The 57,671-nt window shown below is 58.2% G+C and carries 47 protein-coding genes, 3 pseudogenes and 1 riboswitch (1 of these 51 running past the window's edge); of the genes and pseudogenes, 36 read left to right on the forward strand and 14 right to left on the reverse strand.

Features of this window, described 5'->3' with window-relative positions; all coding sequences use genetic code 11:
- A pseudogene (locus tag BN1189_RS07785) lies at positions 1 to 727 on the forward strand (NAD(P)-dependent malic enzyme); the annotation flags it as partial.
- Positions 728 to 1,379: 652 nt separating this feature from the next.
- On the opposite strand, the gene BN1189_RS07795 reads toward BN1189_RS07785, so the two are convergent.
- The 9 genes and pseudogenes from BN1189_RS07795 to BN1189_RS07835 form a co-directional block, all read right to left on the reverse strand.
- On the reverse strand, positions 1,380 to 2,384 hold the full coding sequence (locus tag BN1189_RS07795; RefSeq protein WP_040227144.1) for a FecCD family ABC transporter permease: 1,005 nt from the start codon (positions 2,382 to 2,384) through the stop codon (positions 1,380 to 1,382).
- A complete protein-coding gene (locus BN1189_RS07800) occupies positions 2,377 to 3,384 on the reverse strand; it encodes a FecCD family ABC transporter permease (RefSeq protein ID WP_373604615.1) in 1,008 nt (335 codons plus the stop codon). Before BN1189_RS07800 ends, BN1189_RS07795 begins: the two co-directional genes overlap by 8 nt.
- Positions 3,385 to 3,456: 72 nt before the next feature.
- Positions 3,457 to 3,879, reverse strand: a pseudogene (locus BN1189_RS07805) (ABC transporter substrate-binding protein); the annotation flags it as partial.
- Positions 3,836 to 4,690, reverse strand: a complete 855-nt coding sequence (locus BN1189_RS07810) for a FecCD family ABC transporter permease (protein ID WP_082194191.1) — start codon at positions 4,688 to 4,690, stop codon at positions 3,836 to 3,838. The pseudogene BN1189_RS07805 and the gene BN1189_RS07810, both read right to left, overlap by 44 nt.
- Positions 4,683 to 5,690, reverse strand: coding sequence for a FecCD family ABC transporter permease (locus tag BN1189_RS07815; protein WP_373604615.1), 1,008 nt, complete (start codon positions 5,688 to 5,690; stop codon positions 4,683 to 4,685). The genes BN1189_RS07810 and BN1189_RS07815 overlap by 8 nt, the downstream gene beginning before the upstream one ends.
- A gap of 72 nt (positions 5,691 to 5,762) precedes the next feature.
- Entirely contained in the window at positions 5,763 to 6,695 is a 933-nt protein-coding gene (locus tag BN1189_RS07820) for an iron-hydroxamate ABC transporter substrate-binding protein (protein ID WP_040227145.1), read from the reverse strand.
- A pseudogene (locus BN1189_RS16480) lies at positions 6,692 to 6,835 on the reverse strand (iron-enterobactin transporter ATP-binding protein); the annotation flags it as partial. The gene BN1189_RS07820 and the pseudogene BN1189_RS16480, both read right to left, overlap by 4 nt.
- Before the next feature lie 197 nt (positions 6,836 to 7,032).
- Entirely contained in the window at positions 7,033 to 7,965 is a 933-nt protein-coding gene (locus BN1189_RS07830) for an iron-hydroxamate ABC transporter substrate-binding protein (protein WP_040227145.1), read from the reverse strand.
- Positions 7,962 to 8,759, reverse strand: a complete 798-nt coding sequence (locus BN1189_RS07835; protein WP_040227147.1) for an ABC transporter ATP-binding protein — start codon at positions 8,757 to 8,759, stop codon at positions 7,962 to 7,964. Before BN1189_RS07835 ends, BN1189_RS07830 begins: the two co-directional genes overlap by 4 nt.
- A gap of 140 nt (positions 8,760 to 8,899) precedes the next feature.
- Between BN1189_RS07835 and BN1189_RS07840 the strand changes: the two genes are divergently transcribed.
- The 18 genes from BN1189_RS07840 (at position 8,900) to BN1189_RS07930 (ending at position 30,161) form a co-directional block, all read left to right on the forward strand.
- Positions 8,900 to 9,955, forward strand: a complete 1,056-nt coding sequence (locus BN1189_RS07840) for an NAD(P)/FAD-dependent oxidoreductase (RefSeq protein WP_040227149.1) — start codon at positions 8,900 to 8,902, stop codon at positions 9,953 to 9,955.
- 381 nt (positions 9,956 to 10,336) lie between these two features.
- A complete protein-coding gene (locus tag BN1189_RS07845; RefSeq protein ID WP_040227217.1) occupies positions 10,337 to 11,194 on the forward strand; it encodes a MurR/RpiR family transcriptional regulator in 858 nt (285 codons plus the stop codon).
- Positions 11,195 to 11,227: 33 nt separating this feature from the next.
- Positions 11,228 to 12,049 carry a hypothetical protein gene (locus tag BN1189_RS07850; RefSeq protein ID WP_040227151.1) on the forward strand — a complete coding sequence of 274 codons (822 nt, stop codon included), beginning with the start codon at positions 11,228 to 11,230 and terminating at the stop codon, positions 12,047 to 12,049.
- Positions 12,050 to 12,077: 28 nt separating this feature from the next.
- Entirely contained in the window at positions 12,078 to 13,205 is a 1,128-nt protein-coding gene (gene menC, locus BN1189_RS07855) for an o-succinylbenzoate synthase (protein WP_040227219.1), read from the forward strand.
- A gap of 107 nt (positions 13,206 to 13,312) precedes the next feature.
- On the forward strand, positions 13,313 to 14,392 hold the full coding sequence (locus tag BN1189_RS07860) for a YkvI family membrane protein (RefSeq protein ID WP_040227153.1): 1,080 nt from the start codon (positions 13,313 to 13,315) through the stop codon (positions 14,390 to 14,392).
- A 422-nt stretch (positions 14,393 to 14,814) separates the two neighbouring features.
- Positions 14,815 to 15,495, forward strand: coding sequence for an N-acetylmannosamine-6-phosphate 2-epimerase (locus BN1189_RS07870; protein ID WP_040227158.1), 681 nt, complete (start codon positions 14,815 to 14,817; stop codon positions 15,493 to 15,495).
- A 36-nt stretch (positions 15,496 to 15,531) separates the two neighbouring features.
- A complete protein-coding gene (locus BN1189_RS07875) occupies positions 15,532 to 16,398 on the forward strand; it encodes an N-acetylneuraminate lyase (protein ID WP_040227159.1) in 867 nt (288 codons plus the stop codon).
- 172 nt (positions 16,399 to 16,570) lie between these two features.
- Positions 16,571 to 18,067, forward strand: coding sequence for a sodium:solute symporter (locus BN1189_RS07880; RefSeq protein ID WP_040227160.1), 1,497 nt, complete (start codon positions 16,571 to 16,573; stop codon positions 18,065 to 18,067).
- 27 nt (positions 18,068 to 18,094) lie between these two features.
- Complete coding sequence (locus tag BN1189_RS07885) at positions 18,095 to 19,789, forward strand: FAD-binding protein (protein WP_040227161.1); 1,695 nt, start codon at positions 18,095 to 18,097, stop codon at positions 19,787 to 19,789.
- Positions 19,790 to 19,908: 119 nt separating this feature from the next.
- Entirely contained in the window at positions 19,909 to 20,817 is a 909-nt protein-coding gene (locus tag BN1189_RS07890; RefSeq protein WP_040227163.1) for an ROK family protein, read from the forward strand.
- Between the two features lie 25 nt (positions 20,818 to 20,842).
- A complete protein-coding gene (locus tag BN1189_RS07895; RefSeq protein WP_040227164.1) occupies positions 20,843 to 21,682 on the forward strand; it encodes a MurR/RpiR family transcriptional regulator in 840 nt (279 codons plus the stop codon).
- Positions 21,683 to 21,709: 27 nt separating this feature from the next.
- The gene (nagA, locus tag BN1189_RS07900; RefSeq protein ID WP_040227166.1) at positions 21,710 to 22,879 is read left to right on the forward strand and encodes an N-acetylglucosamine-6-phosphate deacetylase; all 1,170 of its coding nucleotides are present in this window, start codon (positions 21,710 to 21,712) and stop codon (positions 22,877 to 22,879) included.
- Positions 22,880 to 23,068: 189 nt separating this feature from the next.
- Positions 23,069 to 23,608: a helix-turn-helix domain-containing protein gene (locus BN1189_RS07905; RefSeq protein ID WP_040227167.1), complete on the forward strand. Its 540-nt coding sequence runs from the start codon at positions 23,069 to 23,071 to the stop codon at positions 23,606 to 23,608.
- Between the two features lie 81 nt (positions 23,609 to 23,689).
- Positions 23,690 to 25,735 carry a hydantoinase/oxoprolinase family protein gene (locus tag BN1189_RS07910; protein WP_040227168.1) on the forward strand — a complete coding sequence of 682 codons (2,046 nt, stop codon included), beginning with the start codon at positions 23,690 to 23,692 and terminating at the stop codon, positions 25,733 to 25,735.
- Between the two features lies 1 nt (position 25,736).
- The gene (locus BN1189_RS07915; protein ID WP_040227169.1) at positions 25,737 to 27,479 is read left to right on the forward strand and encodes a hydantoinase B/oxoprolinase family protein; all 1,743 of its coding nucleotides are present in this window, start codon (positions 25,737 to 25,739) and stop codon (positions 27,477 to 27,479) included.
- Positions 27,479 to 27,808: a cupin domain-containing protein gene (locus tag BN1189_RS07920; protein ID WP_040227170.1), complete on the forward strand. Its 330-nt coding sequence runs from the start codon at positions 27,479 to 27,481 to the stop codon at positions 27,806 to 27,808. The genes BN1189_RS07915 and BN1189_RS07920 overlap by 1 nt, the downstream gene beginning before the upstream one ends.
- 25 nt (positions 27,809 to 27,833) lie before the next feature.
- Positions 27,834 to 29,180, forward strand: a complete 1,347-nt coding sequence (locus tag BN1189_RS07925) for a purine-cytosine permease family protein (RefSeq protein WP_040227171.1) — start codon at positions 27,834 to 27,836, stop codon at positions 29,178 to 29,180.
- A gap of 87 nt (positions 29,181 to 29,267) precedes the next feature.
- Complete coding sequence (locus BN1189_RS07930; RefSeq protein ID WP_257125398.1) at positions 29,268 to 30,161, forward strand: DNA-3-methyladenine glycosylase family protein; 894 nt, start codon at positions 29,268 to 29,270, stop codon at positions 30,159 to 30,161.
- Positions 30,162 to 30,388: 227 nt separating this feature from the next.
- On the opposite strand, the gene BN1189_RS07935 is transcribed toward BN1189_RS07930, so the two are convergent.
- Positions 30,389 to 30,934, reverse strand: coding sequence for a phosphoribosyltransferase family protein (locus BN1189_RS07935; RefSeq protein WP_040227175.1), 546 nt, complete (start codon positions 30,932 to 30,934; stop codon positions 30,389 to 30,391).
- A gap of 21 nt (positions 30,935 to 30,955) precedes the next feature.
- Entirely contained in the window at positions 30,956 to 32,032 is a 1,077-nt protein-coding gene (locus BN1189_RS07940) for a guanine permease (RefSeq protein WP_040227177.1), read from the reverse strand.
- Positions 32,033 to 32,105: 73 nt separating this feature from the next.
- Positions 32,106 to 32,206: riboswitch (purine riboswitch) on the reverse strand.
- Between the two features lie 249 nt (positions 32,207 to 32,455).
- On the opposite strand from BN1189_RS07940, the gene hemG reads away from it, so the two are divergent.
- The 8 genes from hemG to BN1189_RS07980 all read left to right on the forward strand — a co-directional run bounded on the left by hemG (position 32,456) and on the right by BN1189_RS07980 (position 44,920).
- A complete protein-coding gene (hemG, locus tag BN1189_RS07945; RefSeq protein ID WP_040227221.1) occupies positions 32,456 to 33,841 on the forward strand; it encodes a protoporphyrinogen oxidase in 1,386 nt (461 codons plus the stop codon).
- A 13-nt stretch (positions 33,842 to 33,854) separates the two neighbouring features.
- Entirely contained in the window at positions 33,855 to 34,835 is a 981-nt protein-coding gene (locus BN1189_RS07950) for a carbohydrate kinase family protein (RefSeq protein ID WP_040227178.1), read from the forward strand.
- Positions 34,836 to 35,263: 428 nt separating this feature from the next.
- A complete protein-coding gene (locus BN1189_RS07955) occupies positions 35,264 to 36,847 on the forward strand; it encodes a DUF7309 domain-containing protein (protein WP_040227179.1) in 1,584 nt (527 codons plus the stop codon).
- A gap of 87 nt (positions 36,848 to 36,934) precedes the next feature.
- Complete coding sequence (locus BN1189_RS07960; RefSeq protein WP_040227180.1) at positions 36,935 to 38,554, forward strand: plasmid pRiA4b ORF-3 family protein; 1,620 nt, start codon at positions 36,935 to 36,937, stop codon at positions 38,552 to 38,554.
- A 697-nt stretch (positions 38,555 to 39,251) separates the two neighbouring features.
- The gene (locus BN1189_RS07965) at positions 39,252 to 40,574 is read left to right on the forward strand and encodes an acetamidase/formamidase family protein (protein ID WP_040227181.1); all 1,323 of its coding nucleotides are present in this window, start codon (positions 39,252 to 39,254) and stop codon (positions 40,572 to 40,574) included.
- Positions 40,575 to 40,646: 72 nt separating this feature from the next.
- Complete coding sequence (locus BN1189_RS07970) at positions 40,647 to 41,201, forward strand: glycerol-3-phosphate responsive antiterminator (RefSeq protein ID WP_040227182.1); 555 nt, start codon at positions 40,647 to 40,649, stop codon at positions 41,199 to 41,201.
- 422 nt (positions 41,202 to 41,623) lie between these two features.
- Entirely contained in the window at positions 41,624 to 43,114 is a 1,491-nt protein-coding gene (gene glpK, locus BN1189_RS07975) for a glycerol kinase GlpK (RefSeq protein WP_040227184.1), read from the forward strand.
- A gap of 180 nt (positions 43,115 to 43,294) precedes the next feature.
- A complete protein-coding gene (locus BN1189_RS07980) occupies positions 43,295 to 44,920 on the forward strand; it encodes a glycerol-3-phosphate dehydrogenase/oxidase (RefSeq protein ID WP_040227185.1) in 1,626 nt (541 codons plus the stop codon).
- 63 nt (positions 44,921 to 44,983) lie between these two features.
- On the opposite strand, the gene BN1189_RS07985 is transcribed toward BN1189_RS07980, so the two are convergent.
- A complete protein-coding gene (locus BN1189_RS07985; protein WP_040227187.1) occupies positions 44,984 to 45,532 on the reverse strand; it encodes a helix-turn-helix domain-containing protein in 549 nt (182 codons plus the stop codon).
- 112 nt (positions 45,533 to 45,644) lie between these two features.
- On the opposite strand from BN1189_RS07985, the gene BN1189_RS07990 reads away from it, so the two are divergent.
- The 4 genes from BN1189_RS07990 to BN1189_RS08005 all read left to right on the forward strand — a co-directional run bounded on the left by BN1189_RS07990 (position 45,645) and on the right by BN1189_RS08005 (position 50,281).
- Positions 45,645 to 46,970, forward strand: coding sequence for an MFS transporter (locus tag BN1189_RS07990; RefSeq protein WP_040227223.1), 1,326 nt, complete (start codon positions 45,645 to 45,647; stop codon positions 46,968 to 46,970).
- A 48-nt stretch (positions 46,971 to 47,018) separates the two neighbouring features.
- A complete protein-coding gene (locus BN1189_RS07995) occupies positions 47,019 to 48,014 on the forward strand; it encodes an ornithine cyclodeaminase family protein (RefSeq protein WP_040227189.1) in 996 nt (331 codons plus the stop codon).
- 178 nt (positions 48,015 to 48,192) lie between these two features.
- Positions 48,193 to 49,221: an LLM class flavin-dependent oxidoreductase gene (locus BN1189_RS08000; protein ID WP_040227190.1), complete on the forward strand. Its 1,029-nt coding sequence runs from the start codon at positions 48,193 to 48,195 to the stop codon at positions 49,219 to 49,221.
- A gap of 133 nt (positions 49,222 to 49,354) precedes the next feature.
- Positions 49,355 to 50,281, forward strand: a complete 927-nt coding sequence (locus BN1189_RS08005; RefSeq protein ID WP_040227225.1) for a quinone oxidoreductase family protein — start codon at positions 49,355 to 49,357, stop codon at positions 50,279 to 50,281.
- A gap of 409 nt (positions 50,282 to 50,690) precedes the next feature.
- Here the strand turns inward: BN1189_RS08005 and BN1189_RS08010 are convergent, their stop codons facing one another.
- Both BN1189_RS08010 and BN1189_RS08015 read right to left on the reverse strand, forming a co-directional pair.
- Positions 50,691 to 51,551, reverse strand: a complete 861-nt coding sequence (locus tag BN1189_RS08010) for a putative RNA methyltransferase (protein ID WP_040227191.1) — start codon at positions 51,549 to 51,551, stop codon at positions 50,691 to 50,693.
- 28 nt (positions 51,552 to 51,579) lie between these two features.
- The gene (locus BN1189_RS08015; RefSeq protein WP_040227193.1) at positions 51,580 to 51,945 is read right to left on the reverse strand and encodes a PH domain-containing protein; all 366 of its coding nucleotides are present in this window, start codon (positions 51,943 to 51,945) and stop codon (positions 51,580 to 51,582) included.
- A 156-nt stretch (positions 51,946 to 52,101) separates the two neighbouring features.
- On the opposite strand from BN1189_RS08015, the gene BN1189_RS08020 reads away from it, so the two are divergent.
- The 5 genes from BN1189_RS08020 to BN1189_RS08040 all read left to right on the forward strand — a co-directional run.
- Positions 52,102 to 53,172 (forward strand): ABC transporter permease, encoded by a 1,071-nt coding sequence (locus tag BN1189_RS08020; protein ID WP_040227195.1) that lies wholly within the window; start codon positions 52,102 to 52,104, stop codon positions 53,170 to 53,172.
- On the forward strand, positions 53,169 to 53,915 hold the full coding sequence (locus tag BN1189_RS08025) for an ABC transporter ATP-binding protein (RefSeq protein ID WP_040227199.1): 747 nt from the start codon (positions 53,169 to 53,171) through the stop codon (positions 53,913 to 53,915). Before BN1189_RS08020 ends, BN1189_RS08025 begins: the two co-directional genes overlap by 4 nt.
- Before the next feature lie 108 nt (positions 53,916 to 54,023).
- Complete coding sequence (locus BN1189_RS08030) at positions 54,024 to 54,533, forward strand: DUF3231 family protein (RefSeq protein WP_040227200.1); 510 nt, start codon at positions 54,024 to 54,026, stop codon at positions 54,531 to 54,533.
- A gap of 128 nt (positions 54,534 to 54,661) precedes the next feature.
- Entirely contained in the window at positions 54,662 to 55,108 is a 447-nt protein-coding gene (locus BN1189_RS08035; protein WP_040227202.1) for a MarR family winged helix-turn-helix transcriptional regulator, read from the forward strand.
- Positions 55,109 to 55,111: 3 nt separating this feature from the next.
- Positions 55,112 to 57,671, forward strand: partial view of an MMPL family transporter gene (locus tag BN1189_RS08040; protein ID WP_040227204.1) — the 5' portion only. 95 nt of this gene lie beyond the right edge of the window; only the first 2,560 of its 2,655 coding nucleotides appear in the window; its start codon is at positions 55,112 to 55,114; its stop codon lies beyond the right edge, outside the window.

Consider the following 57,671-nt stretch of genomic DNA (forward strand, 5'->3'; position numbering starts at 1 on the left):
TGCGGCGGCCTCGATTCCCGTCATGGAAGGGAAGGCGGCGCTCATCCGCCGTTTCGCCGGGATTGATTCATTCCCGGTCGTGCTCGACACGGAAGATCCGGACGAGTTCGTGAAAGCCGTGACGCTCATGGCGCCGGTGTTCGGGGCGATCAATCTGGAGGACATCGCCGCGCCGGCCTGCTTTGACATCGAGGACCGGCTGAAGGCGGCACTCGACATCCCCGTGTTTCATGACGACCAGCACGGCACCGCGATCGTCGTTGCCGCGGGTCTCCTGAACGCCGCCCGGCTGACGGGCCGGGCGATGGGGGACCTTCGGGTCGTCCTCAACGGAGCGGGCGCTGCCGGCGTGGCGATCGCGAAGCTGCTGGACTGCTTCGGCGTGAGGCATATGATCATGTGCGACACGGCCGGCGCCATCTATGAAGGCCGTCCGGCGCGGATGAATGCCATGAAGGAAGAAATCGCGCGGATGACGAACCCGGAGCGGCTGTCCGGACCGCTCGCAGAAGTGATCCGCGGCGCGGACGTGTTCATCGGCGTAAGCGCGGCCGGTGCGCTCACGCCGGACATGGTGCGCGCGATGGCGGCCGACCCGATCATCTTCGCGATGGCGAATCCGACGCCGGAAATCATGCCGGACGAAGCGAAGGCGGCCGGCGCCCGGATCGTCGGCACCGGCCGGTCGGACTTCCCGAACCAAGTGAACAACATCCTCGCCTTCCCCNTACGTGGTTTACCTCGCAATGAAAGACGAGGAACTGAGCGCCAAGTACCGGCCGGATCACCTGGCGTACCTGGACGCCCGCATGGCGGAAGGGAAAGTAAGGGCGAAGGGCCGCTTCACCGACGGCTCCGGCGGCCTCGTCATTTATCAGGCGGAAACCGAAGAAGACGTCGAAGAACTCGTCAAGCACGATCCGTATATCGTGCAAGGCGCCCGCACATACGAAATCCGTCAATGGGACGCCGAATTTGCGGAGTGAACGGAAGAAAAAGAGCAGCCGTGATGGCTGCTCTTTTCCTATTTATTGGATTGGCGTCCCATATATTGTGTGAAACCATCAGTCGAAGAAGTCCGCTCGCTTACCGCGGGCGTCGCCGTAATAATTACACAGAGAAGTGGAGAGTGTCTTTATTGGGGATTCATCCCGGTGAAGTCGTGTATTGAGGCGGAACGTTGTCTATCTCGGGTGAAACGTTGCGTATCTCGGGTGAAACGTTGTCTATCTCGAGCGAAACGTTGCGTATCTTAGGCGAAACGTTGTCTATCTCGGGTGAAGGGTTGTTTATCTCAGCCGAAACGTTAATTATCTAAGCTTGAAACGTTATTATCACCGCCTGCCAGACCCAACCCGCCGCCACCGCCGCCCGTGCGCTTACCCTTTCCGCATCAGATAGAGGAAGTACGGGGCGCCGATGAGGGCGACGATGATGCCGGCCGGGACCGCCAGTCCGCCGGGGAGGGTGTGGCCGATTGTGTCCGCGGCGATGAGGAGCACCGCGCCGGTGAGCATTGCGACCGGCAGGTATCGTTCGTGACGGGGACCCGCAAGTGCCCGGGCGATGTGCGGGGCCATGAGGCCGACGAAGGCGATGTAGCCGGTGACCGAGACGGCGGCTGCTGCGAGGGCGACCGCGATGGCGAGGAAGAGCATCCTCATCCGGGCGAGCCGGATGCCGAGGCCGATGGCGGACGGTTCGGCGAGCGAAAGGATATTCAGCGCGTTCGACCGGTAAAAGACGAACGGGACGAGCAGCACGACCCACGGCAGGAGCGCCAGGACGAACGGCCAGTCGGCGCCCCAGACGCTGCCGGCGAGCCATTCGGCAATGAAGGAGACGTCCTGCCGCTCGGCACCCGAGATGAGGATCATCATGGCGCCGGATAGGGCGGAGGCGAAGCCGATGCCGACGAGGAGCAGCCGGACGGGCTGGACGCCGCGGCCCCGCTCCGTCGAAAAGAGCCAGATGAGCGACGCGGTGGCAAGGGCGCCGGCGAATCCGACGGCCGGCAGGAGGAGCGCATAGTTCGGGATGTCCCCGCCGGCAAACAGATAAAAGACCGTGATGGCGAGGCCCGCGCCGGAATGGATCCCGATGATGCCGGGGTCGGCCAGGTCGTTGCGGCTGATGGTCTGCAGCACCGAACCCGAGACGGCGAGCGCGATGCCGGCGAGTGCCAGAACCGCCACCCGCGGCAGGCGGATCTCAAACAGGACAAACGACTCTTTCGGGGTCCCGAATCCGGTGAGAACGGGGATGAGCCGGTCGATCGTCAGTCCGGCAGCGCCGGTCGACAGTGCCAGGAGGACGGCGCAGATGAACAGGATTCCGAGGATTACCAGCCACCGGACAGGATGCTTCCGGGTTCGGTCACGCATGGCCGATCCCTCCTTTCCGGACGACGATGAGGAAAAACGGCAGACCGATGAGTGCAGTGATCGCCACAACCGGCGTCTCGAACGGCGCGTTGATGAGCCGGCCGGCGAGATCGGCGAGCACCATGAACACGGCACCGATGATTGCGCTCATCGGCAGGATCATCCGGTAGTCTGCCCCGGTCACCGCGCGCACGAGATGCGGGATGATCAGCCCGACGAACGCAAGATTTCCGACGAGTGCGACGGCGGCGCCTGCGAGGAGAGCGGTGATGATCATCATGACGGCCTTGATGAGGAACACGCGCTGACCGAGTCCGACCGCGACGTCTTCCTGCAGGCTGAGAATCGTCAGCTGGCGGCTCACGAACATCGCCCCGATGAGCCCCGCAACGATGAACGGGACGACGATGAGGGAGTCGGGCGTCGTCCCCATCAGACCGCCGGCGGTCCACATCGATACGTCCTTGGAGATTCTGAACACGATGCCGGTGCCGTCCGCGATCGCCTGGAGGAATGCCGTGACGGCGGCGCCTGCGACGACGAGCCGCATCGAGGACATGCCGCCCCTTGACGCGGCTCCGACACTGAAGACGATCGCCATGCCGGCTGCGGCCCCGATGAAGCACGCGGCCAGGATGCCCGTGTAAGTGATCCCCGGAATCAATGCGAGCGACAGCGCAAGCGCCGCATTCGCCCCGGAAGTCAGTCCGAGCAGGCCGGGATCGGCAAGCGGGTTCCGCGTGACGCCCTGCATGACGGCACCGGCGACGGCGAGTGCGGCTCCGGTGAAGACGGCGGCCAGGACCCTCGGGATCCGAAGTCCCCGGAGAACCGCCGCATGCTCGCCGCTCCCGGAAAAGACCGCCTGCCAGACGTCCCGGATGCCGGTGTCCGCCGCCCCGAGCGTAAGGGCGAGGACGAATGAGGCCGCCAGAAGAGCGGCGCTGATGAGCAGTTGCATCGGAAATGGGATTTTTCGTCTAAGGGACACGGCAACCATCTCTTTCGTTTGAAATCAATACGGCGGCCCGGTTCCGGTGATGACCGGCCGGGCCGCCTGTTTTAGGGACGCTTATTTTGCGCCGAGAAATTGCTCTTCAAAGAATTCCAGCTGCCAGTCGAGCGTGAGGGAATCATTGAAGTAAGCCTTTTTGGCATCCGACTTGATCAGGCGGCCATTTTTGACGGCGTCGATTTCCTTGAACCAGTCGGCGTCCATGAATGCCGTGCCCTGATCTTCCGCAAGGCTCATGATCACGTAGTCGCCGGTGTAGTCGCCGAGCACTTCCTGGGAGATGGCGAAGTAGCCGGGCTCGAGCGCGACTTCCTTCACTTTTTCAGGCATCTTCAGGCCCATCGCCTGGTAGAGGATCTCCGTGCCGCGCCCCCAGTTGTCGCCGAACAGGTAGAACTGTTTTTCGAAGTTCTCGACGACTGTGACGGTCGCATCTTCACCGATTTTTTCTTTGATCTTCTTGCCGGCTGCCTCCGNGCGGGGCCATGAGGCCGACGAAGGCGATGTAGCCGGTGACCGAGACGGCGGCTGCTGCGAGGGCGACCGCGATGGCGAGGAAGAGCATCCTCATCCGGGCGAGCCGGATGCCGAGGCCGATGGCGGACGGTTCGGCGAGCGAAAGGATATTCAGCGCGTTCGACCGGTAAAAGACGAACGGGACGAGCAGCACGACCCACGGCAGGAGCGCCAGGACGAACGGCCAGTCGGCGCCCCAGACGCTGCCGGCGAGCCATTCGGCAATGAAGGAGACGTCCTGCCGCTCGGCACCCGAGATGAGGATCATCATGGCGCCGGATAGGGCGGAGGCGAAGCCGATGCCGACGAGGAGCAGCCGGACGGGCTGGACGCCGCGGCCCCGCTCCGTCGAAAAGAGCCAGATGAGCGACGCGGTGGCAAGGGCGCCGGCGAATCCGACGGCCGGCAGGAGGAGCGCATAGTTCGGGATGTCCCCGCCGGCAAACAGATAAAAGACCGTGATGGCGAGGCCCGCGCCGGAATGGATCCCGATGATGCCGGGGTCGGCCAGGTCGTTGCGGCTGATGGTCTGCAGCACCGAACCCGAGACGGCGAGCGCGATGCCGGCGAGTGCCAGAACCGCCACCCGCGGCAGGCGGATCTCAAACAGGACAAACGACTCTTTCGGGGTCCCGAATCCGGTGAGAACGGGGATGAGCCGGTCGATCGTCAGTCCGGCAGCGCCGGTCGACAGTGCCAGGAGGACGGCGCAGATGAACAGGATTCCGAGGATTACCAGCCACCGGACAGGATGCTTCCGGGTTCGGTCACGCATGGCCGATCCCTCCTTTCCGGACGACGATGAGGAAAAACGGCAGACCGATGAGTGCAGTGATCGCCACAACCGGCGTCTCGAACGGCGCGTTGATGAGCCGGCCGGCGAGATCGGCGAGCACCATGAACACGGCACCGATGATTGCGCTCATCGGCAGGATCATCCGGTAGTCTGCCCCGGTCACCGCGCGCACGAGATGCGGGATGATCAGCCCGACGAACGCAAGATTTCCGACGAGTGCGACGGCGGCGCCTGCGAGGAGAGCGGTGATGATCATCATGACGGCCTTGATGAGGAACACGCGCTGACCGAGTCCGACCGCGACGTCTTCCTGCAGGCTGAGAATCGTCAGCTGGCGGCTCACGAACATCGCCCCGATGAGCCCCGCAACGATGAACGGGACGACGATGAGGGAGTCGGGCGTCGTCCCCATCAGACCGCCGGCGGTCCACATCGATACGTCCTTGGAGATTCTGAACACGATGCCGGTGCCGTCCGCGATCGCCTGGAGGAATGCCGTGACGGCGGCGCCTGCGACGACGAGCCGCATCGAGGACATGCCGCCCCTTGACGCGGCTCCGACACTGAAGACGATCGCCATGCCGGCTGCGGCCCCGATGAAGCACGCGGCCAGGATGCCCGTGTAAGTGATCCCCGGAATCAATGCGAGCGACAGCGCAAGCGCCGCATTCGCCCCGGAAGTCAGTCCGAGCAGGCCGGGATCGGCAAGCGGGTTCCGCGTGACGCCCTGCATGACGGCACCGGCGACGGCGAGTGCGGCTCCGGTGAAGACGGCGGCCAGGACCCTCGGGATCCGAAGTCCCCGGAGAACCGCCGCATGCTCGCCGCTCCCGGAAAAGACCGCCTGCCAGACGTCCCGGATGCCGGTGTCCGCCGCCCCGAGCGTAAGGGCGAGGACGAATGAGGCCGCCAGAAGAGCGGCGCTGATGAGCAGTTGCATCGGAAATGGGATTTTTCGTCTAAGGGACACGGCAACCATCTCTTTCGTTTGAAATCAATACGGCGGCCCGGTTCCGGTGATGACCGGCCGGGCCGCCTGTTTTAGGGACGCTTATTTTGCGCCGAGAAATTGCTCTTCAAAGAATTCCAGCTGCCAGTCGAGCGTGAGGGAATCATTGAAGTAAGCCTTTTTGGCATCCGACTTGATCAGGCGGCCATTTTTGACGGCGTCGATTTCCTTGAACCAGTCGGCGTCCATGAATGCCGTGCCCTGATCTTCCGCAAGGCTCATGATCACGTAGTCGCCGGTGTAGTCGCCGAGCACTTCCTGGGAGATGGCGAAGTAGCCGGGCTCGAGCGCGACTTCCTTCACTTTTTCAGGCATCTTCAGGCCCATCGCCTGGTAGAGGATCTCCGTGCCGCGCCCCCAGTTGTCGCCGAACAGGTAGAACTGTTTTTCGAAGTTCTCGACGACTGTGACGGTCGCATCTTCACCGATTTTTTCTTTGATCTTCTTGCCGGCTGCCTCCGCCCGTTTCTTGAAGTCCTCGACCCAGGCGGTCGCTTCCTGCTCTTTGTTGACAGCTTTACTGATTTCGATATGTTGCTGGAGGTAGTCGTTCTTGCCGTATGTGAAAAGGACGGTCGGCGCGATTTTTTCAAGTTTGTCCGCATTCTGGATGTTGTTCAGGCCGATGATCAGATCCGGCTCAAGTTCGATGATCTTTTCGATGTCTTCATTGGAAACGACTTCCGCGTTTTTCAGCCCGTCCTTGAAGTTCGGGTTGTCGGCCGCCCAGGAATCGACGCCGACGATCGGGACGCCGAGCTGGATCAGGTCGCCCGCATAGGAAGAGAGCACGACGACGCGCTGCGGATCCGCCGGTACTTCGACCGGGCCGGTCTCCGACTCATAGGTGATCGTTTCTGCGGATTGGTCCGCTTTGTCCGTATTGTCGACGGAATCATCATTTGCTTTCGCTCCGCACGCGGCGAGCGCGATGGCGGCGAGCAGGGTGAGGACAAGCATCAGTTTTTTCTTCATGAAGGTTGGTCTCCTTTGATCAGGTCGTATGTGATGCAGAGCGGGGCATCGGTCCGCGGATCGCGTCCGATGACCGCATCGATGTTGAACACTTGCTTCAGAACGTCGGGGACGAGCACTTCCTCCGGTGTGCCGGNACGTCCCGGATGCCGGTGTCCGCCGCCCCGAGCGTAAGGGCGAGGACGAATGAGGCCGCCAGAAGAGCGGCGCTGATGAGCAGTTGCATCGGAAATGGGATTTTTCGTCTAAGGGACACGGCAACCATCTCTTTCGTTTGAAATCAATACGGCGGCCCGGTTCCGGTGATGACCGGCCGGGCCGCCTGTTTTAGGGACGCTTATTTTGCGCCGAGAAATTGCTCTTCAAAGAATTCCAGCTGCCAGTCGAGCGTGAGGGAATCATTGAAGTAAGCCTTTTTGGCATCCGACTTGATCAGGCGGCCATTTTTGACGGCGTCGATTTCCTTGAACCAGTCGGCGTCCATGAATGCCGTGCCCTGATCTTCCGCAAGGCTCATGATCACGTAGTCGCCGGTGTAGTCGCCGAGCACTTCCTGGGAGATGGCGAAGTAGCCGGGCTCGAGCGCGACTTCCTTCACTTTTTCAGGCATCTTCAGGCCCATCGCCTGGTAGAGGATCTCCGTGCCGCGCCCCCAGTTGTCGCCGAACAGGTAGAACTGTTTTTCGAAGTTCTCGACGACTGTGACGGTCGCATCTTCACCGATTTTTTCTTTGATCTTCTTGCCGGCTGCCTCCGCCCGTTTCTTGAAGTCCTCGACCCAGGCGGTCGCTTCCTGCTCTTTGTTGACAGCTTTACTGATTTCGATATGTTGCTGGAGGTAGTCGTTCTTGCCGTATGTGAAAAGGACGGTCGGCGCGATTTTTTCAAGTTTGTCCGCATTCTGGATGTTGTTCAGGCCGATGATCAGATCCGGCTCAAGTTCGATGATCTTTTCGATGTCTTCATTGGAAACGACTTCCGCGTTTTTCAGCCCGTCCTTGAAGTTCGGGTTGTCGGCCGCCCAGGAATCGACGCCGACGATCGGGACGCCGAGCTGGATCAGGTCGCCCGCATAGGAAGAGAGCACGACGACGCGCTGCGGATCCGCCGGTACTTCGACCGGGCCGGTCTCCGACTCATAGGTGATCGTTTCTGCGGATTGGTCCGCTTTGTCCGTATTGTCGACGGAATCATCATTTGCTTTCGCTCCGCACGCGGCGAGCGCGATGGCGGCGAGCAGGGTGAGGACAAGCATCAGTTTTTTCTTCATGAAGGTTGGTCTCCTTTGATCAGGTCGTATGTGATGCAGAGCGGGGCATCGGTCCGCGGATCGCGTCCGATGACCGCATCGATGTTGAACACTTGCTTCAGAACGTCGGGGACGAGCACTTCCTCCGGTGTGCCGGATTTGATGAGGCGGCCTGCCGACAGGGCGATCAGATGATCGGAAAAGCGGGCGGCCTGGTTCAGGTCATGAAGGACCATGATGATCGTCCGGCCCTCATCTCGGTTCAGCTTTCTGAGCAGTTCGAGCGTCTCGAGCTGATGGGCCATGTCCAGGTAAGTGGTCGGCTCGTCGAGGAAGATGATGCCGGTGTCCTGGGCGAGCGCCATTGCAATCCAGACGCGCTGGCGCTGACCGCCTGACAGGGCATCGACGGGGCGGTCCCGGAACTCGGCCGTCCGGGTCACATCCAGCGCCCAGTCGATCATCCGCCGGTCTTCTTTCGACAGGCGGCCGAACCCTTTCTGGTGGGGGAACCGGCCGTACGTGACGAGTTCCTCGACGAGCAGGCCGCTTGCATTTTCCGGCGTCTGGGGGAGGATCGCCATCTTCCGGGCAAGCGCCTTCGTTTCCATCCGGCGTATGTCCAGGCCGTCGAGCGTCACGTGGCCGCCCTGGTGGGGGATGATCCGGGTGAGCGCCTTCAGGAGTGTCGATTTTCCGCAGCCGTTCGGCCCGATGATCGTCGTGACCCGGCCGGCGGGGAACGTAATATCCATTCCGTGGACGATCGCGCCGGAATCGTATCCGACCTGCACACCTTCCGCGAGCAATTGCATGTCAGTTGCTCCTTTCTTCCGGTTGGGAACCGTGGTATAGTGATTGATATTGATTATCATTGAGAATGATTTTCATTTTCAAATGATAAAGTGAAAAGGGACGGCTGTCAAACGTTTTTAGAAATGAGGGAGGCGCCAACATGCGGAAAGCGGAAGTGAAAGATGTGACGATCATCGGCGGGGGACCTGCCGGTTTATACTCGGCGTTCTATAGCGGGCTGAGGGGAATGGACGTGCGGCTTATCGAGGCGGGTGAAGAACTCGGGGGCAAGGTCTGCCTGTTCAAGGAAAAGATGATCTGGGACGCCGGCGGACAGCCGCCTGTCCAGGGCGGCACGTTCGCGGACCAGCTGATCGGGCAGGCGAAGACATTCGATCCTGAGCTGTTGACGGGCCGCAAAGTGGTGAGAATCGGCCGGGGAGAGGACGGCCTGTTCGAAGCGGAGACGTCGGACGGCATGATCTATCCGTCCCGGTCGATCATCATGGCGAACGGCGGGGGCATCGTCACACCGCAGAAGCTGAAGCTGTCCGGAGCGCACGCAGCCGAGATGGACAATCTGTTTTACACTGTCCCGTCGATCGCCCGGTTCCGGGGGGAGACCGTCCTCATTTCGGGAGGCGGGGATGCGGCCGTCGACTGGGCCGCCGAGTTCCTCGGCATCGCGAAGGAAGTCATCCTCGTCCACCGGCGCGAAAACTTCTGCGCCCACGAAGCCCAGGTGGAAAAAGTGAGGGAAGGCGGCGCCCGTGTCGTCCTGAACGCTTCTATCAACCGGCTTGTCTCGGACGGATTCAAGCAGCGGATCGAATGCGTGGAGCTCGTCGATTCCCTGACCGGCCGGGTGTTCCCTGTCGCCGTCGACTCGGTCATCGTCAGCCACGGATTCGACATGGACGCCACGCTCGATTTTGGAGGGGAGGCGGAGCCGGAAAGGGAAGACGGCCACTTCTTCATCGGGACGGCGGAGGCGGTGACGACGGTTCCGGGCATCTATGCCGCCGGAGACTGCCTGAAATACGACGGCAAAGTGAATCTCCTCGTCGGCGCCTTCCAGGATGCGGTCAATGCGGTCAACCGGGCGAAAACGTTCATCGATCCGGACGCCCACGACCGGGGCATGGTCTCTTCCCACAACGACCGGTTTAAGAAACGAAACCGCGAACTCATCCGGCAGATCGCCGGTGTGGAATGAATCAGGAACGGCCGGGCCATCGTGCGCCCGGTTTTTTGTGTTCCTTCGTCAAGGCGTTATCTTTATCTGATGGAGCGTGATCTTTATCCGGAGAAACGTTATCTTTATCCCACAGAGCGTTATCTTTATCCGCCGACAGATTCGTGCAACCGCTTCCAATCCGCACGGCCGGCGATTCCGGGATTTCACCAAAATAAAATATTCAGAAATATATTGCATACCGTCCGGCCGGCATGATATTGTAAGAACAACTTGAAGGATTTCCTTCATTCCCGCTCGGCACTGCAGGAATCCCTTCAAACAGAGGGTCACCAGTTCGGCCGTTGGCGGCGGCTTCTCTTTTCAAGAGGGATTTCATATCGTGTGAACGGAGTGATGGGGATGGTATTGAAGGGGCTGGTCCAGCGGAAGATGCTCAAGCTTCCGCGCGGACAGAGGAAAATTGCGGAATATGTGGTCAGGCGGCCGCACGAGGTGGCGGTCTGTTCGGGCCAGGAGCTCGGGGAGCGGACCGGGACGAGTGAGTCGACAGTCATCCGGTTCAGCTATAGTCTGGGATTCAGCGGATATCCGGCGATGCAGAAGGCGATCCGGGAAGAGCTGTTTCTGCCGGAATCCAGCTTCGCACAGTATCAGGACGAGAAGCTGGCGCTCGGTGATGAGACCCATCTGTATGAGAAAGTGATGGAACAGGATGTGAAGTCGATCACCGAGACGGCGCGCCTGATCGATCCGGCCGATTTCGACCGGGCCGTCCGGGAACTGGTGACGGCAAAGCAGGTGTCGCTTCTCGGACTCCGGGCGTCTTATCCGGCGGCGAATTGGATGAAACTCATGCTCGGCATCGTCCGGGACGGGGTGTGTGTCATGCAGCCGCAGTCGGAGGACCTCGTCCAGGAAGTGTGCCGGCTGGACGGCCGCTCGGTTCTGCTCGTCATATCATTCCACCGGTATTTGCGGGAGACGCTCATGATCACGGAGCTGGCGAAAAAGCAGGGGGCGTTCGTCATCGGAATTACCGATTCGCCGATGTCCCCGGTTTCGGCCCACTGTGATCTTGTATTTGCGATCCAGTCGCCGGGGCAGTCGACGATCGACAAGGCGGCGCCGCTGTTTTCATTTATGAATGCGCTCGTTGCCGGAGTGGCCGTGAAAAATCCGGCGGAAGTGAAAAAGCGCCAGGATGTCGTCCGTGAAGCCGACAGCGGATTTTATTTTCTGGAAGGCATCGATGTTTGAACAAAAGACGGAGAACGGAAAGAGGAGGATATAATGGAAGGTGTTGCACGGAAGACGGTCATCCGGCCGTTCGCATCAAAGGAAGAGATGAGTCAGGTGGCTGCGCTCGAGCAGGCCGTCTGGGGAATGGATCCGACGCCGGTTCACCAGCTGTTCACGGCCGTCAAGAACGGCGGGATCCTCCTCGGCGCATTCGACGGCGGCCGGGCGGTCGGATTCCAGTACAGTTTCGCCGGTTTCGACGGGAAGGGGGCGTATCTCTGCTCGCATATGCTCGGGATCCTGCCGGAATACCGCCATTCCGGACTCGGGGCCGACATGAAGCGGGTGCAGGCGGACATCGCCCGGGACCTCGGCTACGACCTCGTGCGCTGGACGTTCGATCCGCTCGAAAGCCGCAATGCCTACCTCAACATCCACAAGCTCGGCGGTGTTGTCGGCACGTATCTCGAAAACTGCTACGGGGAAATGAACGACGCCCTGAACGCCGGACTGCCGACCGACCGGTTTGAAGTCGACTGGCGGATCCGGGAGGCGCGCGTGACCGAGGGGAAAAGGCCGGCGCCGTATGATGCGGAGCGGCCGTTCCGGACAGGCGTGACGCCGGACGCATTTCCCGTGCTGGAGACGGAGCATGCAAAACTGCCGGACGGCCCCGCATTCGCGGTTCCGGTCCCGGCCGACTTTCAGGCGATCAAGAAGGGCGATGCGGCACTCGCGCTCGACTGGCGGATGAAGACGAGGGAACTGTTCGTCCGGTCATTCGGGAACGGATACGTACTCGAGGACGTCCGGAGAAAAGATGAACGGATCAACGAGTACATATTGAAGAAACAAGACACGGTCCCGTTTTGACGGCGGCCGGCCAAAGGAGAGATGGATGATGAAGATTGAAGAGATCCGGATGAGGCATATGGAAATGAGGATGAAGACGCCGTTCACGACGAGTTTCGGCACAATGCAGGATAAGCCGTTCCTGCTCATCGAGGTACGGGACGGCGAAGGGAATTCGGGCTGGGGGGAATCGGTCGCATTCTCGCATCCGTGGTATGCGGAAGAGACGGTTGAGACGAATGCCCATATGATCCGTGACATTCTGAGCCCGCTGATCGTCGGGAAAGAGATCAGCCATCCGGACGAAGTGAGTGAAATCTTCGGCGGCATCCGCCGGAACAATATGGCGAAGGCGGCGATCGAAGGCGCGGTGTGGGATCTGTATGCCAAGCGGGAAAAGATGACGCTCGCACAAGCGCTCGGCGGGGACAAAGAGAAGATTGACGTCGGCATTTCAATCGGCGTCCAGGACAGCGCGGAGGCGATGATCGAGACGGTCCGCGGCTTTGTCGAACAAGGCTACAAGCGCATCAAGATGAAAATCAAGCCGGGTGCGGACATTGAAATCGTCCGTGCGGTCCGCGGGGCGTTCCCGGATGTTCCGCTCATGGCGGACGCCAACTCCGCGTACACTTTGGATGACACGGATCTTTTGAAGCAGCTTGACGAGTTCAACCTGACGATGATCGAACAGCCGCTCGCGCACGATGACATCATCGACCATGCCACACTCCAGAAGGCGATCGACACGCCGGTCTGCCTCGATGAAAGCATCCATTCACTGGAAGACGCCAAAAAAGCGGTCGAGCTCGGAAGCTGCCGGATCATCAACGTGAAAATCGGCCGTGTCGGCGGCCTCACCGAGTCGAAGAAAATCCATGATTACTGCATGGAAAAGGGAATCCCGCTCTGGTGCGGCGGCATGCTCGAGTCGGGCATCGGACGCGCGCATAACGTCGCGCTCACCACGCTGCCGAACTTCGTGCTGCCGGGAGACACGGCCGGTTCCGACCGTTACTGGGTAGAAGACATCATCACACCGGAAGTCGTCGCAGTCAACGGGGAGATCACCGTACCGGCAGGCTACGGAATCGGCTACGAGCCGGACCTTGGGAAAATCGGGAAGTACACGACCGCTGAAGAAGTGTTCACGGCCGAAACCGCCGGAACAAAGTGAGTCGGCCGGAAGCCGGATAAAGGAAAGAGCGGTGCTTCGGGCACCGGTCTCTTTTAGAAGATACAGACTGAATATTTCAACTTTGCAAAAGACGGAGGGAAAGCCCAATGAAAGAAAGTATCCGAATCGGAGCGGCATTCGCCGGACTCGTCATCGGCGCCGGCTTTGCCTCCGGGCAAGAGATTCTGCAGTTTTTCACCAGCTTCGGCTATTGGGGGATCGCCGGCTCGATCGTGGCCACGGCGCTGTTCGCATTCGTCGGCGCGAACATCACCCGGCTCGGGAGCCGCATGCGCTCGACTTCCCACAAGTCCGCCATCTACAAAATATGCGGACGGCCGCTCGGCATGTTTGTTGACTTCGTCATCACGTTCTTCCTGTTCGGGGTGGCGGTCGTCATGTTCTCGGGAGCGGGCGCCCTGTTCCACGAGCAATTCGGCATTCCGGCACCCGTCGGCAGTGCGATCCTCGTCCTCGCCGCCGTGCTGACCGTGCTATTGAACGTACAGAAAGTCATTTCGCTGATCAGTGCCGTCACGCCGTTTCTGATCCTGCTCGTTCTGGTGCTCGCCGGTTATTCGATCCTGACGGCAGACACATCCGCAGCGGAAATCGCCAGTCTCGCCGGCGAACAGGACGCAGCCGCGCCGAACTGGCTGCTGAGCGGCGCGCTGTATGTCTCGTTTAACATCGCGTGCAGCGCATCGATGCTCATGGTCATGGGCGGCACGGAGAAAAACCCGAAAGTCGCCGCAATGGGCGGAGCCATCGGGGGAGCGGTGCTCGGCCTGCTCATCCTGCTGCTGAACATCGCCATGCTGGCAAAGATCGACGTGGTCGGCAGCGCATCGATGCCGACGCTCGCCCTGGCAGCCGAAATGTCGCCGGTGCTGTCTTACGTGATGGCGTTCGTGCTGCTCGGAATGATCTACAATACGGCGGTCGGCATGCTGTATTCATTTACCGCGCGCATCACGGAACCGGGGACGGCCCGCTTCAAAGGAACCGTCATCACGGTCGGCGCCGCCGGCTTCGGGCTCAGCTTCATCGGATTCGTCAGCCTCGTCGGAACGCTGTACCCGATCACCGGATACCTTGGATTCACCCTGATCGGCGCCGTCTTCGTCCACTGGTTCCGCTCGGTTTACGGAAGAAAAGCGGCGGGCCCTGTGCTCACGAAAGGTTGATCTTCAAAGTGCATATTTTTTATTATTAGACCGGTCCTGGGAGGGGCCGGTTTTTGTGTGCGTTAGGAGGCTCCGTGCCGGCAGACGGATTCGGCCGTGTCCGGGCAGACGGGGCAGAGCGGAAGCGGGCTGGAGGCGTCGAATCTAAAGCTGGAGGCGTCGAATCTAAAGCTGGAGACGTCGAATCTAAAGAAGCCAAATCCGGGCCTGTCCTTCACCGATCCACCCGCTCCTCAATGCAGACCCCTCCCCAAGGTTATGATTGTCGATCGTCATTTTGATATAAGGTTTTGACACCAAAAACTCATCGTGTTATTCTTTGAACGTGAAATCGTTTTCTTTCAGTTCACAACATTCCTATCGGGCGTGGCATACTACGGCCATGCGACGATATTTGAGCAAGTCAGGAGATGGAAAGCAATATGGACGTTTTGGATAAGATCAGCGGTTCGTTGGTCGTGTCGTGCCAGGCGCTTGAAGACGAGCCGCTGCACGATCCGTATATCATGGGCAAGATGGCGCTTGCCGCGAAAATGGGCGGTGCAGCGGGAATCCGCGCGAACACCGTGAAGGATATCCGGGCGATCAAGCAGGAAGCCGGGCTGCCGATCATCGCGATCATCAAGAAGGATTACCCGGACAGCCCGGTGTTCATCACGCCGACGATCGATGAAGTGCGCGAGCTTTATGAAGAAGGCGTCGACATCATCGCATTCGACGCGACCAACCGCCGGCGGCCGGGCGGGAAGGATTTCGGCGAGTTTTTCCGGGAAGTCAAAGAAGCCTTTCCGGATCAGCTGTTCATGGCGGATGCCTCGACCGTCGAGGAGGCCTTGATGGCCGAAGAGGCCGGCGTCGATATCGTCGCCACGACACTCGCCGGCTACACGCCATACTCCAAGGGGGCTGTGCCGCTCGATGTTCTCCGGGAAGTCACAAGCCGGGTATCCGTCCCCGTGATCGCGGAAGGCAATATCGACACGCCGGAAAAAGCCGCCGAGGCGCTTGAAATCGGCGCCCATGCGGTTGTCGTCGGCAGCGCCATCACACGGCCGCAGCTCATCACGAAAAAATTCGCGGATGCCATCGGCCGCCAAGCCTGATGCGCACGCTATCAAACAGAATGGAAGGTGAGAATCATGAACGGAATTTACACAGCGCTCGTCTGTTCATTTGATGAAAACGGGAAGGTCAACGAAGCGGGACTGCGGGAAATCGTCCGCTACAACATCGACGTCCAACAAGTGGACGGCCTTTACGTGAACGGCAGCTCGGGTGAGAACTTCCTCATGTCGACGGATCAAAAGAGGAAGGTCTTCGAAATCGTCAAAGACGAAGCGAAGCAAGACGTGAAGCTGATCGCGCAGATCGGTGCGCTCGACCTCGACGAAGCGATCGCGCTCGGCCAGTTCGCCACTGAGCTCGGCTACGACGCCGTTTCGGCCGTCACGCCGTTCTACTACCGGTTCGATTTTGAAGAAGTGAAGGATTATTACAATACGATCCTCGAGCACGTCGACAACAAGATGATCATCTATTCGATCCCGGCGCTCACCGGCGTCAATATGAGCCTCGACCAGTTCGGCGAGCTGTTCCAAAACGAAAAGATCATCGGCGTGAAATTCACCGCGCCGGACTTCTTCCTGCTCGAGCGGATCCGCCATGCATTCCCGGACAAGCTGATCTTCTCCGGTTTCGACGAAATGCTCCTGTCCGCCGCAGTGCTTGACGTTGACGGCGCGATCGGCAGCACATTCAACGTGAACGGCCGCCGGGCGAAGCAGATTTTCGAGCTGGCCAAAGACGGACAAATCAAAGAAGCACGCGAAATCCAGAAGCAGACGAACGACCTGATCGCCGCCATCCTCGCCAACGGCCTGTACCAAACGATCAAAGAAATCCTCAAGAGCGAAGGCGTCGACGCCGGCTACAGCAAAAAGCCGATGAAAAACCTCAGCCCGGACCGGGTTGAAACGGCGAAGGAGATCGCCAAGACGTATCTTTGATACTTCGGCGGGATAAAGATAACGCTCTGTCCGATAAAGATAACGTTCGCCCGGATAAAGATAACGTTCCGGCCGATAAAGATAACGCTTAACCCATTTCAGACCACGCGCTGCATCGGCAGCCGCGGGGGAGGCCTCGTTCCATCACACCAACTCCAGAGGGGGGAACCAAGTGGACGGAAAGTTCGCAGTCGTTGACTACATTATCCTGGTCGCTTATCTGCTGTTCATCCTGTATGTCGGGATCGCGGTCGCGAAAAAGGAGATGCAAGGCAAGGAATTCTTCAAGGGGGACGGCTCGATTCCGTGGTGGGTGACGTCGGTCAGTTTGTTCGCGACGCTCCTTAGCCCGATTTCGTTCCTGTCGCTCGCCGGGAACTCGTACCTCGGCAACTGGGAACTGTGGTTCGCACAGCTCGGGCTGTTCATCGCCGTACCGATCGCGATCTACCTGTTCCTGCCGGTTTACCGGAAACTGAACCTCGACACGGCTTATGAATACTTGGAGCGCCGGTTCGACGTGAAAATGCGCGTCATCGGCAGCCTGCTGTTCATCGTCTACCAGATCGGCCGTATGTCGATCATCATGTATCTGCCGGCAATCGCGCTGAGCGCGGTGACGGGGATCCATACCGTCATCATCATCCTCTTCATGGGCGTCATCGCGACGATCTATTCCGCATTCGGGGGCATCAAATCCGTCCTCTGGACCGACTTCATCCAGGGCGTCGTCCTGATCGGCGGCGGGATCTTCGCGCTCATCGTACTGCTGTTCTCGATCAACGGCGGCATCGGCGAAGTGTTCCGGACCGGCTCAGCGGACGGCAAGTTCTTCACGGACATGCCGCTGTTCGACCCGAACTTCGTCAATAGCAGCGTCCTGCTCCTCATCGTCGGCGCCGGGCTGTCGACCGCCTTCTCGTATATCTCGAGCCAGGACATGGTCCAGCGCTACCTGACGACCGACGACCTGAAGGAAATGAACAAAATGACGCTCATGAACGGACTGCTTTCCCTCGGGACGGCGACGCTCTTCTTCTTCATCGGGACTTCGCTGTACACATTCTATCTCCAGCAGGGCGGCCCGATGCCGGAGGGCAAGGGTGACCTGATCTTTGCGAACTACATCGTCTCCGAACTGCCTGCCGGAATTTCCGGCCTGCTGATCGCCGGCCTGTTCGCGGCCGGTCAGTCGACGCTTTCGACGGGACTGAACAGTGTGGCGACAAGCTGGACGCTCGATATCCAGAAAGTCATCAAGCCGGGGATGAGCGACGCGAAAAGCACGAAAATCGCGCGGAACGTCTCGACGCTCGTCGGGATCTTCTCGATCGCGTTCGCCATCATCCTCGCCTATTCCGACGTGAGCTCCGCCTACGAATGGTTCAACGGCCTGATGGGCCTTGCGCTCGGAATCATCGGCGGGACATTCACGCTCGGCGTCATGACGAAAAAAGCGAACTCGACAGGCGCGCTGCTCGGATTTGCGGCCACGACGCTCGTGGCCATCTACGTCTCGTACTTCACGAGCATTTCGCTCTGGGCTTATTCCCTCATCAACCTCGTCGCCTCGCTCTTCTTCGGCTACCTCTTCAGCCTGATCTTCAAAGGCAAGAGCAAGGCGGAGGAAGAAGAGCTGACGTTCTATGACCGGAATGCGCAAGCCTGACCACTGTTGACCGGGAGGTGTTCTAGATTGGAAATCAACCGGACGATCGAGACGGACGTTCTCGTGGCGGGCAGCGGACTCGCGGGCATCAAAGCCGCGAAGGAGCTGGCCGGGCAGGGACATCAAGTGTTGCTAGTGACGAAAATGAAAGTGGCGTCCGGCTCGAGTTTTTATCCGCTGAAGGCCTCGCTCGGCACCCAGGTGACGAAAGACCGGGCGGATGAGCAGGTGTTCCTTGAAGATATCGAAGAACTGAGCCGGGGGATGCACCGGCGGGACCTCGCCGAGGCGTACGTCCGGGAAATCCCGGAGCGGGTGGAGGAGTATCCGGAGATCGGCGTGGATGCAAAAAAGCTGGAAGGGGAACGGAAGGCCTGTTTCGCGCCTCATGCACGTGACATTTACCTTCTCGCTGACTGGGAGAAAATCCGCCGCAATGTCAGGGAGATCTTTGGCGGATACGATAATCTTCGGGTGATGGAGCGCACGGTCGTCCTCACGCTGCTCAAAGACTCGGACCGGATCGCCGGGGCCGTCCTGCTGGATGCGGACAATGAGCTGGTGCTCGTCCGGTGCAAGGCGGCCGTGCTGGCGACGGGCGGCTTCGGGTCGATCTACAAGCACAACCTGAATCCGAAAGACGTCGACGGCTCCGGTCATATCCTCGCTCTGGAGGCGGGCGCCCGGCTCGTGAACATGGAGTTCATCCAGTTCATCCCGGGCATCACGAGCCCGAAATACAAGACGCTGTTCGGCGAGCATACGCTCACTTATTGCCGGGACATCGTCGATTCTGACGGGGAGAGCCTGCTCGACCCGGAACTGCCGGACGGACTGTCGAAGCGGGAGTGCCTCGACATCCGGAGCACCCACGGGCCGTTCACGCATTCGCTTGACTCCAAATGGTTCGATATTGCGATGATGAAGCGGATCGGGGATACGGGGAATGAAGATGGGTTCCGGCTCCTGTTCGATCCGGCCCTCTATGACAATGGAGAAGAGTTTTACACGGTTTATCTGGACTGGCTGAAAGAGCGGGGCATCGACCTCGCGCTCGACGAAATCCGGATCGCCCCGTTTGCGCATGCCAGCAACGGCGGTGTGTTCATCGATCTGGACGGACGTGCGGGGGTCCCCGGCCTTTATTCGATCGGGGAGCTCAGCTGCAACATCGAAGGCGCGAACCGGCTCGGCGGCAACTCGACGGGCGCCTGCATGGTGTTCGGCAAGCGGGCGGCGGATCATTGCGGCGAGTACGTCCGAAGCACCGGTTTCGGCCGGGCGGATGCCGGCATGGCGGAAGCCCGTCTGGCGGGCATGTTCGGCGAATTTGACCCGCATGTCTCCGGCGAAGAAGCGGAAGCCGCGGCGGAGCATGCACGCGAGGTCACGGAACGGATCCGGGAGATCCTCTGGTACAACGCCAATGTCGTCCGGAGTGAGGAAGACCTGTCGGCGGCGCTGTCCGAAATCCGGAAGCTCGGCGAGGGAGTCCGGGCCGGGCTGCTGTTCAGCCGTCCCGGTTTCCGGAAGCTCGCCGTGAGAACACGGAACTTCCTGAAGCTCTCGCAGATCCTCCTGCTCGCCATGACGGAGCGCCGTGAAAGCCGCGGAGCCCATTACCGGGAAGACTTCCCGCATGAAGACCCGGCGTTCGGCCGCCGCCTGTTCGTCTCCGTTTCTGAAGACGGAAGCCCGGATCTTGAATTCCGAAGCGAATAACCGCAGGCACGGCATCACAGTCCGGAAAGTCGCAATCGGCTTTCCGGGCGTTTTTTTAGGCCCGGCAAAAGAAGGACGGGCCCGGATGGACTATAATGGATTTAATGAGGTGAGCGGATATGCAGATAGCTGTCATCGACATCGGCGGCACGAAGATCAAATACGGGGTCCTCACCGGGACGGGCGAACTTCTCCATCATGATTCCGTCCCGACGGAGGCAAAGCGCGGAGGAGAGGCGGTCATCCGGACCGTGTGCGGCCTGTGCAATGAACTAAAAGAGCGGTTCCCTGTCGAGGGGGTCGCCATCAGCTCCGCCGGCCAGATCGATCACGAGAAGGGGACGGTCGTGTTTGCGACCGACAATATCCCGGGATACACGGGCACCGACGTGGCGGAAATCGTCGGCCGGCATACCGGGCTTCCCGTGACCGTCGAGAATGACGTGAACTGCACGGCGCTCGGCGAGCATTGGAAAGGTGCGGCACGGGGGATGGATGATTTCATCTGCCTGACGGTCGGCACCGGGATCGGTGGGGCTTTGTTCCTCGACGGCCGTTTGTACACCGGCGCCCGGTTCTCCGCCGGCGAGATCGGGCACCTGTGCCTGTATCCGGGCGGACGGCCGTGCACATGCGGCAACCGGGGCTGCTTCGAACAGTACGCCTCTTCCATAGCGCTCGCCGGACTCGTCAGGGACGAATTCGGTGATGGTTTCAGCCTTGAGGAGTTTTTCGGTAAAGTGTCGGACGGAGACGAGCGGGCCGTGAAGATTTTCAATGCTTGGGTTGATGATCTGACGACGGGCCTCCAGTCGCTCGTCCATATTTTCAATCCTGAGGGCATCATCATCGGCGGCGGCGTCTCCGAACAGGGGGACGTGCTGATCGAGGCCATCCGGAAATCGCTGGACGGAAAAATCATGCCGAACCACCGCAAATCGCTCACCGTCCGGGCCGCCGAGCAGGGCAACAAAGCCAATCTGCTCGGAGCGGCCGCGCATTTTCTTGAAAGGCGGGCCGGCAGATGAATATTCACAAGGGAGGGACGACCGGATGAAAACCAGTCCCGTGGCGGGCATCAGGCCGTCCATCATCATGGAGCAACACAAGCACAGCTTTACGAAATCCGAACATAAAATCTACAACTATATAGAAGAGAACCAGGCGAAGGTCATCTATCATTCGCTGACCGAGTTCTCCGAAGCGAGCGGGGTGGCGGAGGCGACGGTCCTCCGCTTCCTGCGCAAGCTCGGCTATAAAGGATTTCAGGACTTTAAGTTCCTGCTCGCCCAGGAAGTGGCGGCGGAATCGGTGGAAGACCAGGGGGACACGTATGTCGAGCGCATCCGGAACAACATGATCCGGGCGCTGGAAGACACGTACGACATGGTCGATCTCGACGCGCTGGAAGGTTCGATCGGGGCGATCCACGGATCGGATGATGTCGTCATTTTCGGCATCGGATCATCAGGGATCGCCGGCCTCGACATGCAGCACCGGCTCATGCGGATCGGCAAGAACACACAGGTCGTCACTGACTCCCACTTCCAGGTGATGCGCGCCACTTCACTCGACGCCGGATCCGTCGTCGTGGCGATCAGTTTGTCGGGCGGCACGAAAGACATCGTCGACACGGTCCGGATTGCAAAGGAACGGGGGGCGGCGATCATCGTCATCACGAACTATGTGAAGTCGCCCCTGACGAAGTACGCCGATTACATTTTGCTGACTTCGGCGAAGGAAAGCCCGCTCAACAGCGGATCGCTCGTGTCGAAAGTCACGCAGCTTTATTTGATCGATCTGATCTGCACAGGCGTCACGATGAAAAACATCGAATCGGCGGAAAGCATCAAGCGCGAAGTCTCCGAGAACATATCGGACAAGCTGTACTGACGGCAGACGGAGGAAAGGATGAGAGAGATGAAGGCAATGCTGATCAGCAACGCCAAAGTGTATGCGGAGGAAGAAACGCTCGAAGGCGGATTCATCGTGATCCGGGACGGAAAAATCGAGTCCGTCTCCGGCAGCCGGCCCGTGGATCTCCCCGACGGGACGGCCGAAATCGACGGCTCCTCGCTGAACGCCCTCCCCGGGTTCATCGATGGACACATCCACGGGGCGGACGGGGCGGACGTCATGGACGCGACACCCGAGACGCTCGGACGGATGGCGGATTTCCTGCCGGCCGAAGGGACGACCGCGTTCCTCGCCACGACGATCACCCAGTCAAAGGAAAACATCGAGCGGGCACTCCGCAATGTGGCGGATTACCCGGGAAGGCCCGGCCAGGCCGAAGTGGCCGGCATCCATCTGGAAGGCCCGTTTGTCGAGAAGTCGAAAGCCGGTGCGCAGCCCGCGGAGTTCATCATCGAGCCGGACGCGGACCTGTTCAGAAAATGGCAGGAGATCTCCGGCGGGAACATTCGCGCCGTGACGCTCGCACCGGAGCATGACCCGAACGGCGAATTCATCGATATGCTGCGGAAGTCCGGCGTCGTCCCCTCCGCCGGGCATACCGGAACGGACTTCGCCGGCATGAAGCAAGCCGTCGCGCAAGGCGTCAGCCAAGTGACGCATCTGTGCAACGCGATGTCCGGCATCCATCATCGTGACATCGGGGTCATCGGCGCCGCCTTTCTGCTCCGTGGCCTGAAGGCCGAGCTGATCTCCGACGGCATCCACGTGTCGGACGAAATGCTCCAGCTCATCGTGGACAACGTGGGCACGGAGCGGCTCCTCCTCATCACCGACTCGATGCGTGCGAAGGGCCTTCCGCCCGGCGGGTACGAACTCGGCGGGCAGCCTGTCCAAGTGACCGAAGACCGCGCCGTCCTCAACGACGGCACGCTCGCCGGCAGCATCCTGAAAATGAATGAAGCTGCCCGCCGCATGCTCTCCCTGGATGGAGTGACCATGCGGGACATCGCCGACATGGCCTCCGCCAATCCCGCCCGGCAGCTCGGCCTGTTCAATCGCAAAGGCAGCATCCGCGCCGGAAAAGACGCAGACCTCGTGCTCGTCGACGATGGACTGAACGTGCGCTGGACGATCTGCCGGGGCGAGGTGGCGTATGAAAGACATGAAGAGTAAAAATAAATCTAGCATAGACAAAAAAAGATCCTCCATCAGAAACAAAGATGGAGGATCTTTTTTCGAAGATAATTAAACAAACATTAAAAAATATTCTTTTAATTACGAATAGATTATGGTATTATCAAAATTAATTAAATAGAGTCATAATTTTTACGGTACTACTATTTGTTGATAGGAGCGGTTCAAGTGGATGAAATTTATCAGGAGATTAAGCGCTTGCGTCTAGAGCAGGGTTACACTCTCAAAGACTTAAGTGAGCGCACAGATCTATCAGTAAGTTTTCTTTCTCAAGTTGAAAGGGGGTCTTCCTCTCTTGCAATTACTTCATTGAAGAAGATTGCGGACGCCTTCGGAGTTCCTATTACCCAATTTTTTCAGACTGAGGCCAATCACAACTATCTGCTGAAAAGAGAAGAGAGAAAGCCTTTCAAGATGGAGGGCTCCCCAAATGTCTATGTCAGGTTAAACGGAGAATTTGGGGGACGGAATCTGGAACCAATGGTCGTAAAGTTGGCACCAAAAGAAAAACAGATGCAGGACTCTCATCCTGGAGAAGAGTTCTACTACATTATGGAAGGGGCAGCTTTGTTCACTGTTGGCGGCAAGGAGTATTTTATGCGAGAAGGAGATTCTATCCATTTTCCTTCTACTGTTCCGCATGGTTGGGAGAATCCGCTTAATGAAGAAACCACCATCATTAGCGTCGTAACACCGGTTATCTTCTGAACTGCCGGATGACTGATGCAATGGACCATTGACACGCACTACGGAAGGAAATTGTAAATTGAATGATAGGAGGAAGCAATTATGAGAGTAGCAACGGATATTGGCGGTACGTTTACCGATCTGGTGTACGTGGACGCAGAAGGAAATGTAGGGGTGGCTAAAAGTCCGACAACACCTCCCAACTTTGAGCAGGGTGTGATCGACGTCATTAAAAAAAGCGAAGTTGATCCTGTCTCAATAGAAACATTCATTCATGGAACAACAGTGATCATTAATGCCTTAACGGAGCGGAAGGGTGTAAAAACAGGGTTAATTACAACAGCCGGATTTCGGGATGTGATGGAGATTGCACGCGGGAACCGTCCGGATTTATTCAATCTCCGTTATGAAAAACCGGCACCATTCGTCGAACGTTACTTGAGACAAGAGGTGCCGGAGCGGATGAATCAGCTCGGAGAAGTTATTGTCCCGCTGGATGAGAAGAGGATCGAGGAACTGGTTGCATACTTTAAAAAAGAAAAAGTTGACGCGATCGCTATCGCCTATCTTCATGCCTATAAAAACCCTGAACATGAAATCCGTACAATCGAGTTAATTCAAGAGCTTTGGCCGGAAGTGGCAGTGACCGCTTCGCATGAAGTAACAAAAGAATGGCGCGAGTATGAACGGACGAACACGGCTGTTCTGAATTCTTATGTTAAGCCGATCGCCTCTTCCTATATTGATCGTCTGAACGGGAGACTAGGAGAGCTTGGAGCAGGTGAACTGAGATATATTATGCAGTCGAATGGCGGGACGACTACGTTTGAACAAGCCAAGAAGACCCCGATCAACATGGTCGAGTCAGGTCCAGTCGCAGGAATTTACGGATCTGCATATCTTGGCGAAATCATCGGTGAGAAGAATATCATTGCTTTCGATATCGGCGGAACAACGGCTAAATGCTCCTTGATTGCCGAAGGGGAAGTCAAAGTCTCTACTGATTACTATATCGAGAAAGATGAGTATAAAGCGGGCTATCCGATCAAGACACCTGTTGTTGATATCGTAGAAATCGGTAACGGCGGGGGCTCCATCGCATGGATCGATGGGGGCGGCGCACTGAAGGTGGGTCCTCAATCCGCCGGTTCTGTGCCCGGTCCGGTGGCATATGGACAAGGCGGAATGGAACCTACGACAACAGATGCTAATTTGCTGACAGGGCGCCTCTCTCCGAAAAACTTTGATTATGACGTAGACATGGACAAGGTCCGGGAAGCTATTCAGACGAAAGTGGCAGATCGTTTCGGGATGAACCCGGAGGAGGGCGCACTTGGGATTATCCGCATTGCCAACTCCAATATGCTGAATGCCCTTAAGCTGATTTCAGTCCGGAAGGGGTACGATCCGCGCGACTTTGTACTCGTAGCGTTTGGAGGCGGTGGGTCGATGCATGCTCCAGCGCTTGCACGTGAGCTGGGTGTTACAAAAGTCATCGTGCCTGTAGCCTCTCCTGTCTTTTCAGCTTGGGGAATGCTCATGACCGATCTTCGGCATGATTATATCCAGACTAATATTGCCCGAGTTTCAGGGCTCGATTTGAACGAGTTCAACCGGGAGTGGGAGGCGTTGGCGCAAACGGCAACAGCTCAGTTTGCGGAAGAAAATATTGCACCGGATCATATTCGAATGATGCGATTCGCCGATATGCGTTACGCAGGCCAGGAGCACACTGTCAAAGTTCCTATCTCATCCGGAAAAATTACACCTGAAACCATTCGCCAGCTTGAAAAAGATTTCCATTCACTTCATGAGACAAATTACACATTTAAGCTGGAAGACGCGGAAACGGAAATTGTCAACCTGCACATGACCGCTTTTGGATCTGTCGAAAAGCCGGAACTGAAAAAGCTGGAGGCCGATGGCAGCACGATGGAGGATGCGCTCAAGGAAACTCGCCCTGTGTATTACGAAGAAAAGGGGTGGGTGACTACCAATGTCTACGATCGAATGAAACTCCAGCCGGGAATGGCATTTGAAGGACCTGCAATCATTGAAGAACAGGCGGCCGTGACAGTTATCTATCCTGAACAAAAAGCATCCATTGACCTATATGGAAACCTGATCATTGAAACGGAGGTACGCTAACATGGCAACGATTAAAGAGCAGTCAATCGATCCGTTTACGCTGGAAATCGTAAAAGATTCGCTTGTGGCAATTGGTGAGGAGATGTTCCACACATTGGCCCGCACTTCAATGAGTCCCGTTATTTACGAGGTTCTTGACTATGCAAGCGGATTAACCGACGCAAAAGGACAGCTTCTTACTCAGGGAAATGGGGTTACGGGTTTCATCGGAATGCTGACGTTTATGGTCAAAGAAACTCTGAACAAGTTCGGCGGGGAAGGAGATCTGAAGCCAGGGGATGTCATCATTATTAATGACTCTTATGGCGGAGGCGGATCCCACCTTTCCGATGTTGGGTTTGTTATGCCGATCTTCGCAGAGGGAGAACTTGTTGCTTTCGCTGCCAACAAAGCTCACTGGACAGATGTCGGCGGAAAAGACCCCGGCTCTTTCAGTAACGATGCTACGGATATCTATCAAGAAGGCCTTCAACTTCCTTGTGTAAAACTTTATGAAGAAGGCCGGCTCAATCAAGCGGTCATTGATATGATCAAGGTAAACATTCGTTTTCCGGATCTCTCCCTCGGAGACCTGTGGGCACAGGTAGCCGCCATTCGGACAGGAGAAAAGCGGGTTAAAGAACTTTGCGAGAAAAATGGAGTTAAAACAGTCAAGGCAGCAATCGTGAATTATTTGGATCACGGGGAGCAGATGGCACGCAAGGAACTGGCAAGGCTGCCTAAAGGAGAATTTTTTGCTGAAGATTTCATAGACGATGACGGTTTCGGAAATGGACCATTTAATGTTTGCGTGAAAGTCACAATAACGGATGATAAATTCATCTGTGATTTCCGTGGAACTCATGCTCAGGTGCCGGGTCCGGTAAACGTAACGTACACTGGACTGGTTTCTGCGGTCAGGACCGTTTTCCTGGCAATTACGAACCCGTCTCAGGACGTGAACGATGGTGTCTTCCGCCCGCTCGAAATTATTACGGAGCCAGGATCGATTGTATCAGCCGAACGTCCGGCCCCTGTCTCCATCTACTGGGAAGCCATGCAGGGCGGCGCTGATGTTGTCATGCAGGCATTGGCTCCGCATCTGCCGGATCGGCTGCCGGCGGGACAGCTGCTGTCCGTTTGCGCAGTCACTCTCAGCGGTAATCACCATGTGAATGGTGAGCCATTCCTCATCGTTGAACCTTCTGCCGGCGGCTGGGGAGCAGCCCGCGGACAGGACGGAGCCCGTGGCCAGTTTTGTATTGGCGACGGTGAAACGTATAACGTGCCTGTTGAAGTGGCAGAAACACGGTACGGCGTCATGATTGATGAATATAGTTTGAAGACGGATGGGAAAGGTGCCGGTGAGTATATCGGAGGCGCCGGTGTTATCCGCAGTTACCGGGCAATGACAGATGGCCAAGCTGTATCAGCCACATTTGGCCGAAACAAGTTCCATCCATGGGGATTGAATGGCGGCGAAAAGGGTTCACCGAATGAATTTATTATTGAGAAAAAAGATGGAACAACAGACGGTCCGTTCGGAATGTATCCGAGATACCCTCTGAATAAGGGGGACGTCGTAAAGTTGATGACTGCCACAGGAGGCGGGTATGGCGATCCGCTGAAACGTCCTGCGGAGCAGGTGGCACGCGACGTAAAGAACGGTTATATGACGCTTGGACAAGCCGAGGAAAAATACGGCGTTAAAGTGAACCCGGGAACATTTGAAGTCGAAACTGTAACGGAAAAGAGGAAAGCATAATGGATATTTTCAAGCTGGCTGACGTGAAGGAAGAAGGAAATGATTCTTACTCGATGAAAACAGTTTTCTCCGAACCGGTTGGAGATTCCGAGGTGAAAGTTGGCCGTGTCGTCATCCGCGCAGGTGAAAAGGTCCCGCTAACAGGTGTCTCAAAACACGCGGAGAATGAATACTCCATCATTCTTAAGGGATCTCTCATCACTGAAATTGGCGGTGAGAAAATCCGTGTTAGTGCGGGAGATGCCACGCTTATCCCAAAAGGCGAGGAGCATGTGGCCACTAATGACGGTGATGAGGACTGCGAGCTTGTCTTCGTAATGGTAGGCTAAAATTTAAAAAATGGGGGATCGTGAAATGGAAGACACAAAACCGTTTGGCGGCGGCAAGGACGAAGCCCTTGCTGCTATTCCTGAAGATAAGCGTCAGCATTGGTTGACACCAGCCATGATATTTGGAGGTCTTGAATTCACGATTCCCGTTCTCATGGTCGGTGCCACACTCGCAGGTTCCTTCGGCATGTCGGAAATCTTCTGGGTATTACTAGTCTCTCTGGTTGTTATTCAATGGATCGGCAATGCAATTGCAGGCTATATGGGAGCCAAAACCGGCCGTTCTTCGTCCGTGATTGCAAGATCGAGTTTCGGAGCCGCACAGGCAAGGTTCATAGTAGGCCTAACTATCTTCATTGTTTCACTCGGTTGGTGGGCGTTGCAGACTGCTGTTGCAGGCAATGCAATCTCCGCTATGTTTGGTATCGATTATGAGAATCAGTTCTGGCCATGGGCAATTGTCACAGCTGTTGCAGGATTGGCATTTGCAATCCCTTCAATTATTGGTTATAACTCGATGAAATGGACGGATTACATTGCGGTGCCTGCAGGCCTGCTTCTCATTGTGGGAGGAATTTATTTCGCCCTTAAAAACACAGGTCTGCATACAATTATGGCTTGGAATCCAGATCCTCAGATTACCTTCCTGGCAGCACTGTCACTTGTTATCGGACTTAATGTCTCGCAGTGGGTGATTGCTTCAGACTATACGAGGTACGCCAAGCCGAAGGTCAAAGACAACATTCTTATACCGCTGGGGATCGTGGCAGTCGGTTTTCCGTTGTTTTATGTTGGAGCAGTTATGTCCGTAGGGGTAGGCGATGCGGATATCGTCAATGTGATGATGAATCTTGGTTTCCCGGTATGGGGTTTCTTCATACTCTGGTTTGCAACGTGGACAAGTCAACTCGTCAACAACTACAGCATGGGGTTGGCTCTCTCCAATTTGTGTAACGTCAACTCAAACCGTGGCCGAGCGCTTCTGACATTGGGCGGTACATTGATTGCGATTGTCATAGCCCTTGCAGGGATTCTCGACTATTTCATGGACTTTCTCTACATGACAGCGCTTGTCTATCCGGCCATTGCCGGAGTAATGATGGCAGACTTTTTCTTTATCCGTAAGCGCCAATGGAAGGACCTTTCAGGTTGGAATTGGATGGCGACAATTGCTCTCGTGTTCGGGACGCTAATCGGCTATCTGACCCAATATGTTAGCACATTCGGAATTCCGGCTGTTCAATCACTAATCGCATCCGGCATCGTATACTTGGTCGCAATGCAACTGAAAGCGAAATTCAAACCGGATCACTTCACTGAAGACATAGGCAAGGAACTGCCTGTTGTTTCTAAACGAGCAAAGGTGGTTTAACGGAACATCACGGCTCTCTTAGAGGGCCGTTTTTATATTTCGGAAAGTGAATGTAAGATAAACTGAAATCAAAAGGAGGAATGTGTGTTGGAAACAGATAGAGTTATTGTCCATACACCCCCGGATTTCAGCTTCCCCGAATGTCTGGCGTATCTTTCGCGCTCCGCGGATGAGTGCATGTTCCACATAGAAGGGGAGACGGTGACCCGCGCGCTGGAAGTCGATGGACAGCCGGTCGTGTTCAGCATGTCGGAGGATCCGGACGGAATCTCCGTCGAGTTCAAACAGGGCCGTCCGGATGGAAAAGCCGGTGAGGAAGTATCGGCTTTCATCCGGGACTGGCTCGACCTCGGCCGGGACCTGACGCCGTTCTACGAGCTGGCGGAGGGGGATCCGCTTTTGCGGCAGGCGGTCCGGGAGCATCGCGGCCTCCGGGTCGTCGGGATTCCGGATCTGTTTGAGACGTTCGTCTGGGCGATCCTTGGCCAGCAGATCACCGTTTCGTTTGCCTACGTGCTGAAAAAGCGGTTCGTCGAGACGTTCGGGACGCCGGTCGAATCGGACGGGCAGACGTTCTGGATATTCCCTGATGCCGGAGCGGTCGCCGGCTTTGACCCGGATGCACTCCGGGAACTGAAGATCACCGGTCGGAAAAGCGAATACATCATCGACATCGCCCGGATGATCGCGGACGGAGAACTGACGAAGACCGGCCTGCTTGAGTTGAAAGATGACAAACTGATCGAGAAGGAACTGACGGCTATCCGGGGAATCGGTCCGTGGACGGCGAACTATGCGCTCATGCGCTGCCTGCACTCCCCGGACGCCTATCCCGCGGCCGACGTGGGGCTCCATAACGCACTGAAGCTCGCGGCGGGACTCGACCGGAAGCCGACCTTGCCCGAGACGGAGGCATTCGCCGAACCGTGGAAAGGCTGGCGCGCGTACGCGACGTTTTATCTATGGCGGCTGCTGCATTGATGGAAAGAAAAAGAAAAAGGGGCGGTCCGGAAAGCATTGAAACGCCCCGTTAAACAGCAAAAAGCAAGGATGCCGGAAGACTCCTGCGGGAAAGCCGGCCGGCGAGACCCCGCACGGCTGAAAGCCGGAGGAGGCTTGACGGCTGGCCCGCGGAAAGCGACCAGAGTCCTTGCTTTTTGCTTTTTCTATGAGGGAGCTGACCATACGTCAACTCCTTCTTTCTACCATTAATCCACCGGAAACAGCGGAAGCCGTTCGAGGTAGATGATGTCTTTGCGTTCGGCGGCGTTGCCTTCGGCCAGGATGGCGGCACGGGCGACGACTTCCGCGCCGGCTTTGGTTACGAGCGCTTCAAGCACGCGGATGGATTCCCCGGTGCTGATGACGTCGTCGAGCAGGATGACCCGGCGTCCGGCCAGTGCTTCGGCGTCGGTTCCGTCGAGCACGAGGGTCTGCTCGCTCTGTGTGGTGATGGAGTACACCGTCTCTTCCATCGGATGGTCCATGTAGGCTTTCACGCTTTTTCGCGCTACGATGTATCGCTTCATGCCGAGCTTGCTCGCCACTTCATGGACGAACGGGATGCCTTTCGCTTCGGCGGTGACGAGGAAGTCGGCATCCGGCAGCCTGCCCGCGATGAGCGAGGCGGCCTCGGACACGATTTCCGTGTCGCCGAGGATAACGAAACTGGCGATCCTCATCTCTTTGGAAACGGGGATGATCGGGAGCTCCCGGATCACGTTGCCGACTTTCAGCATATAGGTCTCTTTCAATCGGATCAGTCCTTTCAATTTTTAAGCGGCACCGAACAGGCCGAGGAGGAAATCAGTGACAACACCCGCCAGCATGCCGAAGAACGGGTCGGTCAGCGCGGTGATGATCATCGTGACGGCTCCGGTGATTCCACTTCCGGCTTCTTCGCCTGTCAGGGAGGCGATGGCATTTCCGGGAAGGGTGACGAACGCGCCGAGCACGAACAGGAAGCCGGCGATCGATGCGCTCGGGACGAACTTTCCGATTTTCGGAAGCAGGCCGGTAACGAGAATCGCCGCCATGAGGATCATCATGAGGACGCCGGACAGCACCGCATGCGGCGCACTCGCCGTGGCGGAGATGACGATCTCGACCGGGGCCCCGCCGAAGAAGGAGGAGGCCATGTCGGCGAGCGAGGAGATAACGGTGATCGTGTCGACGTTCACGTCGGCGCCGGCGATTTCCCCGTTAATCTTGCCGAAGGCGATGTTGGCGCCGATGTTCAGGCAGACGAGCGCAAGGGCGCCGCGCAGCACGGACGGGTTCATGACGAGCCGCTGCCGGATGAACCCTTCTTTTATTGAAGGGATGGGCTCTGACTTCGTGCCGCCCTTTTTGGCAAACGCGTAGGCGATGCTCGACAGGACGACGGACACGGTGATCGTGTACACGAGGTCGGCCGTGGCGATATACGTCAGCAACGCGCTCGCCATCGAGACAATTCCGATGAGCCGGTCGGCGCGGGCCATGTCCCAGGCGACTTTTGCCAGCATGATGCCGACGCCGGCCATCATCCCGCTCGTCACGACCGGACCGATCCAGTCGATGATGCCTTCAAGGACACCGAACAGGCCGATCACCGCCAGAATCGCGGCGCCGAAAAAGATCATCGAAAGCCGTTCGCGCATATTGCGGCCCATCGTCCCGGCGAGCGTGAGCGTCTCGGCCTGATAGGAAATGACCGCTACGTTGCTCGTCGCCATATTGCCGGCCGCACCGACAACAAAGGCAAGCGCTGTCGGGATGGAGGCGAAGCCGAATGTCATGGCGAGAAGACCCTGGGGCAGCGCGTTGAGAACACCGCTGAGGGCGGCGAGTATGTCTTTCCAGATATCCATGTCGTGCTCCTTTTTCCCACACAAAATGCGCCGCTCCGTTCGGGAGGGCGCATCATGAAAAAACCGCGGAAAGCGGGCTTCTGATAGCACCCATAGTGGCGGGGTTAAGGCCCCGTCGTAGAAACATCCGAACCGGATTATCGGACTTATATGGGAGAGTTATTAGTTCTAAGCCAGTGTAACACGGGAAAAACGGATGAGACAATGCAATAACTGGGTTGAAAGGGGTTAGATTAGGTAAATAGGCGAATAAAATTACGGAAGGCCCATCAAAACATTCGCCTTTTCACCGGATGCCCAGTTGATCTTCCCGCTTTTCATTCATGAAACTGTCAATCCGGCTCGGTCCGGCGGGTCGCACGGGCAACGGAAAACGGTGTACACTTGCAGGAGAAGAAAGTCGCAGAAAAGGAGCGGGTCTGGATGAAAAAAGTGTTGGTGGTCGGCGGGGGAATCACGGGACTGTCGGCGGCGCACCGGCTTCGGAAGCTGGCGGATGAATCGGGACAAGAGATCCGCGTCACGCTCGTCGAAGCGGATGAACAGCTCGGCGGAAAGCTGCGGACGGTGAAGAAAGACGGATTCATCATGGAAACGGGGGCGGATTCCATCGTCACCCGCCATGAGGGGATCCGGACGCTCGTTGAAGAACTCGGCCTCGGGGACCGGGTCGTCCATAATGCGACCGGAATCTCCTACTTGTACCGGGACGGAGGACTGCACGCCATCCCGGCGGACACGGTGTTCGGCATCCCGATGAGCGAGGAGTCGCTCATGAAGTCGACGCTCGTATCGGAAGAAGGGAAGCGGACCGCCTTGCGCGATTTCGAAGAGGCCGAGCACTCCTTCACATTGGACAGTCCGGTCGGCGAATTCCTCCGCGCATTCCTCGGAGACGAGCTCGTCGAACGCCAGATCGCACCGGTGCTGTCTGGCGTGTATTCCGGATCGATCGATTCCCTGACGCTCGGGTCGACGCTTCCGTATCTGCTCGAATATAAAAACGAATACGGCAGTATCATAAAAGGACTCGGCGCGAACCGGGCGAAGTTCGAAGCACAGGCGAACAAGAAGTTCCTGTCGTTTGACGGCGGGCTGGACGTGCTCATCGATGCGCTCGAAGAAGCGATGCCGGACGCGGAGATCCTGAAAGGCGCGAAAGCCGAACGCCTCCGGAAAGTCGGCGGCGGGTACGAACTTTCGGTCAAGGGAAGCGGGGTGATCAGGGCGGACGCCGTCATCCTGGCGATCCCGGACGGCCAGATCCGCAAACTGCTCGGGGAAGAGGCGCCGGACGATTTGTTCCGCAAATTCACGAACGCATCGATCCTCACGATGTATCTCGGCTTCGACCTGCCGGATTCCGACCTGCCCGCTGACGGGACGGGCTTCATCACGACGGGGGACGGAGCGGTCATCTGTGATGCCTGCACATGGACGAGCCGGAAATGGGCGCATACATCACCGGACGGACGGCTGCTCGTCCGCCTGTTCTATAAGAACGCCAACCCGGAATTCGAAGAAATCAAAGAGATGGACCGGGATGCGCTCATCTCGCTCGCCCGCCAAGACCTCGAAAAAAGCCTCGGCATCAAAGCGGAGCCGGCCGTCGTCGAAGTGACTCCGTGGTACGGACTCATGCCGAAATACGGACTCGGCCACCGCACGGCCGTCGAAGAACTGGAAGCCCTGCTTGATGAGGAGTATCCGGGTGTCGCAGTCGCAGGGGCCTCCTTCCACGGCGTCGGCATCGGCCTCTGCATCGAAGACGGCCGGAAACAGGCGGAGCGCGTGATCGCACAACGATAAGAGGAGGGACGCAATGGCGAAAGTTCTGTCTGTCGGAGAAGTGCTGATCGACTTCACGCCGTACGGGATCTCGGACAAGGGCGATCCGCTGTTCGAACAGAATGCCGGCGGCGCGCCGGCGAATGTCTCGGCGATGATCGCCAGGCTCGGCGGCCAGTCATCATTGATTGCCAAAGTCGGACGCGACGTATTCGGGGAGACGCTGATCCGCACGCTCAAAGATGTCGGCGTGGAAACGGCCGGCATCCGGTTCTCGGACGAGGCGAACACGACGCTCGCATTTGTCCACTTGCACGAAGACGGAGACCGGTCGTTCAGCTTCTACCGGAAACCCGGCGCGGACGCGCTCCTCACGGAAGACGACATCCCGGACTCGGCGATCGGCTGGGCGGAGATCCTCCACGCCGGTTCTGTCTCGATGACGAAGGAACCGGCCTGCAGCGCGACGCTGTCCGCCATCCGGCGTGCCGCACGGATGGGGAAAGCCGTCTCGTTTGACCCGAATATCCGGGAAACCCTGATCGGCGACCGGGACCGGCTCATCCGGGATATCCGGAGCATCCTGCCGCTCGTCCGCTATCTCAAAGTCGCCGAAGATGAACTGGTTCTGATTGCGGATGAGCCCGATGAAGAACGGGCATGCGCGTGGCTGGCCCGTGAATATGGCATCCCCGTAATCGTCCTCACGAGAGGCGGAAAGGGCAGCGCCTGTTACTCGGAAGGCCGTCTGACGGAAGTCCCGGCATTCCCGGTGAACGCGGTCGATACAACCGGAGCAGGCGACGCATTCTGGGGTGCCTTCCTCTATCAGCTTTCGGAAGCCGGCCCCGGAGAAGGCACGCTGAACCTCGGCCGGCTCCCCGACTGGCTCCGCTTCGCCAACGCGGCCGGCGCACTCGCAGTCACAAAACGCGGCGGCATTCCAGCGTTGCCGGGGAAAAAGGAGATTGAGCGGTTGATGCAAGGGAGTTCCGAGGCATCGGATGGCCTGTGACGGCATCCGGAGGATCATTGGCGCTCTGGTTCAGATACACAACGTTTCATATGAGATCAACAACGTTTCAGGCCAGATCAATAACGTTTCAGCTGAGATACACAACGCTTTGTCCCATAGACGCAAGATCGATCGCAATTGATCCCGAGTGAGTGGCAATCAGAGACAGAACGGAGCTTCATATCCATCAGCTTAGCTTCCAATAATCCACCGCGCGGCGGAGACCCCGAAAGAATCTCGGGTCTTCGCCGTTTTGATTTCCCCGGGTCCAAACCGTGCTTTCACAACGTCCAAAATCCAATTTTGCCGCAAGTTATCCTGTATTGGACCGATGAAAAACCGGGTTTCCGGCTTCGGTCTTTAGGTCGATTGTCCTGGTCGGGAATCGGCGGATACAATAGGGAAAATGGTGGATAAGGGGGATGCAGATGATCGTCAGGATGGAAGTTGAAGTGGTGGACTATTGGCCGCGGACGAGCCGGGTGCTCGAAGTGGAGGGGGACTGGTCGCTCGGGAAATTGCATGAAGTGCTGCAGACGGCGTTCGAGTGGGAACGCGGTCATGCGTACCAATTCAGCTTTCCGGCCCGGAGCAGGCGAAAAGAATGGGAAACGGTCATCGATGAAGTGGAATCGCCCCGGTGGAAGATCCTCGACTGGCTCAAGAGGGCGGGGGCTGAAGGGGTGTACCGCGTGGACGCGGGAACAGGCTGGGAACACCGGATCCGGGTTGAGGACGTTTTCGAAATCGATCCGGAACGAGGTTATCCGAATTGCCCGGCAGCCGAGGGGGAGCTGCCCGAAAAGCTCACCGTGCCGCCGATGTTCGTGCCTGCCGGGACCCGGACGCCATCGGATCTTTGCCTGGATGCGAACAATTCGTTTATCAAGTTCGACGGCATGCCGGACGCCTACAATCCCGACGTTCACTGGAGCGGCACATTCTGCAGCGAGGATGAAGACGGGGACGGCCCGGCTTCCCTTGAGGACTTCGAAAAAGTCAGGTCGACCCTCAGAAAAGGAACGGTCAATGCCACCCGGGCGATGAAGGAACTGTATGACGAAAAGCCGTGGGACCGTCTGGACAACCGGCAGATCATCGCGATCGAACTGGAAGGAACACGGGAGCCGTTTTTCGTGTCGGTCCTCGGCTCGGACGGCAAGGAGTTCGGGCTCGTCCTGTATTATGGCTGGGACGGCTACCGGATCCTGCGCCGCGAAATCGCCGGCACCCTCGCCGGCGAGGAGGCGATCCACGGACTGCCCGGCATGTTTGCCACATTCATCCGCCGAAAGGAGATGTTCCTGCCGGAGCGGAAGATGTTCCGGGAACTCGGCTTCACCTTCCCCGATGACGGCTGGCCGCTGATGCGCGTCCACGAGCCGGGTTATATGCCGAATCCGCCGATGCCTCATGACTTCATCATGCTGGAGGAGGCGATTAAGGCTGTCAAGACGGTGAGCCGGGCGGCGGCGGAACACGGACTGGAGGTCCCCCGCCTCGGGGAAGATCCGGATCTGCTCGTTTTCCGTCCGGCGGAACCGGGGACGGGGGAGATGTACCCGGAACTCATTCCGGTGCCGGGGGAGCCAGCCGCCCACAGGCCGGGACTCCGGGTGAAGGATCATACCCTTTGGCATATCCTGAGGCTGCCGGTCAAAGATGAACGCGTAGAGTTTGACGTCTCCTTTTGGCCGTCCGCGCTCCGGGAAGAGGGCTGGCCGAGGATGTATCATCCGCTCGCCGTTTTCGGGGCGGATGCCGATTCCGGCGAATTGATTTCCCGGCAGTTCCTGTCCCGCCCGGCACCGGACGTGATGGCGCAGGCGGTGTTCGCCGATTTTCTGATCTTTAGCTACGGGGCGATCCCTGCCGAAGTCCTGATGACGCAAGAAACGGAACGCCGGATCCGCCCGCTCCTCGACAAGCTCGACCTCCGCGGGACCGTCGTCGGCCGGCTGCCGGGGATCGAGGCGGCGAAGGAAAAGATGAGGGGCGGACTGCCGGTTTGATTATTGCCTATTTTCTTTCCGGATTGCTGTCCGCCGCTTCCGTGGACATGTACAATAGAATTACATCACGGAACGGGGGGAAGCGGAATGATCTATGATCTGGAAGTTGTACTGGACGTCGTCGAGCCGCCGGTCATGCGGAGGCTGCTGGTGGAAGGGGAAACGACGTTCGGGGAGCTGCATGCCATTCTTCAACTGGCCTTCGAATGGGAAGACAGCCATCTGCACTCTTTTTGGGTGATGAAGCGGGAAGGCAGAGAAGGACGGACGGAAATCGGCCCGATTCCGCCTCCGGGACTGCAGGACGGCCAGCTTCCGCTGGATGAAGAAGAGCAGCGGCTGGACCGGTGGCTCCTCCAGCCCGGTGACGAAGCCGTCTATATGTACGACTTCGGTTCGGACTGGAGCCACCGCATCACGCTGAAAGGCGTCGCGAAGGAAAACCCGGAAGAAGTTTATCCGGTATGCATCGGGGCATTCGGCGAGCCGGCGGAAGAAGACACGTTCCCGCCGGAGTACGACGGAAGCGGCGGGCGGACGCCGGAAGAACTCGTGGCCGACATCAACGATGATTTCAACGAGTTTACGGATCTGCTGGATGGCGATCTGCTGGCGGATCTTTTGGCAGGTGCCCCGGACGGCCCGGGTGAAATCTTCAGTTTCGGCGACCCGGACGGTCTTGACGGGGGGCCGGATGAAGAGGATGTCCGCGAGATCTGGAGTGAGACGCTGTCGACCGTGAAGGAGCTCGGCAAGCTGAAGCCTTGGGAGTTCATCGGGAGCGACCAGGTGTTCGCGATCAAGGACCCTCATCTGGCCGAGCCGATTTTCGTTTCCGTCCTCGGTGCGGGCGGGGAAGAGTTTGGAGTCGTGACTTACTATGGCTGGGAAGGGTACAGCTACCTGCTCAAGCTGTTTGACGGCACGCTCAAAAAAGAGGAGAGCCTCTACGGATTGACCGGCCTGGCGGTCTACCTTGAAAACCGGGAAGATCTGTCGAAGGAAGATTATCAGCTGATCAAAGACCACGGCTTCTCGTTCCGCGGGAAAAAGCAGTGGCCGTGCTTCCGGAACTTCGAACCCGGCTTCGCGCCTTGGATCCCGGACCCCGATGAAGCCGCATTGCTGACGAATATCCTGTCCGCCGTTCATTCCACGGTGGAGATCATCAAGGGCGGAAACGAAGTCCCGGAATTCCACCGGGACGGGGAGATGCTGGCATACATGCCGGACGAAGACGATCCGGAACTGATGGAGCCGGTCATCATCGCGGCACCGATCCTGCCGCCCGAGCCGGAAATCCCGCTCTTCCTAAACGAGCTGGACGTGAAGCGGCTGCAAAAATTGCCCGCAGTCGATGTTCCGTTTGAATTCGGGCTGTTCCGGATGCTCGGCGCCGTCCAGGAGCAACCCGGCGACCGTCCGTTCTTCCCGCTCATCGCGCTGGCGCTCCATATCGAAACCGGCATGGTCGCCAGCTATGACCTGCTCCCGGCCACCGAGCCGGCCATCGCTGCGCAACCCGCGCTGGCCGATTTCCTGACCCGGATCGAAACGGTTCCCGCCAAACTCCACGTCGATGAAAAAACCGCGACATATCTGAAACCGCTCACCGACAAACTCGGCATCCGGCTGAACGTGAAAAAGCGGCTGAACGGATTGGAGAAGGTGATGCAAGAGATGGAAAGCGGAATGGATTTCATGTGACAAATAACTTGCAGGAAGCGGAAATTTGATCCGTTCCGAACTGTTTAAATAAGAAAAGCCATGCAGCCGATTTTCCGGATGCATGGCTTTCTCTTTTATCGAATCCTGGCCGCACGACCTCTTACTATCTATTCGGGGGCTGGTTCTATCTATTCAAGTGATGATTCTATCTATTCAAGTGATGATTCTATCTATTCGAGTGCTCATTCTATCTATTCATCTTCCATGCCGCGGCCAGCAGTTCCCAGCCGCCTCTCCGATACACGACCTCTTACTATCTATTCGAGGGCTGGTTCTATCTATTCGAGTGCTCATTCTATCTATTCATCTTCCATGCCGCGGCCAACCGTTCCCAGCCGCCTCTCCGACACACGACCTCTTACTATCTATTCGAGGGCTGATTCTATCTATTCGGAGGCTCATTCTATCTATTCATCTTCCATGCCGCGGCCAGCAGTTCCCAGCCGCCTCTCCGACACACGACCTCTTGCTATCTATTCGAGTGCTGGTTCTATCTATTCGAGGGCTCATTCTATCTATTCGGAGGCTCATTCTATCTATTCACCCTCACATGCTATCTATTCACGCGCGCTGCCCGGATCTGCTTCCTGGCCGCAGGACCCGTGGCTTTGGCCACAGGGCGCCGATCGGTGATAAGATAGAATAAGAGTCTGAAAATTCGAAAGGGGAGCTGGACATGGTTCATAAAGCAAAGCAGGTCGGAGAGGCGAAAGAACTGTTGCTGGTCAATGAATTCATCGACGGGGTGCTGGATCCGGAGAAGCCGATGCTCGGACCGGTCAAGGACGGGGGGCATATCGTCGCGCACACCGCACCCGGCTGCTGGGGGCCGATGATCACGCCGTGCATCAAAGGCGGACACGAAGTGACGAAGCCGGTGTACGTGGAGGGGGCGGAAGTCGGAGACGCCATCGCCATCCGGATCAAGTCGGTCGAGGTGACTTCCCGTGCGACCGCCTCCGGGAATGACCGCCCGGTGGAAGGCAGATTCCTCGGGGACCCGTTCATCGCGGTGAAATGTCCGGGCTGCGGAACGCTTTATCCTGAGACGGTGATCGAAGGAATCGGGCAGGAGGCCATCCGGTGCGCGGAGTGCGGGCAGAACGTGACGCCGTTTGAATTCACGAACGGATACACGATGTTCTTCGATGAACAGGGAGACGTCGGCGTGACCCTTACAAAAGAAGCGGCGGAGGATGTGGCTCGGAGCGGGCGGGAATACATGCAGACGCCGGACAATTCGGTCCAGAATCCGATTGTCACGTTCGCGCCGCATGATCTTGTCGGCGTGATCGCCCGGACCCGCCCGTTTCTCGGGCAGCTCGGCACGACGCCGTCAAGGCCGACGCCGGATTCACACAACGCGGGCGATTTCGGGTCGTTCCTCGTGGGTGCGCCGCATGAGTATGCGTGCACGGATGAGGAGCTCGAGACGCACCGGACCGACGGACATATGGACATCAACCGGGTCCGGGCCGGCGCGGTTCTCGTCTGTCCGGTGAAAGTGCCGGGCGGCGGGGTCTATCTCGGGGACATGCATGCGATGCAGGGGGACGGGGAAATCGCAGGGCACACGACCGATGTGGCCGGGGTCGTCCATCTGCAGGTCCATGTGATCAAAGGCGCCGGGCTGGCGGGACCGGTCCTGTTTCCGAACACCGACGATCTCCCGTATACCGCGAAGCCGATCACCGTCGCGGAGCGGCGCTCGGCGGAGAAAGTGGCCCGGCAGTGGAACATTCCGGAGCTTGAGGAATCGCTGCCGGTCTCATTCGTCGGTTCGGGCCCGACCTTGAACGACGCCACCGGAAACGGCATGCAGCGGGCGGCAGACGCATTCGGCGTGACGGTCGAGGAAATCATGAACCGCGCGACGATCACGGGGGCGATCGAGATCGGCCGCCACCCGGGCGTCGTCACCGTCACGTTCCTCGCACCGGTTGATTATCTCAAAAAGGTCGGTCTTCATGAGCTGGCGGCAGGGCAGTACGGGGAGTGATCTTAACCGGTAATGCCGGAGGACGGGCAGGATGGTACACTGACAGTATGAATAAAGTCAGGAGAGAAGACGATGATCTTATCTAAAAAAATCCTGCCGGCTTTCTCCAGCATGAGAGAATTCGAAAGGTTCCTGGAAAGTGATTACGAGGCCGGCATCTTCCTGGAGCTGCACGTTTCCCAGCTCAAGCATGTTGCCGGAATGGCGAAGGTGCACGGCAAGAAGATGATTTACCACGTTGACCTGATCCAGGGCCTCAAGAGCGACGAGTACGCGACAGAGTACTTATGCCAGGAGTTCAAGCCGTACGGGCTGATTTCCACGAAAGCCAACGTGATCCAGAAAGCGAAGCAAAAAGGGGTCTTGTCCATCCAGCGGATCTTCCTCATCGATTCGCATGCCCTGGAAAAAAGCTATAAACTGATCGAGCGCACAAAGCCGGACTTCATCGAGGTCATGCCCGGAGTGGTCCCGTGGATGATCACGGAAGTCAAACAAAAGCTCGGCATCGAAATCTTTGCCGGCGGGCTGATCCGCACCCGGGAAGACGTGGAGACGGCGATTGCGGCAGGCGCGCGGGCGATCACGACATCGGACACGGAGCTTTGGGACCTATTCTCCGAATAAGGGCAGGATCCGCTCCGGCCGGGTTGTCAAAGCTTCCATGATTGACGAAAGTGGAAGAAAGCGTTAACATCGACGATGAAGTTAATACTTTGAAGGAGAACTGGGAGATTCACATGCAGGCCCGCGATTTCAGCAGGGCGATGTGGATTTCCTTGTTCTTTTTTGTGTTTATTTTACAGGCGAGGATATAACGGGATGAATCCGTTTTAGGGAGTATTGATCGGATCGTGATCGGCCCGCGGATTGCTCATTTCCTGTTAGGTATAGCATAAGCCATCTGTAGAGAAACCTGACCGCTTACGGTGTCATCTGCGGATTTCTGCTTCTTCTGAGCAGGGTTTGCGCAGAGAACTGGACACCATCGCATTCGGACCCATGCATGCGAATAAAAAGAGAAACGGCTTACCAAGGAGGAAACGGGCTTGGAACAGTATATTTTATCCATTGACCAGGGGACGACGAGTTCAAGGGCGATCCTCTTCAACCAAAACGGGGAGGCGGTGCATACCGCCCAGCAGGAGTTCAGTCAATACTTTCCCGAGCCGGGCTGGGTCGAGCACAATGCCAATGAAATCTGGGCGTCCGTCCTTTCAGTTGTGACGACCGTCCTGACGCAGGCGGACATCGAGCCGGCGCAGGTGACCGCCATCGGCATTACAAACCAGCGGGAAACGGCAGTGGTATGGGACCGGAAAACCGGGCAGCCGATCTATAACGCCATCGTCTGGCAATCACGGCAGACAGCCGGCATCTGCAATGAACTGAGGGAGCAGGGCCATGAAGCGATGATCCGTGAAAAGACAGGGCTGCTGATCGATCCGTATTTCAGCGGAACGAAGGTGAAATGGATTCTGAACCATGTGGACGGGGCAAGGGAACGTGCGGCAAAAGGCGAGCTCCTCTTCGGGACGATCGACACTTGGCTGATCTGGAAGCTATCGGACGGGAAAGCCCATGTGACCGATTATTCGAATGCTTCCAGGACGCTTCTTTATAATATCCATGACTTGAAATGGGATGCGGAACTGCTTGAAATGCTTGAAATACCGTCTGCCATGCTGCCTGAAGTGTACCCGTCTTCCCACATATATGCCTATACGGCCTCCCAGCACTTCTTCGGGGAAGAGGTTCCGATCGCAGGAGCCGCGGGCGACCAACAGGCGGCGCTGTTCGGACAGGCCTGCTACGAAAAGGGGATGGCGAAAAACACTTACGGAACCGGCTGTTTCATGCTCATGAACACGGGTGAGAAGGCGGTCTCCTCCAAACACGGCCTGCTGACGACGCTCGCCTGGGGGATTGACGGCAAGGTGGAATATGCGCTCGAAGGCAGCATTTTCGTTGCGGGATCCGCCATCCAGTGGCTGCGCGACGGCATGAGGATGCTCAAAGACAGCGCCCAGAGCGAGTCGTATGCCGAGAGGGTCTCTTCGGCGGAGGGCGTCTATGTGGTGCCGGCCTTCGTCGGGCTGGGCACCCCGTACTGGGACAGCGAGGCGCGCGGGGCGGTGTTCGGCCTGACGAGAGGGACGACGAAAGAGCATTTCGTCCGGGCCACGCTGGAATCGCTCGCCTACCAGTCGAAGGATGTGCTGAATGCGATGGAGGCCGACTCGGGCCTGCCGCTGAAGACGCTGCGCGTGGACGGAGGCGCAGTGAAAAATAATTTCCTCGCGCAGTTTCAGAGCGATATTCTCGGCGTGCCGGTCGAACGCACCGTCGTGAACGAAACGACGGCTCTCGGGGCCGCCTATCTGGCTGGACTCGCCGTCGGTTTCTGGGAATCCTGCGAAGAGATCGCACTGCAGGGGAAGGTCGGACGGAGATTTGAACCTTCGATCGAAGAAGAGTCACGCAATCGCCTGTATGCCGGATGGAAAAAAGCGATCGAGGCGACCATCGCCTTCAAATGAGCCGGGGATTTGATTCCGGACGTCCGGGTCTGGTATGATAAAGACAAGTTAATCACCACGTCTAGAGTCACAGAGAGACCTGAATTGCACGGCGGACTGGCCGCCGTGCATCGTTCAGGTCTCTTTTTGTGTTGGTTGTTTTCCAAATAAAGTAATTCAACAGTCAATGGAGGGAACAGAATGGATTTCTCAGCAATGAACCGGGATCAAATTCTAAAGGACATGGAAGCACGGGAATTCGACTTGCTCATCATCGGCGGAGGGATCACCGGTGCGGGCATCGCCTATGATGCGGTGACCCGGGGCATGTCGGTGGCGCTCGTCGAAATGCAGGATTTCGCCGCAGGGACTTCGAGCAGGTCGACGAAGCTGGTGCACGGCGGGCTCCGCTACTTGAAACAGTTTGAAGTGAAAATGGTCGCGGAGGTCGGCAAGGAACGCGCCATCGTCTTTGAAAATGGCCCCCATGTCACGACGCCCGAATGGATGCTTTTGCCGTTTCACAAGGGCGGCACGTTCGGAACGTTCACGACGAACATCGGCCTCAGGGTCTATGACTTCCTGGCAGGCGTGAAAAAGCAGGAGCGCCGGAAAATGCTGTCGGCCGAAGAAACAGTGAAAAAAGAGCCGCTCGTCAAAAAAGAGGGACTCAAAGGCGGCGGCTATTACGTGGAATACCGGACAGACGATGCCCGGCTGACGATGGAAGTGATGAAAGCGGCTGCCGCGCACGGGGCGCTCGCTGTCAACTATATGAAAGCCGAAGATTATATCTATGAAGAAGGCAAGATCAAGGCCGTCCGCGTGCATGATGAGATCAACGGGAAGACCGCCGAAATCCGGGCGAAAGCCGTCGTGAATGCCACCGGCCCATGGAGCGATAAGATGCGTGACAAAGACGCCGCGGGCAAAAAGCGGCTCCGCCTGACGAAGGGTGTCCACATCGTCTTTGACCAGAGCGTGTTCCCGCTCCGCCAGGCGGTCTATTTTGACACGCCGGACGGACGCATGGTGTTTGCAATTCCGCGCGAAGGCAAAACCTATGTCGGCACGACCGATACGTTCTACGACCAAAATCCCGTGCATCCGAAGCCGCTTGCCGAAGATGTCGACTATCTGCTGAAAGCGGTCGGGTTCATGTTCCCCGAAGTGGACGTCAAGCCCGAAGATGTCGAATCAGGCTGGGCCGGCGTGCGTCCGCTGATCTATGAAGAAGGAAGGAACGCCTCCGAAATCTCCCGGAAAGACGAGATTTGGGAATCGGACAGCGGCCTGATCACGATCGCCGGCGGCAAGTTGACCGGTTACCGGAAAATGGCGGAGACGGTCGTCGATCTCGTTGCCCGCCGGCTTGGCGGTAATTACCGGCCATGCCGGACGAGGCAATTGCCGATTTCCGGCGGGGATGTCGGCGGTTCGGCCAAGTTTCCGGCTTATGTTGAAAGCAGGGTGGAAGAAGGAGTGGCGGCCGGCCTCACCCCCGGGCAGAGCCGGGCGATCCTCGAGAAATACGGCACGAATGCCGGTGACCTCTTTGCCTGCGCCAAAGATGGGGGAGAGGACGGGCTGCCGCTGGACGTCTATGCCGTCCTGAAGTACGCAGTGGACCGGGAAATGGCCGTTAAGCCGGTCGATTTCTTCATCCGCCGAACAGGTGCCCTGTTCTTCGACATCCACTGGGTGCGCCAATGGAAAGAACCGGTCATCAACTGGATGGCGGACGAATTTTCATGGAGCGCCGATACGGAGAAACAGTATCGGGAAGAGCTTGAAGAAGCCCTCCGCGAAGCCGTGCCGGAAATGTGACGGCCGGATTCCCCGGCTATGCCGGCCAGAGAAACCATCATAGAAAGTGGACCGTTCCGTGCTTCAGCGGAGCGGTCCTTTTTGCGTGTCCGATCCGACGCAGAGAAAGACGGCGTCTTCGCTGTTGCGGTTGTACCAATAATGGGGCCCGCCCGCGTCATAAAAGAGCGACCGGCCCGGCCCCAGTTCATGAAGGCTGCCGCCCAGTTCCACTGTGAGCACGCCTTCGAGCACATAGACGAACTCCTGTCCGGCATGGGTGATCGGCCGCCCGCCGTTCTCGCCCGGTTTCAGCCGGACGCGCATCGGCATAAAGTCGGGGGCATCGAATCCGGTCGCCAAGTTCTGATAGTGGATGCCGTACGAGGCGATCCGCTCGTACATATAGGATCCGTTATCCGGCTCCGTGCGCTCATCCTCGAAAAAGTCGCCCGGACTCACGCCGAGCGCAACGGCAATTTTCTTCAGCGATTCGAGTGTGGCCGATGACACGCCGCGCTCCAGCTGGGAGATGAAGCTGATCGAGAAGCCGGTCCGGCCGGCCACGTCCTTCAGGGTCATCTTCCTTTCTTTCCTGAGTTTCTTGATCGTCTCTCCAAGTTGGCTCGTCATATTATCCTGATCTTCCTTTTAAATTAATGTTGACGGAATATTTGTTCTTGTATAGAATGATAGCATAATTGAAGTGACGCTTCAATTTAAAAGGGGATTGGGGGAAATCCAGATGGAAAAGAAGGATATGCGGCGCGTGCTCATCGCGAGCCTTGTCGGAAGTTCGATCGAGTGGTTCGACTACTTCCTGTACGGGACAGTGGCGGCGCTCGTATTCAATACAGTGTTCTTTGTCGCGGAAGACCCGTCGATCGGGCTGATCCTGGCCTACGCGTCATTCGCTTTGTCATTCTTCATCCGGCCGCTCGGCGGGGTGATCTTCAGCCATATCGGGGACCGAATCGGCCGGAAGAAGACACTCGTCCTGACGCTCAGCCTGATGGGGATCGCCACGTTCGGGATGGGGCTCCTGCCGACGTACTACGCGATCGGCATCTGGGCGCCGATCCTGCTCATCACGCTCCGGCTCATCCAGGGCCTCGGAATCGGCGGCGAATGGGGCGGTGCGATGCTCCTCGCGGTGGAATACGCGCCGAAGGAAAAGCGCGGGCTGTTCGGTTCCGTCCCGCAGATGGGCGTCACGATCGGGATGGTGCTCGGTACGCTTGCCCTGTCGATCATGACGCTGCTTCCTGAAGACGCTTTCATGAGCTGGGGCTGGCGGGTGCCGTTCCTTCTGAGTGCGCTGCTCGTCGTGTTCGGCCTCTGGATCCGTAAAGGGATTGAAGAGACGCCGTCGTTCCGGGAAGTGCAGGCGAAGGGCACGATTCCGAAAGTGCCGGTCGTCGATACGTTCAAATATCACTGGCGTGAAGTGCTCATCGCCATCGGGGCGAAGGTCGTCGAGACGGCGCCGTTCTACATCTTCGGAACGTTCGTCGTGTCGTACGCGACGACGAATGTCGGTCACTCGAGCAGCGAGGTGCTGATGGCGGTCATGGTGGCGACGATCATCACGACCGTCCTGATCCCGGTCATGGGCAATCTGTCGGACAAAGTCGGCCGCAAGCCGCTCTATGTGTACGGGACGGTCGCGATGGCGCTTTATGCATTCCCGTATTTCTGGATGCTCCATCAAGGGTCGAACCTGATGATGTTCGTCGCGACGATCATCGGGCTCGGCGTCATCTGGGCGCCGATTACGGCCGTGCTCGGGACGATGTTCTCGGAGATCTTCTCAGCAGAAGTCCGCTACACCGGCATCTCGCTCGGCTACCAGATCGGCGCGGCCGTGGCGGGCGGGACGGCGCCGCTCGTCGCAGCGTCCCTGCTGCTGAAGTTCAACAACTCGTATGTTCCGGTTGCGCTCTATATCATCTTCACGGCGCTCGTGTCGCTGCTCGCCATCTGGGCGGTTCGCGACAGGAAAGACCAGCACCTCGATGAAGGGATGGAACTGCCGGAAGAGGCGCGCGTCCCTGAAAAAACGCTCGTCTGAAAGAGCGCATGAACAGACAGCAAAGAATGGCGGAAGGTGGAATTTGGTTTGATTACAATGAATGAACAGCAGATCATGGACATGTACGGGATGGATGATGCCGTCCGCGACGTGGCGGGTGTGCTCCAATCGCTCGCGGCGGGCAAGGTGGAAAATCCGATCCGGACGGTGATCGAATTTCCGGAACGGAGCGCCTCGGTGCTGTATATGCCGTGTGCGGATCTCGCGGACGGGATTGCGACGAACAAGACCGTCACAATCTTCCCGGAAAACCCGCAGTCGAACGGCCTCCCGACCACACAGGGAGTCGTCCTCGTGACGGACGCGACGGACGGGCGGCATCTCGCCCTCCTCAACGCGTCGTATCTGACCCGGCTCCGGACCGGGGCGATGAGCGGGCTTGCGACGGACCGGCTCGCCCGGAAAGACGCCTCCGTCCTCTGCGTGATCGGCACCGGCGGTATGGGCTACGAGCAGGTGCTCGGCGTGCTCGCGGTGCGGGACATCCGCGAAATCCTCCTCGTGAACCCGACCGAGTCGAAGGCCCGCGCGTTCGGGGAGCGGCTGCGGAAGGAAGGGCGGGTCGGGGAAGACGTGAAGCTTGAGATCGTCCGCGACGTGGATGAAGCGGTGAAACGGGCGGACATCATCAACTGCGCGACCCGCTCGGAAACGCCGGTGTTCGACGGGGAGGCGGTCCGACCGGGCACTCACGTGAACGGAGTCGGATCGTATCTCCCGCATATGCGCGAAGTCGATTTTGAGTTCATTTCCCGATGCTCGAAGATCGTGGCCGACGACCGGCACGGCGTCGTCGAGGAAGCCGGCGAGCTCATCCACGCCGACCGGGAGACGGACTGGTCGTTCGACGACCTCCACGGCGAACTCGTTCATCTCGAGACCGGTCAAGTGCCCGGCCGGGAAAGCAAAGAAGAAATCACGTTCTTCAAATGCGTCGGCGCTGCCTATTACGACCTCGCCGTCGCAAAGGGCGTCTACCGGAAAGCGGAAAAGGAACATCACGGCGTGCATGTGGAAATATGATGGAAGCAGAGCAGAAACCGGCCCTTGACATAGGGCCGGTTTTCGTTTTGATGAGTGTCTTCGGCGGCGGGCCCGGATGTTTGGCCGGTCTTCCGCGTTGTAGTCAGTGGAAGGTGAAACGTTTGAATCCAGCTTGCTTCAATGGTTGAATTACTTTAAAGGAAGGAGCGGTTGCGATATGGAAAGAACGACAGACCGGCCGGCGCTTTCAGTGCTGGATCTGGCCACGATCCAGAACGGCGAATCAGCGACCGAGACGCTCCGGCAATCGACGGAGCTGGCGAAGCTCGCCGACCGGCTCGGCTACACGCGCTACTGGTTCGCCGAGCATCATAACACGAGGTTCCAGATCAGCACTTCGCCGGATCTTCTCGCCGCCCACACGGCGGCACTCACGGAGCGGATCCGCGTCGGGTCCGGCGGGATCATGCTGCCGAACCACAGCCCGCTGAAAGTCGTGGAAAACTTCTCGCTTCTGGAGGCGCTGCATCCGGGACGGATCGATCTCGGCATCGGCCGGGCGCCCGGAACCGACGGGATGACGGCGCTCGCCCTCCGGAGATCGAGGGAAGCGGTCACCGGGGATGACTTCCCGGAACAGCTTGCCGAGCTTCTCGCATTCTTCGACCGGGATTTTCCGGAAGGGCATCCATTCGGGAAGATCACTCCTTCGGCGGACCCGTCGCTTCGTCCGGAACTGTTCATGCTCGGCTCAAGCGACGGCGGCATGCGCTTCGCTTCGCAGTACGGCCTCGGCTATGCATTCGCCGCGCAGATCAATCCGGGGTTTGCCGTTCCGGTCCTCCGGGCGTACCGCGAGCACTTCAGGCCGTCCCGCTACATGCAGGAACCGTACAGCATTTTGTCGATCATCGTCATCGCCGCGGACACCGAAGAAGAGGCACGGCATCTCGCGGGGCCTGCGGAACTGCAGTGGGCCCGCTGGGGGACCGGCACATACAAGCTGCCGCCGCCGACTCTGGAAGAGGCCGCTTCCCATCGGTACTCGCCGGCCGAGGAAGCCGCACGGGAAGAAAGCAGAGGCCGGTTCGTCATCGGCAGCCGCGCGCAGGTCGGCGAAAGACTCCGGGGACTCGCCCGCGAAGCCCAGGTCGACGAAATCATGGTGCTGAACATGATCACTGAAATGGAGCCGCGTCACCGGTCGTATGAGCTGCTGGCCGAAGAATTCGGACTCCGGGGCTGAAGCGGGCGAAGTGGATGGTGTCCAAGAGGCGTGTGTGAATCTAGCAACGGTTCCGCAAGTTGATACTTGCCCTGGTGATATGCATGAAGGAAACCACCGCAAAATGACCGGACTGAAGGGAGTTGTCTGGAAGATGAACAGAATGAAGGCTTTCGTGAAAACGGGTCCGGGTGCAGACGACCTGGCAATCGAACAGGCGGCGGTCCCTGAACCGGGAGACCGGGAACTGCTGATCCGGATCAAGGCGGTCGGCGTCGGGATCCATGACAGTTATTTTCTGCCGCAGACGATCCGGTACCCGTATGTGATCGGCATCGAGGCGGCCGGAATCGTTGAGGAAACGGGCAACCGGGTCACCGGGTTCCGGCCGGGTGACCGGGTCGCCTTGGTCAGCTCAATGCATGAGAAAGGCGGAACCTGGGCCGAGTTCGCCGCCGTCTCCGCCGACTCCCTGATTCTCCCGATCCCGGACGGCATGAGCTTTGAACAGGCCGCCGCCGTCCCGGTTGCCGGAAATACCGCACTGAAGGCACTCTCCGCCCTGGACTTAAAGCAGGGGGACTCCCTGTTCATCGCTGGTGCCTCCGGGGCAATCGGTACACTCGCGATTCAACTTGCAACTGGGAAAGGCTGCACAGTGGCCGGCTCGGCGTCGAAGCCGAATCATCCTTATATGAAGTCGCTCGGAGCGGATAGGACGGTCGACTACCGGGACCCGGACTGGAAAAGGCAGATCCTCGATTGGAAGCCCGGCGGCGTGGATGCCGCCATGGCAGTCCAGCCGGGCACGAGTGAAGATGCATTAGCCGTTGTCCGGGACGGGGGCCGGCTCGTCACCGTATCCGGAGACAGAGCAGAGCCGGAACGGGGAATCCGATTCCTTCAGATTCCCCACAAAACGGATGTCCGGCACGAACTGAACACGATGATCAACCAAATCGCCGACGGAAAGATACACGTGGAAATCGAACAAGTCTACCCGTTCAGCGAAGGATTGCAGGCCCTCCGCAAAACCCAAACCCGCCATGCCCGAGGGAAACTGATCCTGACATTGGTTTGAAGATGAAAAGCCGCGCCCCTTTGATGAGGCGCGGCTTTCGTATTGGGAGCGGCAGGTTCCGGCGGCGCGAAACTTGCGTCACTTGTGGCAAAACTCTTCTTACTCGTTTACCTAAGTTAGGATTTTATACTGAAATGGAAGAGTTGGGCCTCGAAGTGGAAGAGTTGGGCCTCGAAGTGGAAGAATTGGCCTTCGAAGTGGAAGAGTTGCATCGTTTGCGATGGAACTCTCCTCACTCGCGGGGAAACTCTCCTCACTCGGCCCCAAACTCTCCTCACTCGCAGCGAAACTCTCCTCACTCGTCCTCACAAGTTAGGATCTCACACTGAAATGGAAGAGTTGGTCCTCGAAGTGGAAGAGTTGCCCCTCGAGATGGAAAAGTTGCACTCTGGGCCGAAGTCTCAATCCGTCAAACTTCGCCGATCAGGATGTCGAGTTCGACGGTGATGGATGCGCGGTCCCGGTTGAGGAATCCTCCGAGCCGGTCGGGATCGGGTGACCATCCGAGCGGGGTCATCCGGGCGAGGTCCGCCAGTTGTGCACGGTCCAGGTCCGCTTCATATCGGAGGGGGATCGTGCCGCTGCGCTTGAAGTGGCGTTCGAACAGGCCGGCGGTTTCTTCGTTGGAATAGGCGGCCCGGGCACTCCCGCCGTGCAAGGCTTCGCGCAGTTCCTTCAAGTAGCCGCTTCCCGGGATGACTTTGATGAGCATCCCGCCGGGCGCGAGCATGCGCTTGAACTCCCCGTAGTTGGACGGGGACAGGAGGTTCAGGATGATGTCGGTCCGCCCGTCGGCAAACGGTGAAGCGGCCAGGTCGCCGACGATCCAGGCGGCGCCGGGATAATTCCGCGCGGCTTGGATGATCCCTTCTTTCGCGATGTCGAGGCCGGCCCCTTTGAGGCCCGGCCCGCATGTTTCAAGCAGGGCGTGAAGATGGGAGCCTTCCCCGCAGCCGATGTCCGCCAGCACGGCTTCCCTGTTGGCGAGAATGGGCCGGATCAGATTCGAGAGCGCTTCATGGAGCGGATCATACAGCCCGCTTCCCGTGATGATCCTTCTGCGGGATTCGAACAGCTCCTTTGAATAAGATCCAGCCGGCTGCCGGGACAGCAGGTTCACATAGCCCTGCTTGGCCAGGTCGAATGAGTGCCGGTTTTCGCAGGCGAGGGCCGGCTGTCCATCTACGGATACGCTGCTGCCGCAGACCGGGCAGCGGAGTGCCCCCGCTAGTTTATTCAGACTCTCCGCTCCTTCCATCCGTCTGTTCATGCCGTCACTCCTTCTCATCCATCCCTTGTCAAAGGATCGCTTCTGCGATGATCTTATCGAGCTTGCGGATGTCGACTCCGCGGCCGAGGTTGATCTTCATCTGGCCGGCGCGCGTCCACAGCTCGATTTCCGAGTTGAGGTCGAGCCGCCCGGCGTTTTCGGTTGAATACATGTTGATCGAATTGAACGGGACCGAGTAGACTTCGACTTTCTTGCCGGTGATGCCCTGCTTGTCGGCGATGATGAACCGCTTGTTCGTCACGACGGCGACGTCCCGCACCGTCTTGTAGGCGACTTGCGCTTCTTCTCCATTGATAAGCAGTTCACTGATTTCTTCCGGCACCGGCACTTCCTGCGAAAACGTCCATGAGAGCATTCCTTGCAGATCTGCCATCTGATTTCCCTCCATCCCTTTGATGCCTATTATTATTCCATAGAAAGGTGCATCTGTCGCCGCCTTCCGCTGAAATTTTTCAGCAACATTCAAGGATTCAACTCGTACCCTAATAGGGTATGAAAAGGAAGATACATAGAAGGGGAGAGTGGATCCATGTTTCTCGCGTGGCGGGAGATCAAGCAGAATAAACTCAGGTTTGCGCTGATCATTGCGGTGCTGATGCTCGTGTCGTTTCTCGTTTTCTTCCTTTCGGGTCTCGCAACGGGGCTCGCCGGGCTGAACCGGGAGGCGGTCGACAAATGGGGGGCGGACAGCATTTACCTGACCGAGGAGTCGGACAAGAGCTTGAACCAGTCGATGATGGAAGCGGAGAAGGCGGATGAAGTCGAGGGCGATGAGACGGCCGTGCTCGCCGTGATGAATGTCATCGCGGACAACGGAAAAGACAAAAACGGCGTGGCCCTGTTCGGGATCCGGCCGGATGAATTCATCATGCCGGACGTGACGGACGGCAAGCCGTTCAAAGAGCCATTCGAAGTCATTGCGTCCGATTACCTGAAGGATGAAGGGTTCTCGGCCGGGGATGAGCTGTCTTTGTCCTCGACCGACGAAAAAGTAACGATTTCGGGGTTCACGGATGAGGCCCGGTTCAACGCAGCCCCGGTACTTTACATGAGCCTTGCCGACCTCCAGAAAATCAGGCTCGGAGCGGCCGCGGATGAACTGGAAGAGGGCGAGGAACCCGTCAATGCTGTCGTCGTGAAGGGAGGATCCGACAACGCGGTTCCGGATGAGCTGGAACGGATCGAGACGGAGACGTTCATCGAGAACCTGCCCGGTTATACCGAACAGAACCTGACGCTCACGCTCATGATCTACTTTTTGTTCGCCATTTCGGCGGCGGTCGTGGCGATCTTCCTGTATGTGCTCACGGTCCAGAAGATCGGCATGTTCGGTGTCATGAAGGCACAGGGCATTTCGAGCGGTTACCTCGCATGGTCGGTGATCGCACAGACGTTCATCCTTGCACTCATCGGCGTGCTGATCGGGTTCGGACTCACGGTCGCAACAGGCCAGTTCCTGCCGAACGCCGTACCGGTCACGTTTGACTATGCCACGATGGCGATTTATGGCGCCGTCTTGGTCGCGGTGGCGGTGGTCGGCGCGCTCGTGTCGGTTTGGACGATCGTGAAAATTGATCCGCTGGAGGCGATTTCGGGATGACGGAGCACGTATTGCAGTTAAATGAAGTGACGAAGACGTTCGGCTCCGGCCGGACGGAAGTGCAGGCGCTGAAGAAGACGACCCTCGAGGTGGCGCGCGGGGAAGTGGTCGCGATCATCGGCCCGTCCGGTTCCGGGAAATCGACGCTGCTGACAATTGCAGGCGGACTGCAGACGCCGACGGACGGGGAAGTGCGGATTGCCGGCGAGCGTATCACCGATTTGAATGAAAAGCGTCGTTCGCGAGTCCGGCTGGAGCATGTCGGCTTCATCCTCCAGTCATCGAACCTCGTGCCGTTCCTGACCGTATCCGAGCAACTCCGGCTTCTCGACAAGGTGAAGAAAAACAATATGACGGCGGAGGAGCGGGACGGCCTTCTGGAGGAGCTCGGCATCGAGGAGCTGACGAAGAAATACCCGGGCAGCCTGTCCGGCGGTGAACGCCAGCGGGTCGCAATCGCCAAGGCGCTTTACAGCAATCCGTCTCTCCTACTCGCGGATGAGCCGACCGCATCGCTTGATTCAGACCGGGCGTTCGAAGTGATGGGACTCCTGAAGAGCGCGGCGGTGAAAAAGAACGCCGCGACAATCGTCGTGACGCATGACACGCGGCTCATGGATTATGTGGATAAGGTGTACAAGATGGTCGACGGATCGCTCCGCCTTGAGGAACGGCATGAGGCGGAGCGGCTGCCGGACGGGCGTACCGGGTTTCTGGAAGAGGCGGATCCGGATCACGCTTGATCGGCCTTCAAATGTTTGGATAACCCCGGCATCGGCTTTTTTGTATAAAGCCCGGCGGTCCTCCGCATACTGTTTCTGACCACGAAGTCAGGAATGGAGGAAACAAAAATGGGCGTTATGAACGGAAATCCGAAAAACGAGCCGCTGCATTACGGGGAAGTCATCGGAATCTGGTCATATGTTGCGGCCAACAACGGCCTCATCAGTATGTACGAAGCGTTCGTCAACCATGCGGGCGACCGCGATCTGATATCGCTTCTGGAAGACCAGATCAAGATGATGAAGAACGAAAACACGACCGTTGAGAAGGTCCTGAAGGAAAACGGCGTCACTCCGCCGCCGTCGCTTCCGTCCCGCGGCAAGGCGTCCGCGGATGAAATCCCGCCGGGTGCGCGCTTCATGGATCCGGAGATTGCCGCGATCATGGCCGCGAACTCCGGCCTGGGGCTCGTGTCCTGCAGCCAGGTGCTCGGCCAGTGCATGCGCGAAGACGTCGCGATGCATTTCATGAAGTTCCACACCGACCGGGCCACTGCAGGCGGACGTCTGCTTGAACTCACGAAAGACAAAGGCTGGCTCATCATGCCGCCGCTCCACGGCCAGAAGAAGGAAGACTGAACACCGGGCATCCCGTTTCTGCGGGGTGTCTTTTTTATTTTCGGGTCTCTCTATCATTATCCCGACATATCAATTGACAATCGATCGTCCACCCCCTAAACTAATTTTAGTTGAGGGGGTGGACTATTTTGCAGGAGAAGCTCAGAGAAGCGATTGAGCTGTTTGAAGAAGTGATGATCTTCGGGGCGGAGCATGTGATGCGTTCCGTTGACATCGACATCTGGCATGAGTATTCGCCGGAGCAGATCCAGGTGCTGAAGATCTTGTCCGCTTCCGGGCCGATGTCGAACGGGCAGCTCGCTGCCGTCCAGGGTGTGCACAAAAGTGCGGTTTCCACCCGACTCAAGAAGCTCGAGGACAAAGGGCTGGTCAGTTCGGACCGGGACCCTGCCGACCAGCGGGCGAAAGTGATCCGGGTCACGGAGGCGGGAAGCGAAATTCTGAAAAGGTCGGATGAAGCCATCTACCAGAGCGTGGAGAACCTGTTCGGCGGGAAGATCAGCGAACAGGAACTGGATGCGTTCATCGGCACGTTCCGGAAACTGAAGGATATTTTGAGATTCAAGGAGATGTAATACGTGAGGAAAGTATTGAAATTCAGATGGCCGATCTTCATTGTCCTGCTCGTCGTGACGGTCGTCCTGTTCATTTTGGCGCCGGATCTTGCGAAGCAGGCCGAAGATGCGGGCAACATGCAGCTGTCGGACACGGCCGATTCCCAGCGCGCCGCGGATCTGCTTGAGAAAGTGGGGGCCTCGGACGAGACGATTTCCCTCGTCTACGCGCTGGACCAGCCGGCCGATGACGGGAAAAAGACGGCGATTTCCGATGCCGCCAACGAGATCAAGGCGATCGGGGATCCGGTCACCGAAGTTCTGGACCCGTTTGAAAACGAAGAGATGGAAAAACAGCTCGTTTCCGAAGACGGAAAAACAATCCTCGTGCCGGTCACCGTGGACGGATCGGACGAGGAAATCGTCGAGCTCGCCGATGAGATCAAGTCGGATATCCTGACCGGCGACGACGAGGTCTACATCACCGGGGAAGCGATCATCAACAACGACGTGAACATCAGTGCGCAGGAAGGGCTGAAAAAGACGGAGCTGATCACGGTCGGCCTGATCTTCGGCCTGCTGCTCATCGTGTTCCGTTCTCCGGTCACGCCGCTCATCCCGCTTCTCGCAGTCGGGATTTCGTACCTGCTCAGCCAGTCGCTCGTCGCATTCTTCGTCGACTGGTTCGGCTTCCCGGTATCGAATTACACACAGATCTTCCTCGTCGCCATCCTGTTCGGACTCGGGACGGACTACTGCATCCTGCTGCTGAGCCGGTACAAGGAAGAACTGCTCGCCGGACATGAAGTCGAAGAAGCGGTCGTCAATACGTACAAGACGGCGGGCCGGACGCTGTTCATCAGCGCGCTTGCCGTGTTCATCGGATTTGCGGCGATCGGCTTCGCGCAGTTCCCGATCTTCAAGTCGGCAGTCGCGGTGGCGGTCGGGATCGCGGTTCTGCTGCTCGTCCTGACAACGGTCGTGCCGCTGTTCATGATGCTGCTGAAAGACAAGCTGTTCTGGCCGGCGAAAGGCAGCGCGTCGCATAAAGACAGCAAGCTGTGGATCGGCTTCAGCAAGCTGTCCGTCATGCGCCCGCTCCTGTCGATGGGAGTCGTGGCGATCATCACGATTCCGCTCCTGCTGACATATGACAACGACATTTCGTTCAACACGATCGACGAGATCGACAGCAGCCGGGAATCGGTCATGGGCCTCAACCGGATCTCCGACGCATTCGGCGAAGGGGATTCCCTGCCGGTCGGCGTCATCCTGAAAAAAGACGACAAGATCGTGAACGAAGCTGACGTCACGTACCTCGAGCGCATCAGCCAGGACCTTGAAAAGGTGGACGGCGTGAAAAGCGTTCGGACGATCACACGCCCGACCGGTGAGATCATCGGCGACCTGTACGTCGACCGGCAGATCTCCCTCATGGCGGACGGTCTGGACGATGCCATCCAGGGTCTCCGCGACGTTCAGGACGGCCTCGGCCAAGCGGGCGGTGGGCTCGACCAAATCATCGGTCAGCTTCCGTCCGGCAGTGCCGCAGCGGGCGGCGGCGACGGACTCCGCCAGGCTGCAAGCGGCATCAGCCAGATCAACGGCCAGCTCGGCCAGATCGCCGGCGGCCTCGGCCAGGGCATGCCGGCGGCACAGGCGGCCGGCGGGCTCAACGCCCTGAGCGGGGAACTTGCGAAAATCGGCACTTCCCTCGAAGGCGCAGCCGGCCAGCTGGATGCTTCCGGCGGGCAGATCGGTGCCTTGTCCGGCGGTCTCGGCGAACTGTCCAAGGGGGTCGCGGCTTCTTCGGAAGGTCTCACCCAGATTGCGGACGGACTGGACGACCTGTCCGGCACGATGCACGACATGGGCGATACGAAAAGCGTCCGCGACACCGGCATGTTCGTCCCCGCCGGCACGTTCGAAAATGAAGAGTTCGAACCGGTGATCGACCGCTACACGATCGACGGGGAATCCGGCATCCTCATGGAAGTTATCCTGGATGAGGATCCGTACTCCCGCGAGGCGATCGGCACCGTCGAGGACCTGAAGGATTCTGTCCGGAAGTCGGTGATCGGGACGCCGTTTGAAGACGCGGACCTGTACTTCGACGGCATTTCCGTCATGAACTCCGACCTCCAGGACATCTCGTCCTCCGACTTCAGCCGGACGGTCACGATCATGCTTGTCGGCCTGTTCGTCGTGCTGTTCATCCTGTTCCGCTCGGCGATCATGCCGCTTTATATGATCGGCTCGCTCCTGCTCACGTACTACACATCGGTCTCCGTCACCGAGCTCATCTTCGTGAACTGGCTCGGCTACGACGGCATCAGCTGGGCGGTCCCGTTCTTCGGATTCATCATGCTGATCGCACTCGGCGTGGACTACTCGATCTTCCTGCTCGACCGGTTCCGCGAAGAGAGCCTCAACCGGCTGAACACCCGGGAAGCACTCACGACCGCAATGGCGAAGATGGGCACGGTCATCATCACGGCCGCCATCATCCTCGCCGGCACGTTCGGCGCGATGATGCCGTCCGGCGTGCTCAGCCTCGTGCAGATCGCGACCATCGTCATCACCG

This window comes from Bhargavaea cecembensis (genome assembly GCF_000826125.2).
Taxonomy (GTDB): domain Bacteria; phylum Bacillota; class Bacilli; order Bacillales_A; family Planococcaceae; genus Bhargavaea; species Bhargavaea cecembensis_B.

Excerpts from the sequence above, each read along its gene's own strand:
- BN1189_RS07795 (WP_040227144.1), bottom strand. The coding sequence starts at position 2,384 with ATGCGTGACCGAACCCGGAAGCATCCTGTCCGGTGGCTGGTAATCCTC.
- BN1189_RS07800 (WP_373604615.1), bottom strand. The coding sequence starts at position 3,384 with ATGGTTGCCGTGTCCCTTAGACGAAAAATCCCATTTCCGATGCAACTG.
- BN1189_RS07815 (WP_373604615.1), bottom strand. The coding sequence starts at position 5,690 with ATGGTTGCCGTGTCCCTTAGACGAAAAATCCCATTTCCGATGCAACTG.
- BN1189_RS07820 (WP_040227145.1), bottom strand. The coding sequence starts at position 6,695 with ATGAAGAAAAAACTGATGCTTGTCCTCACCCTGCTCGCCGCCATCGCG.
- BN1189_RS07830 (WP_040227145.1), bottom strand. The coding sequence starts at position 7,965 with ATGAAGAAAAAACTGATGCTTGTCCTCACCCTGCTCGCCGCCATCGCG.
- BN1189_RS07835 (WP_040227147.1), bottom strand. The coding sequence starts at position 8,759 with ATGCAATTGCTCGCGGAAGGTGTGCAGGTCGGATACGATTCCGGCGCG.
- BN1189_RS07840 (WP_040227149.1), top strand. The coding sequence starts at position 8,900 with ATGCGGAAAGCGGAAGTGAAAGATGTGACGATCATCGGCGGGGGACCT.
- BN1189_RS07845 (WP_040227217.1), top strand. The coding sequence starts at position 10,337 with ATGGTATTGAAGGGGCTGGTCCAGCGGAAGATGCTCAAGCTTCCGCGC.
- BN1189_RS07850 (WP_040227151.1), top strand. The coding sequence starts at position 11,228 with ATGGAAGGTGTTGCACGGAAGACGGTCATCCGGCCGTTCGCATCAAAG.
- menC (WP_040227219.1), top strand. The coding sequence starts at position 12,078 with ATGAAGATTGAAGAGATCCGGATGAGGCATATGGAAATGAGGATGAAG.
- BN1189_RS07860 (WP_040227153.1), top strand. The coding sequence starts at position 13,313 with ATGAAAGAAAGTATCCGAATCGGAGCGGCATTCGCCGGACTCGTCATC.
- BN1189_RS07870 (WP_040227158.1), top strand. The coding sequence starts at position 14,815 with ATGGACGTTTTGGATAAGATCAGCGGTTCGTTGGTCGTGTCGTGCCAG.
- BN1189_RS07875 (WP_040227159.1), top strand. The coding sequence starts at position 15,532 with ATGAACGGAATTTACACAGCGCTCGTCTGTTCATTTGATGAAAACGGG.
- BN1189_RS07890 (WP_040227163.1), top strand. The coding sequence starts at position 19,909 with ATGCAGATAGCTGTCATCGACATCGGCGGCACGAAGATCAAATACGGG.
- BN1189_RS07895 (WP_040227164.1), top strand. The coding sequence starts at position 20,843 with ATGAAAACCAGTCCCGTGGCGGGCATCAGGCCGTCCATCATCATGGAG.
- nagA (WP_040227166.1), top strand. The coding sequence starts at position 21,710 with ATGAAGGCAATGCTGATCAGCAACGCCAAAGTGTATGCGGAGGAAGAA.
- BN1189_RS07910 (WP_040227168.1), top strand. The coding sequence starts at position 23,690 with ATGAGAGTAGCAACGGATATTGGCGGTACGTTTACCGATCTGGTGTAC.
- BN1189_RS07915 (WP_040227169.1), top strand. The coding sequence starts at position 25,737 with ATGGCAACGATTAAAGAGCAGTCAATCGATCCGTTTACGCTGGAAATC.
- BN1189_RS07920 (WP_040227170.1), top strand. The coding sequence starts at position 27,479 with ATGGATATTTTCAAGCTGGCTGACGTGAAGGAAGAAGGAAATGATTCT.
- BN1189_RS07925 (WP_040227171.1), top strand. The coding sequence starts at position 27,834 with ATGGAAGACACAAAACCGTTTGGCGGCGGCAAGGACGAAGCCCTTGCT.
- BN1189_RS07940 (WP_040227177.1), bottom strand. The coding sequence starts at position 32,032 with ATGGATATCTGGAAAGACATACTCGCCGCCCTCAGCGGTGTTCTCAAC.
- hemG (WP_040227221.1), top strand. The coding sequence starts at position 32,456 with ATGAAAAAAGTGTTGGTGGTCGGCGGGGGAATCACGGGACTGTCGGCG.
- BN1189_RS07950 (WP_040227178.1), top strand. The coding sequence starts at position 33,855 with ATGGCGAAAGTTCTGTCTGTCGGAGAAGTGCTGATCGACTTCACGCCG.
- BN1189_RS07955 (WP_040227179.1), top strand. The coding sequence starts at position 35,264 with ATGATCGTCAGGATGGAAGTTGAAGTGGTGGACTATTGGCCGCGGACG.
- BN1189_RS07960 (WP_040227180.1), top strand. The coding sequence starts at position 36,935 with ATGATCTATGATCTGGAAGTTGTACTGGACGTCGTCGAGCCGCCGGTC.
- BN1189_RS07965 (WP_040227181.1), top strand. The coding sequence starts at position 39,252 with ATGGTTCATAAAGCAAAGCAGGTCGGAGAGGCGAAAGAACTGTTGCTG.
- BN1189_RS07970 (WP_040227182.1), top strand. The coding sequence starts at position 40,647 with ATGATCTTATCTAAAAAAATCCTGCCGGCTTTCTCCAGCATGAGAGAA.
- BN1189_RS07980 (WP_040227185.1), top strand. The coding sequence starts at position 43,295 with ATGGATTTCTCAGCAATGAACCGGGATCAAATTCTAAAGGACATGGAA.
- BN1189_RS07985 (WP_040227187.1), bottom strand. The coding sequence starts at position 45,532 with ATGACGAGCCAACTTGGAGAGACGATCAAGAAACTCAGGAAAGAAAGG.
- BN1189_RS07990 (WP_040227223.1), top strand. The coding sequence starts at position 45,645 with ATGGAAAAGAAGGATATGCGGCGCGTGCTCATCGCGAGCCTTGTCGGA.
- BN1189_RS08000 (WP_040227190.1), top strand. The coding sequence starts at position 48,193 with ATGGAAAGAACGACAGACCGGCCGGCGCTTTCAGTGCTGGATCTGGCC.
- BN1189_RS08005 (WP_040227225.1), top strand. The coding sequence starts at position 49,355 with ATGAACAGAATGAAGGCTTTCGTGAAAACGGGTCCGGGTGCAGACGAC.
- BN1189_RS08010 (WP_040227191.1), bottom strand. The coding sequence starts at position 51,551 with ATGAACAGACGGATGGAAGGAGCGGAGAGTCTGAATAAACTAGCGGGG.
- BN1189_RS08015 (WP_040227193.1), bottom strand. The coding sequence starts at position 51,945 with ATGGCAGATCTGCAAGGAATGCTCTCATGGACGTTTTCGCAGGAAGTG.
- BN1189_RS08020 (WP_040227195.1), top strand. The coding sequence starts at position 52,102 with ATGTTTCTCGCGTGGCGGGAGATCAAGCAGAATAAACTCAGGTTTGCG.
- BN1189_RS08025 (WP_040227199.1), top strand. The coding sequence starts at position 53,169 with ATGACGGAGCACGTATTGCAGTTAAATGAAGTGACGAAGACGTTCGGC.
- BN1189_RS08030 (WP_040227200.1), top strand. The coding sequence starts at position 54,024 with ATGGGCGTTATGAACGGAAATCCGAAAAACGAGCCGCTGCATTACGGG.